Consider the following 57,671-nt stretch of genomic DNA (forward strand, 5'->3'; position numbering starts at 1 on the left):
GCGTTCCTTTATGCCGCGTCTGTCATGCTCCTCATCCGCCGCTTGGGTCGATGCTCATGATTTACGGGACGGACTCTGAGACAACATGAGACACCACCTCGAATGCCGGCGCGATTTCGGGGGTGTCAGTATTCCGAATTCGAGGGGGTCTTAGGGTTTTGGGGGTTTTGGCACGAGGGGTCCATAAATAGACGTCTCGAAAAAGAAGAAGATTCTTCAAATGTGAATCTAAGGGCTGTGTGCCAAAACCTATAAACCTCCTAAGTCACCGAAATTGCGAATAAACTTCTCGCACGGTTGCCGTGGCAAAAGGGCGGTTTTGACACATTCACAAACCTCCTCGGCTCCCCTGAACCGTTTCCAGAAAAAATCTGAAAACTGCCAAGGACCGGGCTCCGCGCGCCCCCCGGTTGACCGCTGCACGAGGAAGGACCCGGAGCGATGCACGTTGTCCCATGCCGTCCCCTGCCGTGTCATCGCGTCCCCTGCCGTCTCATGTTGTCCGCCCTTGTCCCATGTTGTCCCATCTGCCGCCCTGCCGAGGTGACTCCGATCTGCCCGGTTGCGCGGAATCGATTACACGGGTCCCGATTGTTCGATCTGCCGCTACTTCAAGTGACGATATCGAGCGGAGCAGCCGGGCAAGGTGGATCCTGCCGCGAGCACCCAGCAGATAAAGAGCTGACACTTGGTACCCTGCACACAATGCCCAGATCCAACGGGCGACGAGCGTGTCACCTGGTCAATAGGGGACAAGATTAAGCATTGCGGTTGCCGATCCTGGCGATAGGATCCTTGTCATCGTACGAGGGCCGCCGAGCCGGTATTTCGGAAGAAGGCTTGCCCGACCATGAACTGGAGATGATCGCCATGCCGCCAACTTGGGCTGTTGGATTGATGACGGGAACCGTCCTCGACGGCAATATCGACATCGCCTTGATCAGAACGGATGGCGAGACGGTTCAGGAGTTCGGGCCTTGGACGCTGGCCCCCTACCCACCCGAGCTCCGGCCCCTGCTCCGAGACGCGATGGCGGCGGCTCGCGACTGGAACTTTGAGGGGCCCGAGCCGGCGATCTTCGCCCGGGCAGAGGACGCCCTCACCTGGGCGCAGTCAGCGGCTGTCACGGCTTTTCTCACCGAGGCTGGGATCAAGCCTTCGGACGTCGCCATCATCGGCTTTCACGGCCAGACCATGCTCCACCGTGCTCCCGATGGGCAGCGCCGGGGCCAGACCCGGCAGCTCGGCAACGGCGCACTAATGGCGCGCCTGGTTGGTACGAACGTGGCCTTTGATTTCCGCAGCGCTGATATGCTGGCGGGTGGGCAGGGAGCTCCCCTGGCTGCCAGCTATCACGTCGCGCTCTTGCGCAGCATCGCAGCCAAGCCAAATTCGGCCGTTCTCAATCTCGGTGGCGTGAGCAATGTGACCTGGTGGGGCGGCGGTGACACCATGGTCGCGTTCGACACCGGGCCGGCGAACGCCCCTCTCAATGACTGGATCTTTCGCCATGGCCTTGGTGACATGGACCGCGACGGTGCCATCGCAGCCCGCGGGGCCGTCGATGAGGCCCGGCTGGCTCGGCTTCTCGACCATCCGTACCTCACAGCTCCATATCCAAAGTCGCTGGACCGTAACGACTTCACCGCGGCGATGGCCGATGGGCTCAGCCTGGAGGATGGCGCGGCCACGCTGACGGCATTTACCGCGGGGGCTGTGGGCAAGGCGCTCGACCTGCTCCCGCAACGGCCTGAACACCTGATCCTGTGCGGCGGTGGGCGGCGAAACCCAACACTGGTCGAGGCGATACGCAAGCGCGCCGGCGTTGAGCCGGTCATGGCCGAAGCTGTTGGTTGGCGCGGCGATGCTGTGGAAGCGGAATGTTTCGCATTTCTGGCGGTGCGCGCCCTTCGCGGCTTGCCGATCAGCTTCCCGCTTACAACGGGCGTCAAGCAGCCTATCACGGGCAGGCGCATCGCAAGGTTCGCCGCGGCATGAGGCAAGCAGCTCCTGAGACGTGACTATGACAGCTTCCTAGTTGTCTCGTCGTTTGCCGTTCCGAATCGTCCGACCCGGAGCGACTTCCAATGTCCCATGCCGTCTCACGTCGTCCCATTGCTGTCTGTATCCGTGCCATGGCGTCTCATGCTGTCTCAGGGCTAATCCTTTGCGGTTTTGATCAGCCTTCCTACTGCCGCCGCTTGTCCCATGTTGTCTCAATCCTTCTCATGTTGTACCATTGACTCTCATACCGTCTCAATCTGTGCCATGGCATCTCATGGTGTCCCATGTAGTCTCCCGGTTGATCGTTCAGCATTCTAATTGTCCAATCAGGCGCGGCCTGTCCCATGCTGTCTCATCACCCCCTTGGTTCAACTGGTTACGGTGACCGGATCGCTTACTCGCTCAATCCCAAGACTGGTGTGTCATCATTCGTCGTTCTGAGCCGCAGAGTAGGAATGTCACCCATTGTATTGATCATGGATCAGAGTCCCACTCGCGGACGTCACCAACACTCCGATCGTGCATATTCAGCGGCTAGAGAACTCACCTTTATGAGCACAATGAAGCATCCAGTCGGGGGCTGAGGAGGTTTCCATCGCGACTAGGGCAATCATCGAAGCAGGTCCACGTGCACCGGAAACAGCGCATCGACTATGGCATTAATCAGATTAAGTACTTCGCAACCAACAATGTACGGGCGCTCTCATGCTCATCGTAGATGGCTGCGAGGACACTGGCGCGACGCTGACCGAAGCTGTGAATTCTGCCCGCCCCATTAACACGGTGCTTACGGACCTGCCGGATAGTACCTGTCCATATCCAGCAAAGGAGGCACCATGAGCGACGTCGTTGGTATTGCGGGAGATAGGATCCGCTCGTTCATTGAGCGAATTGAACAGATCGAGACCGAACTCAAGGAACTGACCGAGGCCAAGAAGGAGATCTTCTCAGAGGCCAAAGGCGAGGGCTTTGACGTGAAGGTGCTGAAGGAAATCCTCAAGCTGCGCAAGCAAGACCAGGAGGAGCGCGACGAGCACGAGACGCTGCTCGACGTCTACATGCGTGCCATGGACGAAGCCGGTCCCGTTCCTGTCGCCGAGGCGGCCTGATCCGCCCTCTCTGTTCAAAGATGGAAAGGCCGCTGTTGGGTGGCCTGCTCCGTTTGACGACAGGCCACGTCTTCATGTCAGCAGGCGAATTCGCCTGCGAGGGCACCTGCCTCTCACTCTTGGGGAGAGGCAGGCGAGAGAGCCCTCACCACGCTTGCTGATAGACCTGGACCGGTCGAGACCCAGAGCTGGCATCTGGCGTCGCGAGCATACCGCGATCGATGGCCTGCTCCAGCACGGCCGCAACGGCACTTTCGTCTCCAGCACGCACGCTGTCCTCGTAAGCCGATACGGCCGGGACAGTCAGAGTACGAATGTCGAAGCGAAAGGGGTCGGAAGCCTAAGTCCCCTCTGGAGAGGTTGTGAAGATGTGGGACGAGGGCGGATAGCTGACGGGATCATCGAACTGGTACGTGCGATAGATCTTCACCCCCTCATATTCCAGAAACGTCTCTGGATTGGTGATGTCCATGGACTGAGTGATCATAGTTACCCCTTCGTTATTGTTTAGCTTGGAGAGGCCTGTTTAGCCGCGATGGGGGCAGAAATGCGGCGATGTCAGCGAAAGCATCGTCTAAACTGCTAGCAGGCATTGGCACTCCTGCGTCGCAACGGCAGGGGAGCCTCCTGCTCTATCCTCCCAGGGTCAGAAAGGCCGCTGACGGATCGGCGGCCTTTTAACACCCAGGCAGCGAGGACATGCCTATCAACAGGAGCGCTTGGTGCCTGCCGCCTGGGAAGGTCTTAGGCTGCGTCTTCCGATGCAATGACATCATCGTTGCCCTGCAGGTCCGCGATCAACAGACCGGCATTCTGGCGGATCTTGCCTTCGATCTCGGCCGCAATCTCGGGATTGTCCTTCAGGAACGTCTTGGCGTTCTCTCGGCCTTGGCCGAGCCGCTGGCTGTCGTACGAGAACCAGGCGCCGGACTTCTCCACCACATTGGCCTTGACCCCAAGATCGATCAACTCTCCCATCTTGGAGATGCCCTCACCGAACATGATGTCGAACTCGACCTGCTTGAAGGGCGGAGCAACCTTGTTCTTGACGACCTTCACACGCACCTGGTTACCGATTGGCTCATCGCGGTCCTTCAGAGTGGACGTGCGACGGATGTCGAGGCGCACCGACGCATAGAACTTCAGCGCGTTGCCGCCCGTGGTCGTCTCGGGGCTGCCATACATGACGCCGATCTTCATGCGGATCTGGTTGATGAAGATCACCATCGTTTTGGTGCGGCTGATCGAACCGGTCAGCTTGCGTAGCGCCTGGCTCATCAGGCGGGCCTGGAGACCGGGACGGCTCTCGCCCATCTCGCCCTCGATCTCGGCTTTCGGGGTCAGGGCTGCCACCGAGTCGATGACCAGAATATCTACAGAGCTTGAGCGCACGAGCGTGTCGGCAATCTCTAGCGCTTGCTCCCCATTGTCCGGCTGAGACACCAGGAGATCATCCAGATTCACCCCGAGCTTGCGCGCGTAGACCGGATCCAGGGCATGTTCGGCGTCGATGAAGCCGCAGACACCGCCCTTCTTCTGAGCCTCTGCAATCGTTTGGAGCGCGAGCGTGGTCTTACCGGACGATTCCGGTCCGTAGACCTCAATGATCCGGCCGCGCGGCAAACCGCCAACACCTAGCGCGATGTCAAGGCCGAGTGAACCGGTGGAGATGGTCTCCACTTCGACAATCTGATCGCCGCCGAGGCGCATGATGGCGCCTTTGCCAAAGGCCCGTTCAATCTGACTGACGGCAGTCTCGATTGCTTTTGTCTTATCCGTGGTCATCCCGAATCCAGTGCATAACAGAAGAGCCGGACCCTAAGGATTTATGTGGCGAAAGAAAGAACAAATAGAGAACATAGTGTCGCGACCTAATCTTGCGGCGGCAAGCTGAGCCATTGCGAACAAAACAGGAATGAGGATCTATACCAGTCCAGAGAGGGATGATTCGACTGTGTCTGCGAACCCTGCCTACCTTGACCAACTCAACCCGCGGCAGCGTCAGGCGGTCGAGCACGGTGTCCTGGCCGATGGCTCAAGTTCAGCTACGCCGTTGCTGGTTATCGCAGGGGCAGGATCGGGCAAGACCAACACCCTAGCCCATCGCGTGGCGCATCTGATCGTCAACGGCGCCGATCCGCGCCGCATGCTCCTGCTCACCTTCTCCCGCCGGGCCGCGGCCGAGATGGCGCGCCGGGTCGAGCGGATCGCGGGTAAAGTTCTGGGACAGAACGCAGGCGTGATGACCGACGCCCTTACCTGGGCCGGCACATTCCATGGCATAGGCGCTAGGCTCCTGCGCGACTATGCGCCAGAGATCGGTCTCGACCCGGCCTTCTCAATCCATGACCGCGAGGACTCGGCCGACCTGATGAACCTCGTCCGGCACGAACTTGGGTTCTCCACTACCCAGAGCCGTTTCCCAGCCAAGGCAACCTGCCTGGCGATCTATTCCCGCTGCGTGAATGCCGAGACGGCACTAGAGGACGTTCTCCGCGCTTCGTACCCATGGTGTGCCGGATGGGCTTCCGAGTTGCGGCAGTTGTTCGCCGCCTATGTTGAAGCCAAGCAGCGCCAGAACGTGCTCGATTACGACGACCTCCTGCTCTACTGGGCTCAGATGGTGGCTGAGCCATCCATCGCCGCCGAACTCGGCGGGCGTTTCGACCATATCCTTGTCGACGAGTACCAGGATACTAATCGGCTTCAGTCCTCGATCCTGCTGGCCCTCAAGCCGGGCGGCCAGGGCCTGACCGTGGTCGGGGACGATGCCCAGTCGATCTATTCCTTCCGCGCCGCGACCGTGCGCAACATCCTGGACTTCCCCTCTCAGTTCAGCCCGCCAGCCGAGATCGTCACGCTCGACCGCAACTACCGCTCATCCCAGCCGATCCTGGCCGCCGCCAATGCGGTAATCGAGCTCGCCTCGGAGCGCTTCACCAAAAATCTTTGGACAGATCGCGCCTCCAGCGAGCGGCCGCAGCTGGTGGCCGTCCGCGACGAGACCGATCAGGCTCGATATGTGGTCGAGCAGGTGCTTGCGAACCGCGAGACAGGAATGAGCCTCAAGCAGCAGGCGGTGCTGTTTCGGACCTCGCATCACAGCGGGCCGCTGGAGGTGGAGCTGACCCGCCGCAACATCCCGTTCGTGAAATTCGGCGGCCTCAAATTCCTCGATGCCGCGCACGTCAAGGACCTGCTCGCCCTGCTGCGGTTCGTGCAAAACCCGCGCGATCGCGTCGCCGGATTCCGGCTGATGCAGCTTCTGCCGGGTGTTGGTCCGACCTCGGCCCGGCGCGTGCTCGATCGCATGCATGACGCCGCCGATCCGATCGGAGCGCTCCTGGAGGCGCCTTCCCCGCCCCGGGCGGGAGACGAGTGGTCCTCCTTCGTCAATGCGATTGCACAGCTTCGTGCCGGTACCGTAGGGTGGCCGGCCGAGCTTGAGCAGGCACGGACCTGGTACGAGCCGCACCTCGAGCGCATGCACGAGGATGTCGCGACCCGCAAAGCCGACCTCATCCAGTTGGAGCAGATCGCGGCCGGCTATCCGTCCGGCGAGCGTTTCCTCACGGAGCTGACGCTCGATCCGCCGGATGCCACGAGCGACCAGGCTGGCGTGCCTCTGCGCGATGAGGACTATCTGATCCTATCGACCATCCATTCCGCCAAGGGGCAGGAGTGGAAGTCGGTGTTCGTGCTGAACGTGGTCGATGGCTGCATCCCGTCGGATCTCGGCACCGGCACCACGGGTGAGATCGAGGAGGAGCGGCGGCTCCTATACGTGGCCATGACCCGCGCCAAGGACCACCTGCATCTGATCGTGCCACAGCGGTTCTTCACCCACCAGCAATCTGCCAGGGGTGATCGTCATGTCTATGCCGCCCGCACCCGCTTCATCCCGAGCAGCTTCCTGAAGTTGTTCGAACGGGTGTCGTGGCCTGTGGCTGTGCCAGATCCGGCAACGTCACCTGCTGCGACAAAAGGCATTCGCGTTGATGTTGGCGCGAAGATGCGTAGCATGTGGCGATAGCCAGGGTTGCCGAGGTGGATTCTCACGTTGCCGCCTCGGACGCTGATGAGATAAAGCGGATGTCATCGGACAATGATCCGAAGGTCCATTCCCAGTCCGGAAGAAGCTCAGAGGCAAGGCTCTCACGTGTTTGGCGAGCCGCCGGTTCTCACAGAACGGCAGCGCAAGATCATTCACATCGAGATGGACGCGTTCTTTGCGTCTGTCGAACAGCGCGACAATCCGAACCTCCGCGGCAAACCCGGGGCAGTATGACGGCTGTCCATGCAAGGCTCCTCGGCAGCTGCCAGCAAGGCTTGGAGACCGTCACGCTCCACCGCAAGCTAGTGGAAATTTCTGACTAGGATCCGGATCCCTGCCTCGGATGAACGCTCATCATTAGGCGCGGCAACCTTACTGTCCGGATCCTTTGACCCCGTACGAAGCATGGCACGCGTGCCGATTTTCGCCTCGTCGCCCCGGCCATATTCAGCCTGAAACGGCTGATTGCGATCGCCGATACTGCGCAACAGGTGCGATAAATCAATCAGGTGTTCGGCAACGATATGCGTTACGCCCCCCTCCCTCTGAAGCCGCCCTCGGCAGCCTATCATTCCAGACGACAGGATCAGCCGGCGCTGCTTTTCGAACAAGGACGGCCAAATCACGAGGTTCGCTACATCAGTCTCATCCTCGACCGTCATGAACATGACGCCCTTGGCCGAGCCCGGTTTCTGTCGCACCAAGACCATCCCGGCTATGGTCAACCTGCGGCCGTCTCGCATCAGCCGGATTGCCGAGCAGCGGTGAATTCGCTGTTGCCGCAACTCCGCGCGTAGGAACGCCATCGGGTGCTGCCGCAGGGTCAGGCCCTTGGACCGGTAGTCCTCTACAACCTCCCGGCCCTCGGTCATTGGCGTGAGTTCGACGTGCGGCTCATAGCCTTCTGGCCTGATCTGGCTGTCCCGCTCATCGGCCGCAGCAAAGAGCGGAAGCGGTTCATCCGAGAAGCCCCTGATCTCCCAGAGTGCATCGCGCCGGCCCACCGGGATCGACCCAAATGCGTCCGCATCGGCCAGGCGCTCCAGAGCGGTTACAGAGATTCCCGTCCGACGCCGGAGATCCTCAATGGATGTGAATGGATGGTCCATTCGGGCTAATGGGATCATGGCCGCCTCGGAGTTCTTTAACCCCGCGACCAGCCTCAGCCCGAGGCGGACCGCAAATCGCTTGGGGTTTCGGGTCGGCTCCAGGGTACAGTCCCAACGGGAGTGATTGATGTCGACCGGGCAGATTTCGACCCCGTGGTCTCGCGCATCCCGAACCAGCTGCGCCGGGGCGTAGAAGCCCATCGGCTGGGAGTTCAGGATGGCGCAGCAGAACACATCGGGATGATGGCATTTCATCCAAGACGAGGCGTAGGCGATCTTGGCAAAGGAGGCGGCATGGCTTTCCGGGAAGCCGTAGGATCCAAAGCCTTCGAGCTGCTTGAATGTCCTTTCCGCGAAGTCCGGAGCATAACCACGATTGGTCATTCCGGTCACGAGCTTATCCCGGAATTTGGTGACGCCGGCCGTCAGCTTGAACGTCGCCATCGCTCGCCTGAGCTGGTCCGCCTCGGAGGGCGTAAACCCGGCGCATTCAATCGCCACCCGCATGGCCTGCTCCTGGAAGAGCGGCACACCCAGCGTCTTTCCCAGAACACGCTGCAGCTCCGGCCGGGGATATTCCGGCTTCTCGTGCCCCTCTCGGCGACGGAGATAGGGATGCACCATATCGCCCTGAATCGGGCCGGGGCGGACGATCGCTACTTGGATAACCAGGTCATAGAACTTGTCCGGCTTGATGCGAGGGAGCATCGCCATCTGTGCGCGGCTCTCGATCTGGAACACGCCGACAGTATCGGCCTTCTGGATCATGCGATAGGTCAGGCCGTCATCGAGCGGGACCGTGGCGATCTCGCGCTCCTCACCCTTATGCTCCCGCAGAAGGTCGAAGGCCCGGCGCATGCACCCGAGCATGCCGAGGCCCAGCACATCCATCTTCATGAACTTCAGGGTGTCGATATCGTTCTTGTCCCATTCGATCACCTGCCGGTTCTCCATGGCGGCGGGCTCGATGGGCACGAGATCGTCGAGACGATCCTGGGTCAGCACAAAGCCACCCGGATGCTGCGACAAATGCCGGGGCGCTCCGATCAACTCGGAGGCTAATTCCAGTGTCATCCGCAGCCGCGGATCCTTGAGATTGAGGTTGAGCTCTTGGGCTTCCTTCTCCGTCACGCCATCGTTGCCCCAGCCCCAGACGAGACCGGACAGGCCGGCGGTCACGTCCTCCGGCAGGCCCATGACCTTGCCGACCTCTCGCACGGCGCCACGGGCGCGATAGGTAGTCACCACTCCGGTCAGAGCGGCACGATGCCGGCCATAGGTGTCGTAGATCCACTGGATCACCTCCTCTCGGCGCTCGTGCTCGAAATCGACATCGATGTCTGGCGGCTCGCGTCGTTCCTCGGACACGAAGCGCTCGAACAGGAGATCGTGCTCGATCGGGTTGATTGAGGTGATGCCCAAGACGTAGCAGACGGCGGAGTTGGCGGCCGACCCGCGCCCTTGACACAGAATGCCTCGCGTCCGCGCAAACTGAACGATGGCATTGACCGTGAGGAAGTACGGCGCGTAGTCCAGCTTCTCAATCAGGTAGAGCTCATGCCGGATCGTTCCGGCCACCGTATCGGGGACACCGCCGGGATAGCGGCGGTTCGCTCCCTCCCAGGTCACGCGCTCCAGCTTCTCCTGAGCGGTCTCACCTGGATCGGTCTCAGTGGGATACTGGTAGCGCAGTTCGTCGAGGGAGAATGTGCAGCGATCGAGGACCTCTTGGATCCGCTGGAAGGCTCCCGGATGCCGCTCGAACAGACGCTGCATTTCGGCCGGATCCTTCAGATGCCGATCCGAATTGCGCTCCAGCCGGTAACCGGCAGTGTCGATCGTGCAGCCCTCCCGGATGCAGGTCACCACATCCTGCAGCGGGCGCCGATCCGGATGGTGATAGAGGATGTCACCGAGTGCAATCGTTGAGACGCGGGCGATCCGAGCCGCTTCCTCGACCTCATAGAGTCGCAGGTGCTCGTTCTGAGCGAATCGACGGATCAAGGCCATATAGGCGCGATTACCAAAGGTGGCTTTCAGGCGTGACAGATTGGCTTTCAGTATGTCGCTCGCCTCGTCGCCAAGAAGGATTGCGAGCAGGCCTTCACTCCACTGGACGACGTCGTCCCATGTCAGAAAGCATTTGCCTTTTCCACCGCGGCTCTTCCCGATGCTGAGCAAGCGACACAACCGGGAATAAGCCGGGCGATCCATCGGGTAGACCAGAAGCGACGTGCCGTCGGTCAGATCAAGGCGGCATCCGACGATCAGCCGCACGCCTGTTTCCTTTGCGGCTTCATATGCCCGGACGATCCCGGCCAGAGAATTCCTGTCGGTGATGCCCAGCGCCGAAATCCCGAGCAGCTTCGCCTGTGCGAACAACTCCGCCGCACTGGATGCGCCACGCAGAAACGAGAAATGAGTGGTGACCTGCAGGTCGGCATACACGGTCATGCAAAGAACCCGTGCATCCACCAGCGGCCGCCTTCGGTCATCGGCGCGTCACGGAAGATCCAGAACCGAGATCCCTCAGCGGTCTCGAGCCGATAATAATCCCGGATCATCTTCTGCTCATCGCCGAGCCACCACTCGGAGGTGATGCGTTCCGGCCCGTCGGCCTTCGTGACCTTGTAGCGAATCCGGCGCCAGATGAATGACACCGGCGGGTGATCCGGCAGTAAGGCCGTCGTCATAATCGATTCCGGCGGATCGAGGAGGCGGGTCGGACGCTCCAGGTTCTCCGGCCAGGTGGATCCCGACAGAGGCGCGAGAGGAGAAATCTTCCTTGTCATGCGCTCTGGGACGAGGGAGTGGACGGGAGCGAGCCGATAGACGCGATCCTCCCCGATGCGAGCGGTCAATCGATCAACGAGTTGGCTTAGGTCGACAGACTCGTCTTCGGCTTCGATCCCTTTTGCAACCGTCTGCTTTTCAACGAGTGCTTCAGTATGGTTGGCGATGAGGACGATCTCCTCGATGCCAAAGCCCGGATCGACCGTCTCGATTTTCTCGTCGAACAACTTTGCCAAGTGGACATGATCCCGACTCGCTTTGGCTGTTCCAACCCGGAGTGACGCGCCCTTCTGATCCACCCGGCGGAAGATCAGATCCAGCCGCCGGACACCCTCGCCGCGCTTTTCCAATGTCTGACACAACTCATCGGAGAGCCGGCGCACCACGAGTTGCAGGTCCTCCAACCGGCCGATTGGCTCCGCAAAGGCGCGGGATGCAATCACCGCCTCGTCCGGAATGATCGGGGTAATCAGCTCGAAGGCATGCCCCAGCGCCTGGTCCAGACGCAGGCTTGTTTCGTGGCCGAAGCGGCGCACCATTGGCGCTCGCGGCATCGCGGCAAGCTGCCCAACGCGCTCGACACCCAGGCGGTGCATGGCGCTCACCGTCTCAGGAGAGAGCCGGAGGGCTTGCACTGGCAGGGTGGAAACTGCGTCCACAGCCCGGCCTGATGGAATAATCCCGCCCTTGCCGAACCGAGCAACAGCCCATGCCGCACCCGGCACGTCAGCAATTGCGGCGCGGGCATGAATACCGTTGTTCTCGACACGATCGATCAACTTCTTGAGCAAGGCCTCTTCACCACCGAAGAGATGCTCCACTCCCGCGATGTCGATCCAGATGCCGTCCGGAGGATTGGGCGCGACCACAGGTGAAAAGCGGATGGCCCATTCCGCCAGTTGACGAAGCGAAGCATTCTCGCCCTCAGGATCAGAGTCGATGATGTGCAGGTCGGGAACCATGGCCTGTGCTTTAGCGACAGCCATTCCCTCGATCAGGCCAACTCTCTGTGCTGTTGGACAGGCGGACGCAATCAGCCGGCGTGAACCCTGCTTGATCACGGTCACAAGCGGCTTCTCACGCGGTGGATCACCGAATTTGCGCCTGATCCTGTCGGTCGGCCAAGTTGGCAGGTAAAGCGAGACGACCCTGCGCATCGCAGGCCTCCAAGATCCAGGAACGGGGTTCCGCACCCCGGCAGCGCACGAGTTCAACCTGCCAGCGGCCGCGTTTGAGGCCGCCAGCAGGAACAACCTCCGACGGGACCGGCAACACGCGCCATCGCGTCGAGGCAGCGGTGGGAAGCTGGGTCAGGTCCCTCTCGGCGACCGTCCACCAACGTCGGATGACCAGGGCGGGTACGCCTGAAGCCTCCGCGGCCACTTGCAGGCGGCGGGAGGCGGTGAGGCCGAGCCGTGAGACTTCACCGATGACGGCACCCAGGCCTTTCTGATGGAGGCCTTCTTCGATGAGAAGCAGGACGTCGGCATCACGGCAGGTCTCGGCATAAATGACGCGATCCGGATGAAGGCCGACTTGCATAAGGCCCGGCGCGAACAGATCGCGCCGGGTCAGGCACCAGAGCACTGGACCTTTGAGGCGAGCGGCAATTCCGGCCGTGAAGAACGTGGCGGTTCCCGCAAATTCCGAAGCGGGCCCCTCCTCGATCACCTCGTGCAGAGATCCAAGGGTAAGCCCCTTGCCGGGCAGATGCCGGTCGAGCACCGAGACGCCAAAGGGCAGCGACTTGCGTGCGCCAGGAGCCCCGCCGAGCCTCTCGATCTGGCGTCTTAAGTCGTCGATGACTTCGCGCCGGGTGACCATCGGTCAAGCTCACCTCCCTCCTGCGACAAAATGGAACAAAACATGAACATTGACCAACGCGGAGAGTCAATGCGAGGTTCTCGAGAGGGCCTGTGGATAGCGGGGAGGACGCCCAGTCGAGCGCCTGATGTGAGCGCCCGCGGGTCTCAACCTTTAGAAAACAGCAGAGATCGCCGGAGCCAGCCGGTTCGGTCGGCCGAAGGTTGGGGCCAGCGGGATCGCATCGGCGCAGCCCGGGAATCGAAGTGCTCGTCTTGTCGGTCATCCCTGGCCGTGCCAGCCTCCCCCTGACTTGAGCGCGACCACTGCCCATGAGAGCATTCGCCCTGGAGGATCCCGCCCGTGTGTAACCTGTACTCGTCCTATACCACCCAGGAAGCCATGCGCCGGGCGTTCGAGATCCGCCGCGACAGCGCCGGCAATGTGCCTCCGCTTCCGGCGATCTTCCCGGACCAGATGGCTCCTGTTGTCCGTCTTCATGAAGGCGAGCGTGAATTGACCCGGATGCGCTGGGGCTTCCCGCCCCCGCCGAAGGTCGGCACCCAACCGGTGACCAACGTCCGCAATGTTGCCTCGCCGTTCTGGCGGGCCTGGCTCAAGCCGCAGTACCGCTGTCTGGTGCCGCTGACCTCGTTCTCCGAGTACGCCGACACCAAACCGAGGAAGACGCCGATCTGGTTTGCCCTCTCCAAAGAGCGGCCCTTGGCGGCCTTTGCGGGCATCTGGCGGCCATGGACCGGCGCCCGGGGCACGAAGGCCGAACCGGTTGAAGGCGAGCATTTGCTCTATTCGTTTCTGACCACGGAGCCGAACAGTGTTGTCGCTCCAATCCATCCAAAAGCAATGCCGGTGATCCTGACCACGCTGGAAGAGTACGAGATCTGGCTTAAGGCTCCTGTTCAGGAGGCTCTCAAGTTGCAGCGCCCCCTGCCCGATGACCTGCTCGAGATCGTGTCTGAGGGTCCCAGATCCGACCCGCCGGGGGAGAGTGAACGATTTCAAACTCAATCAGGATAGTCGCCGGAGTCAGCGGCGGATGACCTTGAAGGAAAGGCCGGAACATTTTGGTACGGCTCTCAAGGTGCGTGGACTTCCTGAGCGTTTGTCCTGGTGGCCTGCTTGGCGTTTGTCTTGCTGGAAGTCTGCGGCGCTTTGGCTTTCTGGGATCGACAGAAGTCGATCGCCGCCTCCAGGAAGGCTTGGCGGGCTTGTGAGTGTTTGCTCACGGCCTTGATCCAGGGCTTATCCGCAATGAGCGTTACAAGCCGCTCCGGTATCAGGCGCTGCTTCTCTTCCTCGGCAGCCACCATCCGTTCATAGGCATTCAGCAGTTTTGATGGTTTGGCCATGAACACTCCCAGCAACGACGGTCGTCAGGCCAGGATTCTCTCCCGGCGTGCAGTTCGTCTTTTACTGGAGATCAGTCTAGCGATCGTTAAACCAGGTGGGGGTCTTCGGGCTGCGGTCCATCTCAGCGTTCGATACTCCCCAAAGCGCGATAGCAATCAGGAGCGCTGACGCGTTCCGGTGATCATCGATGCCGGATGGCCCACGACGACCTCACGGGGATCTTTGTCTTCGCGAAGTCCGAGAAAGCTCGGATGGCGCAGAATGTTGTCTCGTGTCCACTCCGTGAATTCGACCTGAGCCAGGTACCGCGGCTTGACCCAGTGCACCCGCGCCCGCATGTACGTTCCCTTCGGCAGGACAGCCGTCGGTTTGTCCTGCTCGATCCGCTCCAGCCTGGCCTGAAAGGTCTCCAGGAATTCACGCGAATAGCCAGTCCCAACCTTGCCGGCGTATTTCAGCTCACCGGAGGGCGTGTAATAGCCAACCAGGAGAGCTCCGAATCCAACCCGCGATCGCTGCGGCTCGGTGTAGCCGATGATGACGAACTCTTCGGTGTTGAGGCATTTCACCTTGAGCCAGTCAGGATTCCGGGTTCCGGAATATAGGGAATTACGCCGCTTCGAGATGATGCCTTCGAGCTTCAGGGCGCAGGCCTGGGTGAAGAACGCCTTTCCGCCACCAACCCGGTGCTCACTTACGCGTACGCTCTCCGGAGCGTTGGCTAAGGCCCCGGCAAGCAGATGCTTTCGTTTCTCGAGCGCCGACCCGCGGAGATCGACGCCATCGAGGAACAGCAGATCGAAGGCGTAGTAGACCAGGTCCCCGGTTTCTTCATCCGAGAGCGCCTCCTGAAGGGCAGCGAACGAGCTGATGCCGTCCTGTTTGAGCCGGACGATCTCGCCGTCAAAGACGGTCCCAGGCCGACTGAGGGATGCGAAGGTTTCAGCCAGCTCGGGAAAGCGAGCCGTCCAATCCTGGTCGTTGCGGGTCACCAGCCGGGCCCGCCCATCCTCGATCCGGGCCAGCATGCGATAGCCATCGAATTTGATCTCGTGCAGCCAATCGTCACCATCCGGCGCCTGCTTTTCAAGCACGGCAAGTTCCACTGGGATGCGCTTGGGCAATGTGGGTTGGCGGATGCCGGAGGTCCGGGAGAGTTTCGGTTGTGACTTGGCCATAGTCGGGAAGAAACAACCGCCGTGATCCCGGGTTCCCAGCGGCTGTCGACAGGCCGCTTACAGCTCCAGGGATAGCTGCGGACTTTCAGGCTCCTCGTCGGTGTTCAGAGCGGATAGGGACACGCCTAAGAGGCGGACGCTCTTGTCCAGAGGGAACAGCTGTCGAAGGAGGTCGACACCAGCCTGCTCGAATCCTGCCCGACTCTCAACATAGCTGGGCAGCGTGCGGCTGCGGGTGATCTGCTGAAAGTCGGCAAACTTCACCTTGAGGGTCACCGTCCGGCCGCGCACCCCGGTCTGCTCGCAATGCTGCCAGACCTTGTCGATGATCGGCTGGAGCGCGGATTTCATGTCCTCAAAGCTCTCCAGATCCTTTTCGAACGTGTTCTCGGCACCGATGGACTTGCGTATGCGGTCGGCTTGAACCGGGCGATGGTCGACGGCGCGGGCGATCCAATAGTAGTGGGTTCCGGCCTTGCCGAAGCGCTCCTGCAGGAAGCCGAGTGACTGGGCCTTCAGATCCAGGCCGGTGACGATGCCGAGCTCGTTCATCTTCCTGGCTGTCGCCGGGCCGATACCATGAAACTTGCCGACCGGCAGGCTCTCGACAAAGCCTGGTCCCGTCTCGGGCGTGATCACGAACTGGCCATTGGGCTTGTTCTGGTCCGATGCCATCTTGGCCAGGAACTTGTTGAAGCTGACTCCGGCCGAGGCCGTCAGCTGGGTCTCCTGCCAGATCTTGGCCCTGATCTCCCGCGCCACTTGGGTGGCATAAGCGATGCCCTTCAGGTTCTCGGTCACATCGAGATACGCCTCGTCCAGCGACAGCGGCTCGACCAGAGGCGTGTACTCGTAAAAGATCTCTCGGATCTGACGCGAGATCTCGCGGTAGACGTCAAACCGCGGCTTGACGAAGATCAGGTCCGGGCACTTCCGCTGGGCCGTGACTGAGGGCATGGCCGAATGCACCCCGAAGCGTCGCGCCTCGTAGCTGGCGGCTGCCACGACGCCCCGCTCCCGCGAGCAGCCGACGGCGACCGGCTTGCCCCGTAACCCGGGGCTGTCCCGCTGCTCCACAGAGGCATAGAAGGCGTCAAGATCCACGTGCACGATCCGACGCTGCCGCTCCGGTGTGCTGGACTGCTCACCGGGGCCTGAGGTCAGGATGGCGCTGTAAGGATTGTGAACTGGACTTATCATAACCTAGGATTGCGGAAGTCGCGCTACACCTGCCACTCCCCTACCATTCAATCCCGATTCTGCATCGGGGCTGACCGCAGGTGATCTGGCAATTGGACGTTCTCTCTTTTACAAACCTGCTCATGAGCCATTTCCTCCGCCTCTTGCCTCGCAGTGCACTATGACCAGACATGTGGTTATCGACGTTGAAACAGCGCAATCCTACGACCACATCGTCGAGATCGCCGCTGTTGAGGTTCTTGGCAACACCATATCGCCTCGTTCGCTGGTGCGCCGGATCAAGCCGCGCTCGGACATGAGCCGGTTCTGCTACGCCGTCCATCGCATTTCGCTCGAAGATCTGCAGGACGAGCCGTATTTCGACGATGTGATCCCGGAACTCGTCGAGTTCGTCGGTGACGCTACGATCGTGGCTCACAACTATGTCTACGAGTACAACACGCTCAAGCGAGAGTTCGAGCGCGCCGCCCATCCGGTATATCCACGGGAACGCTTTTCCTGCACCATGGCCCTGGCCAAGCGATCTGGCCTTCCAGGCAAGCTCCGGCACGCGTGCTCTCAAGCCGGCATCAGCGTCGGCCACCTTCGCGACGAGCATGATGCGCTGAACGATGCCCTTCTGGCAGCTCACCTGTTTCTCAAGCTCAATCGAACCTGATGCCGCTCGATCCGTCTCAGCGTCGTGCCGCAACCTGTGATGCCCCCGTCCAGCTCACCCTCGCTGGCCCAGGATCCGGCAAGACCAGCACGCTGACGGGGCGTTTTATTCATCTCGTGCGGCAAGGGGTCGATCCACGGCGGATCCTGGCCGTGACCTTCACGAAGAAGGCGGTCGAGGAGATGAGGCAGCGGATCTCCGCCGCCTTGCCCGACTTGCTGCCGAAACAGCTCGAGATCTTTACGTTCCACGGCTTCGCCTATCGGTGCCTGAGACGCAATCCGGCGGCCGCGGGGCTGCCCAGTACGATCCAGCTCTGGGACACGCAGGAGCAGCGCACGGTTTTCTCGAAGAGGCGCATGTACTGGAATGAGGATGAGGACATCCTCGACATTATCGGATCGGCTAAGGAGCGCCTGCTCGACGCCAGGACCTTTGAGGCGGCGCTCAGCCGAGGAGATGAGGTCGGCCGGTCTGCAGTCGAGTTCTTCCGTGTCTATGAGGAGGCTTTGAATCGAGCCGGAGCCATTGATTTCGCCGATATGGTTCCCCGTCTGGTCCAGGCCATGGACCGTGATCCCCATTATGGCGGGAGTATCGTACGAGCCTACGATCACCTCCTCGTCGACGAATATCAGGACGTGAACCCCGGACAGAACCTGCTGATCTCGCACTTCGTTCGTGCGGGTGTGCAGCTCTGGGCGGTCGGGGACGACGATCAGACCCTCTATGCCTTTCGTGCCTCTGATGTCGAATACATCTTGAACTTCCAGGAGCGCTATCCCGGAAGCCAGGTTCACATTCTCGACCGGAACTATCGTTCCGCTCCGGGGATCGTCCAAACCGCAAAAAAGCTGATCTGCAAGAACGCAGGGCGGGTCGACAAGGATTACAGCGCCGTCAACCAGGGCCCAAGTGACATTGTCGTGCGAGGCTACAGCACGCCGGTGGTGGAGGCCCGGCAGGTCGCTGCTGCTATTTCACAGCTCATCAGCAAGGGCGTGAAGCCCCGGCAGATTGCCGTTCTATACCGATCAGGAACCATCGGCATCCACTTCCAGGCAGCGCTTCGCGCTCTCGACATTCCCTTTGAGGTCCGGGGTGCCGGAGATTTCTGGCAGAGCTCCCCAGCCAAACTATTCGTCGGCTCCCTGTACTACTTGCGTGACCCTCGAAGTACAGCGGCCCTTGAGAAAATGGGCACGGGTAAGCGCGGCGACATCACCCGCGAGCGTCTGGACCTGATCGATCGCCGCACGAGGCTCAACTTCCAAAGCTCATGCGCGCACGTCCAGCGGATCGTCGGTGAGGCTCTGCCCATACGTGCATCTGGCCGGGAGCGGGCGGAATGGGAGAGCATCGTGGACGGGGTCGCCATGCTGGCGGCCTCCTGTTCGTCGGTTGAAGAACTCGAGGCGCGGATGGCCGAGCAGATCCAAGCGACCAAGCGCCCGCACGCGAACAGTGTTGTTCTGTCGACGGTCCACTCCGCGAAAGGTCTTGAGTGGGATACGGTGTTCTTAGTCGGACTTGAGGATGGCGTCATGCCTCACGGCAATTCAACCGATATCGAGGAGGAGCGGCGGGTCGCCTATGTGGCGATCACGCGGGCCAAGCGCCGTCTGACCCTTACCTATGCTGCGGAGCGTTTTGGGACAAAGTCGGACCCATCTCCCTTTCTGTTCGAGATGCATCATCGAGAGGTCATTTGGACCGGCCCAAATATGGCCGGGGCTGATAGTCGCCTTCCTTTGGTGAGCTTGGGAGAACGGGCTCAACTCGCAACGAAGAGGTCACACCCGACATCCGGCCCAACCGCTCGCAGGAGTTCGCGCGAGCCGTCATCATCTGGCTCAGGACCGTGGACATCGCGTGAGGATACGCGCCTTCAGGCGGCGTACGCGTCCTCATCCAGTCTTGAGGAGATGTCTCTGATCCTGAAGCGCTCGCCTGATGAGATTGTCAGCCGGCTCGTCGCCTTGAAGTTCCTGCCTACCCGCAACCCAGATGAGGCCTTATTGGCTGAGTACCTTCGTCGGTCCTTACGTTAAGTACCTTGTCAATATCCTCGAGTACAACGATGTCCTTCATGTTGACCGACATATTACGATACGGAAGAACCCGAGGGAGTACTGTCAGTTCATCACGACTTCCTGCTGCCTAATGCAGAGGAAGCGTCTCGAAGACATTCCCGGCTGTTGCAAGGCCCAACAAGGGCACAGGCGAAAGCATCTACGAGGAGATCTTGCCGGGACGCAACTTCCAAGTGGTTTTGATTGGCAGGATTACAGAGGAATTCGCCGCAGGTATCCTCCAGCGTGTCCTTCATAGAAGGGCTCAACCCGGTCACCGGCTGCACCGCTAACCAGGCCATTGTTGCTAGCGAGCAACAAGATTGAAGGTTCATGATCCGTTCACGCTGACAAACTTGACTATAAATTGCCAGCATTGCGCATGCGTTTCATTCATGCCGCTGATCTTCATCTCGACAGTCCCCTCTCTGGCTTGCGTGAACGGGCGGGTGAGCGGGCGGAGCAAATTGCCGGCGCCGGCCGACGTGCCTTCGACAACCTTGTTGACTTTGCCATCGCAGAGCAGGTCAACTTCATCGTTATCGCGGGTGACGTCTTCGATGGCGATTGGAGCGACTACAGCTCTGGGCTGTTCTTCATTCGGGGCCTAAGTCGCCTCAATCATGCGAACATCCGGGTCATTTTGATCCGCGGCAACCACGATGCCGCGAACCAGATGTCACGGCGAATGTCACTGCCGGCCAACGTTCGCGAGCTCTCGTCCCGGGCGCCCGAAACGGTTGTGCTCGATGCCCTTAACGTTGCTGTCCATGGACAGAGCTTTCCTGCACGAGCTGTGACCGAAAACCTCGCCCTAAGCTACCCTGCGCCACGTGCGGGCATGTTTAATATCGGCGTGCTTCATACCTCGGCCGACGGTCGCCCGGGGCATGATGCCTACGCTCCTTGCGATATTCGCGATCTTCGCCTCAAAGGCTACGATTATTGGGCCTTGGGTCATATCCATACGCGAGAAGTCCTCTCCACCGATCCATACATCGTCTTCCCGGGAAACCTCCAAGGCCGGCATATCAATGAGCCAGGCGCGAAAGGATTTAGCCTCGTCACAGTGGATGCGGGCCGGGTCACGAATGTTGACCACATCTCAGTGGACGTGGTGCGCTGGGCCACTGTCACTGTCGATGTCAGTGGGGCCGGCGCGCTCGATGATATCTGTCCCCGCGTGGGGCATGCGATCGATGACGCGCTCGAGACTGCCGATGGCCGAACACTCGCCATTCGGCTGATCCTCAAGGGAGCCTGCCCCGCCCATACGGTACTCGCAGGCGACCCTGACCAGCTGGCCGCCGAATGCGCCTCGCTCGCGCTCCAATCGCGGGGCGATGTCTGGATCGAGCGGGTGGTCGTCGAAACGGATCCTGTGCAAGAGGCCGATACAGGCGCGATGGCTGATGTGCTCCAATTGATCGGACGTGTCCGCACAGAGGCTACGGACGCCGAGATGATCCGGGTGAACCTCGAGCGGGGTCTCGACAAGGTTCCGCTGGCGTTGCGAAACGAAGTTGGTCTCACAAGCCTCTCGCCAGAGCAGTACAGCAGAGTGCTGGCGGATGCGGAAGCGATGATCCTCCATAGGCTTACGGCTGGAGCGCCCCGTTCATGAGGTTCGAGGCGCTCCACTTGGAACGCTATGGTGCGTTCGAAAACACGACGTTCGACTTCGGTAGCGCCGACGTGAGGCTTCACATTGTCTATGGGCCGAACGAGGCAGGCAAATCGACCGTTCTCTCGGCTATCGGCGATCTTCTGTTCGGGATCCCAGCCCGGACTCCCTACAATTTCCGCTTTGATTATCCCAGGCTGCGCATCGGCGCCAAGATCAGCAATCGGGCTGGCAAGACCCTCGCGTTCAAACGACGGAAAGCCAACACTGGAACGCTGCTGACCTTAGGCGTCAATGAGACAGTCCTTCCCGACGCGGTGCTCGCCCCGTTTCTGGAGGGCGTCTCGCGGGAACAATTCACACGGATGTTTGGCCTCGACCACGGGCGGCTGCGCGAGGGAGGGGAGCAGATGCTCCGCTCTGGCGGAGATCTAGCCAGAAGCCTATTCGAGGCGGGCAGTGGATTGTCCGGGATCAGCGGGACCCTGCAGCGCCTTGAGGCCGAGATTGATGAACTCGGTGATCTCGACCGGCGCGCCAAGAGCAAGCCGTTGTGGCGCGAGGTCAATACGTTTGAAGAGGCGCTTCAGAGTGTTCGCCGTGACGGCCTCAAGGCCGAGGAGTGGCGACAAGCGGAACAGACTCTCGAGAAGGCGCAGGCAGACCGCCAGCGCGTCGACCAATTGCTCGTTCAGCTTCGCAAGAGGAGAGCTCAGCTCGAGCGCGTTCGCCGCGTCACGCCGTTACTCACCGCAATCGATGCACTCGCCGAGCAACTTGCCGAGTTCCGTGAGCTTCCTCCCTTGCCCGAAGACTTTGCCGAGGAATGGCGCCGCCGGAGCCAGGAAAGCCGTGAGACGCAGCTCGCGCTGGAGCGTGCCGAGGAAATACTGCGCGAACGGGCTATCATCCTGGAGCAAACACCCCAGGCCGGGCCCATTGTCAGCCTCGCAGACGCAATCGGAGGCTTGCACGAGAACCTTGGTCGCTATCTGAAAGATGTGGCAGACGAGCCAAAGCTGGCCAGGGACATTGCAAATGACGAGGCTCTGATCCAACAGCACCTGCGATCTCTCGGCCTCCCTGCCGATCCCACCAAGGTCGATGCTTTGGTCCCGCCGATGCCACTCGTGGCTAAAATCCGTGAGTTGATCCGGCTCGGTGAAGGCATCGAGGCCGCCATCAGGACAGCCGCCGCGGATCGTAAGAAAGCGCAAGACGCCTGCCGCGTGGCTGAGGAGAGATTAACCGCCCTCCCCCCGGTTGCCGATCCAGCACCGGCGGCCGCTCTGGTTGAAGAGGTCTCTCGGCTTGGAGACCTTGCCAGCCAGACATCAAAGGCCGAGCGCGATCTGGCGAATTCAAAGCAGGCTCTCGCCGAGGCCCTGAAACGCCTGCCGCGTTGGACAGATACCGCTGAGGCGCTGGCTGAGCGGGCCTTGCCCGACACCGACACGGTTCGCCTGCATGAGGAGGAGCTGCGTCAAGCCCAGGAGCGCTTGGCTGCGGCACTCCGTGCGGCTGAAGGCCAGGAAGAAATTCAGCGGGTCGAGGCAGAGCTGGTTGGCCTTGCCGCCGCCGGGGAGGTGCCCTCACCCGCAGCCGTACAGGCCGCGCGCGATCACCGCGACAGGGTTTGGCGTCTCCTTCGAGCCCACCACGTTGATGGCCGTGAGCTAACATCTGAGGATCAGGCCACACTCAACGATTTGGGCGATGTTGCTGCGTGCTACGAGACTGCGGTCCGGCATGCCGACGCGTTGGTTGACCGTCGGGAAAGCGAGGCCCACCGGATCGTACGCTTCAGCGAATTGACTGCACAACTGACACGCCTGCGCTACCAGCAAGAGGCTGCGGTGATCGCCCGTCAGCAAGCCCAACAGGCTCTTGAAGCTGCCGAGGCACGTTGGCAGGAGCTATGGATCGAGAGCGGGATTGTCCCCGGCCCTGCCCCGAGCATGCGGGCATGGCTTGCGCAGAAGGACGAAATCCTGCGTCTGCTGGGTGCAGTCCGGCAAGCCCGTGCAAATGCTGACGAGGTTCAGTCTGCCACAGCCCGCGCCCGGGCCACTCTCGCGCAGGCAGCGGAGTTCATCGGACTGGCGGTTGATCCAGCACTTTCCGTCTCCGACCTGGCTCAGCTCGTGCGGCACCAGATTGCTGACGTTCAACGCGCTTGGCGTGACCGGCAAGCGGCGGCCCAAAGGCTTGAGGATGAGCAGAGCCGCATCCGGGAAAAGGATGCGGCCGACCATTCGGCACAAGCTGCCGCTGACGATTGGCATGCCACATGGGCTGAGGCGGTTGTAGGGCTTGGCCTTCCCGCAACTGCTGGGCGGTCAGAGGCCGAGGTGGCGCTCACAGCCTGGGATGAGATCCGCCAGCGGCTGACCAATAAGGTCCAGACCGTGCGCCGCCTCGAGGGCATCCGGCGTGACAACGAACGGTTCCGTCACCAACTGTCCGAATTGGTTCAAGCTCTTGGTTCAGATGGGGTGGGCCTTCATGTGGACCAGGACCCTGAGGGTACCGTCCGCACGCTCGTATCACGACTGAGCCAGGCGCAAGAGAATGCAACCCGCCATGCTCAAGCGCAGGATGCCCATACGTCTGCAATAGCGGCAGTGGAGACGGCACGCCGTACTCTTCAGGTTGCTGTCGACGCCTGTCATGCTCTCAGGAACGGTTATGGATTGGCCCCTGATGCTGATGTCCTGAAGGTCGCCGAGACCGTTGCGGCCCACAGGCGCTGCGCCGCCGAGCTAGAGGAGCGCCGCCGCCAGCTGGTGGCGGCATCAGACGGGCTGAGCGACCACGATCTGCGCCAGGAATGCGCGTCAATTACGGCCGATACTGCCGTGGCAGAGCTCGCTGCCTTAGATATGGAAGAGCCGCGGCTGGTTGAGGAAAGCCAAGTGGCAGCGCAACGGGAAACAAGTGCCCAACATGCGTTGAGCGAGCTTGCCGGGCGCAAGAGTGTTGCTGATGTAGCCCAGCAGGCGAGACACGCCGCTCAAACGGCAGGTCATCACTTGGATCGCTGGCTGCGTCTGACGGCAGCAAAGCAGATCTTGGAACGGTCGCTGGAGCGGTATCGTGCCGAAAACCAGCACCCCCTAATTCGCCGCGGCAGTGAAATCTTCACCTCAATGGCGAGCACCGGCAGCAATCCCATTGTCCGGCTCGATGTCGCATACGGGGATGGCAGCGAGCCCACTTTGGTCGGGATCCGTCAAGATGGCTCAGAGTGCCGCGTGGACGGTATGAGCGAAGGAACACGCGACCAACTCTTCCTCTCTTTGAGGATTGCCGCCGTTGAGCAGCATGTCACGGCAAACGAGCCGATGCCCTTTATTGCAGATGACCTGTTCATCACCAGCGATGAAGAGCGCGTCACTCCCGGGCTGCAGGCCCTGGCGGAGCTTGGGCACTCCACTCAGGTGATCCTTTTCACCCACCACCGTCACGTCGTGGCTGCGGCGTCATCACTGCCCGCAGAGGCCGTTAAGATTCACGATCTGGCCGGATCTCATCTTGCTGGAGCGGCCGAATTGATGATGGCCAGCTGAGTGTCCTCTGCTGCCATGCCAGCAACCGCATCAGCAAGTGTCGCCCACTCTGGCAATTTACCTAGAGCGTGGAGCGGTTGCGTGGAATCGACAGAGCTGATTCCATAGGGTTGGTTGTGGTCGGCCGGGAGGCATCCCATGCCAGTTCCTCTGTCCCAAGACTTGCGTGAGCGGATCGTGTGCGCGGTGGCAGGCGGGTTCTCCATGAGGTCCTTCGTTACGGTGGATTGCCCTCTAAGAGTTCCAAATGAGGTCTCATCCTCAAGCCATGCGAAAAATGCGTTAGGTTCTCCTAGGCCTCGCCTTGGTTGCCACACGCGCTCTCATTGAGCTCACTACCGGCTTGCGGACGCGCCCTGCCGCCGACCGCGTGCCGGAGGATGACGCTTGGGCGCTTAGTTTATCGCTCCACTCGTCAGCCGCCCACCGCAGCAACTCCCTCTCGCGCTTCTCGATCGAAGCGCTATTCCATCCAGCGAGATCGTCGACGACTTGCTGCACATGCAAGAGCCCGGTTTTGATGTAATGCTGTCCCTTTGTGGCTGGGTTAGAAGCTCTGAGACTCGAGTTCAGCCTAGGCGGAAGTAAGATCAGGTTTCCGAGGCGATGGATATCCTCTCTATTCTTGAGCCGATCAGCATTCCTTTGTGGCCAAATGTGTTCGATAGACTTAGCGGAGTTTTCCGCCCAGATCCGTTTCCAGACTTCATTATCAAACTTCTGCCCTTGTCTCCGTGCCAGGAATTCCTCATACCTCTGCATGAAATACAGGAGCTCATCCTGCCAATCGTTGTAACGGTCCTGCTTTTTTGCCACCTTAAGCAGTTCTGTCTTGGGATAGAACCTCACCCACTCCTTCATTTGCGCGGCGATCGTTCTAGTTCGAATCTTCTTTCTGCCGACCTCCCAGGCAAGGCGAACATAATCGCCGACTGAGCTTCGCGCGTCTTTGCCAGCAAGGCCGTAGATTCTGAAGGTTACATTCTCCCACAGCCGCTGCAGATCCTCCTTTTCACGCTCGGCGAGATCTGGATGCAGGTCGATGGCAGTCGCCAAAAATCTCGTGTGAACGACCTTACCAACAGCACATAGACGCTGATTTGAGTGCAGCCTCTCGCAAGCTTTAACCATGTTCAGCAGGGCTGCCGCCGCGTCCAAAATCTTATCTGAGCTCGTAGCACGTTCACGAAACTTTCCGACCGCTTCGGGCTCACTGAGCAATTTCGATGGTCGCTCATTGAGATAAAGGGTGCCTGCAAACCTCAAGGCTTCTGTGATAATGTACTCCCTGGTACCCACCACACCGTAGATCTCCTTCCAAACCTGCTGCAGGTGATCGATGTCCGCTTGGCTACCGAACTTGAACGCGCGCCCCATCAAGAGGCTCTTCAGGCGGTCGGGCCAGGAGACATCGAGACCGCGGCTGTTAAGGACCTCGAACAGCGTGTAGGCCGTTTCCTCGTCGGAAATCTCATAGAGCACGAAGCCTAATCGCTTCTTTACCGTATTCAGGAGATTCTCAACGGTTCCCTCTCGGCGAAACCGCGTCCCAACGAAATCCTCACATTCCTTGATCGCGCTGACGAGCTGGATGTCCGCTGTCGTTCTGACATCCCTAACCGTGGGATATTCTCCTTTCCGAAGGTACTCCCTAAAGATTAGCGTGGTACTGTGATTGGTCTGTAGGAGAGCGTATTCACTGTTACCCTTGTTCAGAACAGCTTCAAGCCTCGCAGCCATAGCCTTGTCGCTTTTCTTGAGCTGCTTTTCGATCGCTTTGAGCAAAATAACGAGTGTTGTCATCCGCTGTTGGCCATCAACGAGCTCAAGCACGTGATAGTCGCGGCCGGCAAGCTTTTTGGTCTTCGCACGACGTGCCACGATGGTCGCCATGAAATGGTGCTGATCGGAACGCAGTCCCGAAACCCGCTCGATGTCTTCAAAAAGGTCCTGTCGCTGACGCGTCTCCCAACTGTATGGCCGCTGGAAATCGGCTATCTGGAACAGTCGGTCCGTCAATAATTGTTCAAGGGTCAGGTACAGGGGCTTGATATGGGACATTTTATGATCGAAGGCGGGTTCGGCAGTCGCGGGAACATGCCTACTAGCACCTACTCCTGCGTCGGGGATAGATGCCGCCGCGGTTAGATTTGGCTCGTAGCAGTTATCCCATTTTCAGGAGGCACGTGCGCGTTTAACCAAGGCCTGGCCGGGAAGGATCATACATGTCGCAGCCCACCATAAGGACACGAACCTTTGCCACCGAAGAGTCCCTAGCGGCGAGCAGAGCCTGGATGTTTCGCATGGGAGCCCGATCAGCTTGCTCACCATGTCAACTCTAGGTCGTGAACCCATAAAAGATCTTTTCTTTGCAGCGAGTTGATGATTCACCTCCCGATTCCGGGAGGATCTGATGCGCCGTCATGAGCTGACTGATCTCGAGTGGAAGATCATCGAGCCGCTGTTGCCCAACAAGCCGCGTGGCGTGCCGCGGGTGAACGACCGCCGGGTGCTCAACGGCATCCTTTGGCGCTTCCGCACCGGCTCGCCTTGGCGCGACATCCCCGAGCGGTATGGGCCCTCCACCACCTGCTACAATCGGTTCGTGCGATGGGGCGAAGCCGGCGTGTAGGACCGCATCCTGAATGCGGTCTCGGCCGCTTACGATGGTGACCTCATCATGATCGGCAGTTCCTGTGTCCGCGTCCACCAGCATGGCGCGAGCGGTAAAAAGGGGGTGGAGATGGTGGCATGGGACGTTCCCGTGGCGGCCTGACTACCAAGATCCATGCCGTAGTGGATGCTGAAGGCCGCCCGATCCGGATTGCTCTGACACCCGGTCAGGTCCATGACGGCACCGCAGCCGAGGAGCTTCTGACGAAGGTGAAGCCGGGCGCGACCCTGCTGGCCGACAAAGCTTACGACAGCAACGCCATTCGCGAGCAGGCCCAGGAGCAAGACGTCTGGGCCAACATCCCGCCCAAGAGCAACCGCAAGGGCTCGTTTGTCTTCAGCGCCTTTCTGTATCGCTACAGAAACCTCGTGGAGCGCTTCTTCAACAAGCTCAAACAGTTCCGCGGCATCGCAACGCGATACGACAAGAACCCGGGCAACTTCCTCGCTGCCATCAAGCTTGTATCAGCCCGGATCTGGCTGCGCAGTTATGAGTCCGCTGCCTAGTTGGTTTGATGTGCGTTCAGCTCGCTGCACCCTCAACTCGCCTCATCATCTCTTCTTTCGCAGTGTCGATGAGGTCAGGATTTGTTTGCTGCGACAGTTGCTCTCGTCTCAATCGACCGAGGAAATATCCAATCCGCTCGTTGTTCGCTCCTGACGGATGGGGCATTCCAAAAAGCACCTGGTCTTTGCTCAAGAGATGTTGTTGAACCAGCCACTGAACACCCTCCCTTGCTTTTGGCCCGCAGGGTACCCAAAGTGCTTGGGAGAGGGTCCGAGCTTCCTCGGCAAGACACTGAGCAAGGTACTTCCGCAAAACGGGTGTCCGGGTCATTAAAGGAGTGCCACGGTAGTTCTCACCGCTCCTGAACACAGGGTAGCGTAGTGCCGACGTGAAATGAGCCAGATGCGCGTGGCTGCCCCACAATGCACTGGAGCTTGCAATGCCGAGATGGCGGTGAAGCCCGATATGGTTGAGCATTGCCACCAAGGCATTGCGCATTTGCCCTGAGAAGCTCGCGTGCACTTTGGCTGCCCTGAGTGCTGAGGCTTGGTCGGCTCCGACAAGGAGCTGCCTGCGTGTCTCGATGAGAGCCTCGGCAGCCTGGAAACCGCCCGGTGTGATGCCGACGATCACGATCTCGGCCTCCTGCTGGATGTGCTCGATCGGGGCGTAACTCACAGTTAGCGGCCCCTCCTGGTCCAGGATCAGGCGACCGTCCAACGTCACATCAGCCCGGATCTCATCCTCAGAGCAGGCTGTAATCATATCAGCGAAGCGATCAAGCAAAGTCGACATCTCACTTCCTCACAGCAGGGATACAACCGAAAGGGCCTCGCCTGCCGAGCGAACGGTCACCCAATAGAGCGGCGCATCCTTGAACTCTGCAATGCGTTTAAGATTGCTGTTGCGTCCATACTTACCCGGAACCTGCCAAGGCATATTCAGGTTTGGCTCGAAGCCTTTCGAGGCAAGAGCTGATTTCAGCCGCTCGTCTTCCAAGAACCAGACTCGAACGCCGTTTTCTGTGACACGCTCGACAGCAAATGGAATTCCTGTCTCGGTTCGGTAGCAACATAGATATTGAGTATGGTCTGGGAGATGCCGCCGGAAACGACCGCTCGCCTCAATAGCTTGCTCAACTTCTGTTCCGACTTTGCTTGGAGCCTTCATCATTCCACCTTCGGCTATGGGACCACTACTTGTAGGAAAATGATCAGTTCTCCCTAGGGGCGTACTCTGATGCAGAGCCGCTAATTCCTCGCAGGAATATCATTCTTTTCGCGGCTTGCCGCCTGAGCAGCAGGAGCATTTGGCGGCAGTGAACAATCAGTTGGGCTGCTAATCAGAGGCTGCACCTCAATGATCATTCCTGGGAATACCGGCGCATCGTAGATTGTGCTCGTTAGTCCTCGCGTCAGTGGGCGAGCAGAAACATCCGCATCCTCTCCCGTGATCTTATACGATTGGAGAACATCACCAACGGTAGATCCATGGGCGACAGATAGGGCGTACTCATCCCAGCGACCCTGCCGGTCTGCGACACGCACAAGGACACGAGCAAGCCTTGATGTCAGCAGGTCGCCGACATTGATGCGCCCCTCAATGACGGGTGCCCAGATCCTTCCGTCGAAAACGCAAATCTCGATATGGTGCAACATTCTTGAGCCCGACGAGGAGTCCAGGAAGGTGCGAACGCCCGAAAGCTGCGCGATCAAGCAATAGGCAACGTCGTGCTCTTGCCCCTCCCCAGCGGAGAAGACGCCCATTGAGACCTTCTCGAAGCCTGCCTCCTCGATTGCGGCCAGAGCCTCACGTGTTGCCTCAGTGATAGCCGCAAGGCTGCGCTCATCAGAGTTCTCGGAATGCCGCCCCTCACGGGCTCCAACGAGAAAGACGGGATGAGGCGAATCCTCAGTGCCCAGCCTAAACAGCCTGCCGCTCTGCGCCTGCGGGACAGAGAACCAGGCTTCGGGATCATCATAGAGCTTTCTATTCTCTATGAAGAAGCGCCAGGCCATTTGGCCATAACCCGGCTCAATGCGGTCATCGATCCGGTCAAGGCCAACACTGAGGGCGACACATGCATGAGGCCGCGGCGCTGAAAGACCGGCGAAGCGGATGGTGACTTCGACCCTATCCTGGCATTCGCCCGCATGGTCACCCCGGGGCACCTCGAACGATAGTCGGGAGAGCATGGCACCGCTGGACTGTGCTGCGACCGGATTGTCCCTGGATACAGCGATCCTGCTCAGCGCCCCCGGAAGCTCTCGATGTGTATCACCGTAGACAACAGGCGTGATGCCGAGCCGGACCGCGAGGAACTCCGGATCGACTTTTTCCAAGTCAGCGCGGGAGAACAATGCATAGTGGACGGAGGGGCTTGGGCCCAGGGCAAATAGCGTCTCGGCGATCAAATTGACGAAGTAGCTCTCCGCCAGACCGCTTCCGACAAACAGAAGCGACCGCCGCCGGAAGACCTCTGAAAACGCACGCCTGAACGCTGTGGCCGAATTGATCACCCCTTGATACTGTTGATGCCCGATCACGACTTCATCGAGCAGGGCTTCCAGCCTTGGGCAAGGCTGCCGAACGGATGCAGCAACTCCGGCCACGTGCCCCTGGATATACCACACAGTTAGGTCCTGGATGACGTCCAATCCTCTGATAACCTGAGCGCAATCCTGCGCGGATCGGCCCAGAACACGAAGAGGAAGAGCGCCCGGTTCGCGTTCATTGGCGACAGGGAGAATGTCGTCATAGTTTGTGGTGATAATTAACGGCCAAGAGCCTTTGACAAGGGAGGATGCCTGTTCGGGCAGTCCCTGCGTGCTACTCGAGGTGTCCCTCAATGCTGCAATGAGGATCTCGCGCCGCTCCGCCGCCGATTTGAGCCGGAGCCACGCCGCCGCACGGTCGGCCAAACGGTAAAGTGCCTCGGGGCTCGTATCACCTCCAACGACGCGTGCTTCAGCTCCACACCGCCGGGCCACCTCCTCCACAAAATCGATCCAGCTCCGACAATAGGGCCGGCTTACCCCCGCTCCGACAAAGGGCACCAGACGGCCCGCCGCATGGGCTGCCCTCATTCCAGGAAGGGCGTCTTCGAGCGCGATTAGGTGCTCGCGGGCTTGAGGCCCTGGCGTGAGGTTAAACATCATATCAAAAGGCAATATGCGGGATGAGCGTGAATTGGCACACCGCGACCGAAGCTTGCCTGAAAGCCCCCGACCGTGCGGGCCCTTTCAGACTCTCTTCCCTGGATCCAGCCATAAGGTCAAGGTGGACGAGGCAGCGTTCAGGCAATAGCCTTGGTACTAGTCAGTGCTTGAGGGGCAGGCCATGAAGACGATTAGGGAAGCGAAAGCGGGTGAGGCACTTCTGCGCCTAGTGGGCCACAACAAGACGTACTTTGGGATCGTTATTGCGGGCAATGCCATCCGCGCCAAGATTGAGGGGGGGAACCCAGACGATGTATGGCGCCGCCTCCACGACGAGGCTGCGCGAACGAACCCAAGCTACTTTGGGTTCTCAGGCGCAAAGGCGCGATTTCTGCGCATGTTCCCAGACGGCTTCTCCACGCCGGGCTATGGCCCGCATGAACGTGACTACAAGCTGAAGGCCAAGTCCAAACTTGATGCCACCTTGCCTCTTGAGGATGCCCTGTCCGCGTCAGGGCATGGAGAGTCAGCCCTTGCAGCATTCCGCGCGACTAACCTCCTCTCTCCCTTCGAGAGCACCCGCATGCAGGAGGCCTTGAGATCACGGGCGGCTGACGCATTCATCCAGGGCGCCGCCACCTTCGCCATAGGCGAGGTTGAGCGCGGCCTCAACGCTATGGAGGATGCCCTCAAGCCGTTCGACATCGCAAAATGGACGGCAGTCACCTATCTACCGTTCCTGTGGCGTCCGGAAGCGCACATGTTCCTCAAGCCGGAGGTCACCAAAGACTTTGCGCAGCGCGTCGGCCACCGCTTCGCGGATCTCTATGCCGCTCCTTTGAACATCTCTATCTACCGCTCGCTTCTTGACCTTGTCGGTGAAACTGCTGAGTCAATTGCTGACTTTGGCCCAAGGGACAATATCGACATTCAGAGCTTCATTTGGGTTGTCGGCAAATACACTACTGATGAGGTGCAGACTGTGGAGTAGAGAACTTCCGAGTTAAGATAGCCCTCTGCCCTCGACAGTATTCCGACCGACAGCAGCTCCTGCATAGGCCGGCGTCCTGCCTTATTCCGCTGCATCGAGCACAGTCTGTAAGCGGGCGTCTGCCTCACCTTCGATGACGTCCCCTGTAGGCTCATCGCCCGCATCACCCCTATAGACCTCTTGGCCCATGGTTTCCTGGATCATCGCCAGAAGCCGTTCGCGACGCACCATGTAAAATCTATCGAACTGGTCCGACCGGAGAAGCTTCGGATCGATTGCGTGCGTTTCAAGATGACTGTCAAGGACGGCGTCGGTGATCGCACCCGCTCTGCGGAGATCCCCAAGGTAATACGAGGGGGCGGACCCTCCAACAATCCTGTTTGTCTTAGCCGATAAGGGTGTCTTGTTGACGACAGTATCGTAACGGCTACGTGGGATCCCGTTCTTTTCGCACCAGGCGCGTGGGAAGATATGGTGAATATCTACCGCCTCATCGAAGTACACGGTGTCATCGAAGCTCTGGCCGGAGCGAAAGTCCCTGGCGCCCTCACGCATCAACAAGGCGTGCAGTCCCTTGTAGGCCGCGGATAGGCGCGAGGTCATCGTGTCGAGCCGGTCTGCGCGGAAGACCGCGTCACGAACGCTCGTTGGTTCCGGTCCATCCTCAAGCCATGCCGGAACCTCCCAGAGGTCCTTTGCAAAACGCGTCTCCACAGCGGAACCATAGAGTTCCCCAAACACGCCGCACCAATACCAACGCGCCAATCTACGACGCACCACATCCTGCTCCCACGCATCGCCAATTTCGGCAAGGATCGCAGCGAGCGGGATCAGCTGGGTGTGGTAAGGAACGTCTTTGTGCCAATAGATCTTTTGGGCGCGCAGGAAGCGTGCGACGCGCTCGAACCCGGCTTCAACCTTGGGTGCCAGGGTCTGGTAAGCATCGAGCGGCAGCGCGAGCAACGTATCACGGGTGCACATGACCGGCGGCGGATCACCTTCCCCCGTTCGAGCGAGGTGGGCCCGACGTCGCCCAGCTGTGTGCAATAAGGCAACAGCTTGGAGCAGCTCCGTAGGCTGGAGCCGGCTTAAGACATTGTAGCGGGCCAGACGCTGGTGCCGGCCTGGCTCTTTGCCCGTGCCGAACCAATCCTGCCGCAGATCAAACTCGTCCGTCGCATAGATAGCTGTCAGAAGTTCAAAGGCGTCGAGTTTCTTGCCACCTGTGTTGACTTTCTCGAACACGAGGCACACCGCCTCGCGGCTTGTGCCCCTCCCCAGCTCAATTACAGGCATCTGGTACTGTTTAAATGCCGCAATCACCTCATTCTGGAACCGGAACCACAGCTGGCTTTTTTCTGGGTCGTAGTTCCAGAACTTGAAGAACTCCATCTGCCATTGGTCCGGGTCAAACAGGTGGTTGACCGGGAACATTAGGTGCTTGAACTCGTGCTCTGGCACGGAGAGGTCCCGTATGATCTCCCGGCCGAAGTGTCGGGTTTCGATCCGGCTTTCTGGGAGCCCAACAAAGGCATCCATGCGGTCGCGCCCCGGCGTTAGGGCGGCTTGCATGTCAATGTAGTACCAACGGTCGATCCGTTGTTTCTTAGCGTTAATGGTCCGAACCACCTCACGCCTCATTGTTGCCTGGTACAGGGAGGTGATCCGCTGTTGCCCGTCCAGCAAGAGAGCTTCGGGATCGCGGTGTGCGCTCGCTTCTGGTGCTCCCTCCACTGTTCGCGGCTTGAACCGGACCTCTCCCCCCGTTTGCAGCGTCATGAGGGCTCCTACGGGGAAAGATCGGGAAATCGAAGCCAAGAGGCTGCGGATTCCCTCGTCGTCCCAAACCCAGCCGCGTTGGAAATCCGGCAATTGGATCAGGCCGTCACGAGCCTTACGCAACAGCTCATCAAGCGGCTTCTTCGTACTATCAAATTCTACCCTGTTCATGCCCTTACTCGGTTTCGTTATTCTGCGCCGATGACGCGGCGATAAATATGAGCCATTCTCGAAATTTTATGTTTCCGGAGTATATACTGGTTGGGCAGATACTTTCCACAGGGACTAAACCCGGCTGCAGTGGCACCATCTCGTCGGCCAAGAGTAACCTGTACTGCGAGATCCCACGAGGTTTCCGAACGAGACATGCAGAAGTGTCATCGGTGAGCGGGAAACAGGAGCGGCGGAGGCATGAGGATTTGAGCATCCTCTAGCCTTAGCGGCGAATGACCCGGTACGGCAGGACACACCAATCCCTTCACGCTGAATTACCGGTCAGTCGACGCTCGCAAGAGATCTAATGCAGTTTGTTCTATTCTCGCCCGCCAAGCCAACGGCCTGAGCCACTGGTCGGGTATTGAGGAGGCCCCATACAGCGCCCCTGCCAATTGGCCCGTCACGGCCCCGACCGTATCAGCATCGTCAGCCAAGTTGACCGCGAGCACCAGTGCCTCTTCAAAGCTGTTCGTTTGGTCGACACACCAGAGGGCGGCCTCTAATGTCGATGCAACGTAACCGGACGAACTAACGTTGTCCCGGGATTTCGCCTTCCATTCACCCGCGGCAATGGATCTGATGACTCCATGCCCCTTCCATGGCCGCCGCTGGAGTACATTCTTGGTACCCGTCTCAATGGCTTCGCGCAGCAACAGAGTAAAGAGCGCGCACGCTTCGATAGCCACTGGCGCGCCATGAGTGGTCCTGCTCTGCTCACGGGCATACCCGACAGCGAGCTGTGCATCCTGCAAGGCATAAATCGCAACTGGTGCAATCCGCATGAGGGAGCCATTTCCGGCGGATCGCTCATGAATCGGACCAGCATACGGGTTTCCAGTTTTGATAAAGCGTTCCAGGGACTCGCGCGTGATATTTCCGATGTCGAAGCATTCACCGGTACAAGAGTACTCGCCGTGCTCCCACCACCGGACGAAGCGCGCCATCAGATCGGCTGCATCAAACTTTCCACACGTGATCAAGCTGTCGGCCAGTGCGAGCGCCATGGCCGTATCATCAGTCCAAATTCCCGGTTTGAGCCGAAACGGCCCTCCTCCCGTCATCTCTGTATGATGGGGTCTGGTATCCCGATCTGAGAACTCAAGTGTCGTGCCAAGGGCATCACCAACGGCAAGTCCCAGGAGCGATCCAACTGCGCGATCCACCAATGACCCTGCCTCATAGGCGCGCCGTCGGCTGCCTTTTGGATCCCCAATTGACTGAATTGGATAGAGTGCAACACCGCTGCCTTCTTGATTCATGAGACTCTCCGGTCGATGAGCAACCCTAGCCCGCTTTAAGTTAGAATTCATGCTCCAATTGAATCTTGAATGGGACGTTTGGAGGGACCAGAGAATCCATGATGGAGCTTGTTTCAAAGCGAGGAGCCTATGACTTCACCAGCTACGACTGAGCCCCTCTACACCTACCGCCTGATGGCCTACCTGAAATGGGGAGGACCGGAGCGGCAACTTCCCGAAGACGAGCCCAATCTTCCCCGGGATCTCGTTGCATGCGCCGCTTCGTGGCGGACGATGGCCAAGGAGAACCACTTCGACGCTGGCGAAATGGCTCGGATCTGCTCTGTGGTCGCAAGCCACCTTGAGATTCTTTTTGTCCCATCCAACCTCAAGGAAGAGATTTCACTGGCACCCGTCGAGGAGCACCACATCAGAACGTTCGAGGTAGTGGCGGTTAATTTCAGCCGGGGACCGATTCCGTGGATCTGCGTAAAAGCTTTCTTTGAACTGGGCTTTACCGAAGAAGTCCCGCTGGACGGCATCGGTGAATGGCAGGATGCGAACGACTTCCTCGATTGGGCCCTAGCCTTCCGCTACACGTTCGATGATCCAGAGGAAGATTGGTGTGTCATGGCTGATCGGCGCCATGATGGCATTGAAATCTTTGGTCCTCTCGCACCAGATGACCCGGGTCTCACCTATGCCGAAAAGATCGGAGACTTGCTCAGGGATGTGCTGGGTGAGGATGATCCGCTGTCGGAGCACTCAAGCTAAGTCTGGTCCTGCGCAGCCTAAACCTAGAAGAAGTATCGATAGGTCACGAGCCCGATTACTCCCCAGAAGAGAAGGCTAACCCCTGCATAAAAGACTGATTCAAATGAGCTCTCATCTAGGTCATCATCTTCGTTAATTTCGCGAGACGCCCATGAGGTCTCTCTATCCTTTCTGATGAGGAAGATGTCTCTTCGCTCAAGCCCATACTGACCCTTGATAAGCTCAATAGCCTCCCACTCGCTCTCTGCCTCGACAAACGTATCTCTTGGACCTCTCGGCTGACGAATTCTCGCCTTGAACCTTGCCATTCATGGCTCCAGATGCGGCGCCGGCTAAGCCTACCCGCAGGCAGAAAGACGTGACCTTGCACAAGGCTGAAGTCAGGTCTCTCTGCCCGTCGGCTTGGAATTATCCCCTGCGCTAGTTATTCCGCAGCCTCCGCTGCAGATGCATTGATGATCCGTACTGGACCGATCGTAATGGGTGTCTTGGCCCCTCGCGGGGACTCCACGGCGAATGTAAGCTCAAGGAGCTGCTGCGCCTGAAGACTTGGCCTGGCGGTGAAATTGAACGAAGGTCTCCGCTGCGCTCGCCAGAAACCAAAACCCTGGTCCAGCGTGATCTCGAGCGAGCTCCCATCTGACCAGAGGAGGCTCAGACGACGATCGTGCGGCAGATCATGGCGCTGCATGAAGCACACCCTGCCTCCACTACCGACACCGGCGAGGATCTCGGTCATCACTGCGTGGCGAACGTCTGGAGCTTGCCAGTCATCAAGAATATCACGGGCGATGCGATCCTTGATGGGCGCTCCATCCTGGGTGCGCACAGTCACCATGCTGCCTTTCAAGCCACCTGGCCCTGCCTTAAGAGCTTCGGTCAAGAGGCGCAGCGGGAGCGGACTAAACAGATAGCGGTCGCTATAGACAACCTCGGCCGGAGCCCCGCGCCGACGCAGGACCCGCACCTCCGGCATTGCGGCTTCCACAAGCGTCCAGAAGGCTTTGCCATAGCCCGTTACAGGCCCATTGAGTTCCGTGCCAATTTCAATCCGCCGTACGTCCTCACCGACAGGAGGAGAAAGTTCGGCAGGGTCGAAGGCCGGTCCGATCTCTGGCAGAGGTGCTTCTCCTCGAACGAGCGGATCTTGAGATGTGGCTCCCCAATCTGGCCCAAGTGATTGAGCTGTCTCAGAGGCGACGGCCCAGAGGCGCGAACGCTCCCCGTGTCCAGCCGCGGCTAGGAGATAGAGATCTCCTTGGCGGGCGGTCTTGGGCATCCGATGAACGCTCACACCCTGGCGTAACGCAAGGGCTCGAAGACCTAGCCTTTGCGAGAGCGTTAGCGCCGCAAGGTACGCTGTGGGCGCAGCCAAACGAACCTGAACACCAGCAGCGATGGCTCGATCGAGGAGACGGCGACCAGCCCAGGCCGCCGGATCCCATTCGGTCACATCCCCGCCCAGGAACAGGGTCAGAGGTCCTGTTCCCAATCCAGCGCGGATCGCCTCAGCTGCTGTTCGTGGCTCGGCAGTTGTTTGAGCGAAGACCCGGAAACGTGGCGGAAGGTCTAGAAGAGGCAGAATTTCCTTATCCAACAATGCAAGTGCGGCACGTCGGTCGATCTTGTCGGCGTCAAATCGGCTGTCGCCAGCGAGAATGCATGACGGGCAGGCGGTCTGACATCCCTCCGCATGGCAGTCCAGGATACTGCGAGCTGATCGTAGCAAATCCGCTATGATCTCTGGTGCCTGCGTTGCAAATCCCGCGCCACCGGCAGCCCTATCGTACAATAGGATGGATAAGCAGGATTGGTTAGCCCGTAGCCGTCGTTTGTTGACGGCATATCCGATTTCGCTCGACTCTACGCCTAAGCTCCGAACTAGTGCCTCGCGTAGGCTTACCGCGAGCGCAAAAGCCGCGGCTTCCTGGCTTGTTCCTCTCAGCGCTTCGAGCTGAAGCTCGAATACGTCCGTCCGGGCTTGATGACCAAGAGCAAGATTACGTTTGACTCCAAACCCAGGCCGTCCGCCAGGGCATGGACCACTAATTCGCTTGGCACGCAACGGATTATGGTCTTGGAGTTCGCGAGGAAGCGGAGGTTCGGCCATGCCTGGGAGGCACCGCATCGTTTCGGCGGCTGCGCGGCCGCAATGGAGGCATATTGCGAAACCCAATTTGTTGGGGCCTTCCGCTCGGAATAGAATAGATCCGCCATCCGCGGCGCGCATTCGGCCAACCTCCGGGTGCGGCAAAGCCAACCATTCAGCACCATTTGCGGATACGAACGGTGGTGTTGGTTCCACGTGGTCAGGCTGGGTCACATCCGTATGGGGTGCATTCCTCGTATCACCCTCGTCGAAGGCAAAACCGGCCGGGCGCAGGTACTCGACCCTAGTGAGCTCCTCACTTCCGCATTGTGAGCAAAGCTCTGGACGCGATGGAGCATCCCCGTTCGCGTCGCAAGTCGCGCAACGCCACGCAAACCGGATGCTCTGGGGTGCGCGCTCCTCCTCGTTCGCAGGCCGCTTCCAGTTCAACGTCACGCCCGCTGAGCGATAGACCAAACCGTCGAGGACCACCTCTGCGCCTGGGGCATAATCTCGGATGGCGAGATCCAGGGATCGCGACGGCGCATCAATCCGACGGTAGCCACTTTCCCCCAATCCATCAGCCGGATTACGCCGTGCATCCGGCTTATCAGGCACGAGGAATGTTACGACATCGGTGGGGAACCCATAGGAGGGAAGCACGCCCCGGTTGGCCAACTCGCCCAGAACGAAGGATCCGCACAGGCGCTTGAGCTGATGCTGGATGCGGGACTTGGCTGCGCCGCTAGCCCCGACTAGATCCCGAGCCAGGGACGCCCACTCGTCTCGCCAGGCCTCCGCTGCAGTATCCAAGGATGCCGCAGCCCTGACAGGAAGATCCAGTGTGGTTTCCAAGCAGGTGCCTCGAACCAACTGTCGAAGAGCGTCATCTAACCCCTCACCGACACCATCGGCTGAGCGGCACCAGCTGATGAAGCGCTCAGCAGCGTTGTCGGCAGCGACAACACCGTCGCCGTTACGGCCGAAGAAGTCCCCTGCTTTCAAGGAATGCAACTCATCCGCTGCATCCATCCGGATGAAATATGAAAGGAGGAGCGCATTGACGTGCCGCTGAACGATAGTAGGGCTTTGCAGAGAGACGGCCGGGGGCTTGATGCCAGCAATGAGTGGCCTCATCGGATCGCTATACGTCGTCCAACCGAAAGGCTCGTCCCGGGCAAACGTCAATGCCGTTGCGACGGCCTCACGCCGTCGACCCGCACGGCCGACGCGCTGACGGTAGCTCGCTGGAGAGGGAGGCACATTCGTGTTGACCACCACCTGGAGGCCACCGATGTCGACACCCATTTCCATAGTCGTCGAGCACGAGAGCACATTGAGACGCCCCTGCTTGAAGCGTTTCTCGAACCAGCGCAGCTTCCAACCCGGCTGCTGCGCAGAGTGCTCGGCGGCGAGCACGACGGGGGACAGACGGGCGATCCGGTCATGCAAGTCGCGCCAAATGCCCTCCGATCGCAGAGCGGTTACGTCGGCGTTGCTCCTCAACCATTCGTCGATCTCCTCCCGCGCCTCTTTGGAGCGAGGCCAGGCCTTGGGCAGCCGAGGCATCGTGATGGAACGGCAGGGTGTCAATTCGAGGCTCGCGCCCTGCGGCTGCCAAGGGGTCAGCCCGCGGAAGGTTCCAGGTAGAACCTGATTGGTGACTGGACACATCCAGCCATCCCCAATTCGGCCAATTTCCGATCGCGCCAGATCGAGCTGGAAGCCTCCGTTCACCTCCTTCAGGATCGGCAGCAGTGCGTTGAACGCCATCTCAAGGCACTCATTGGCATCGTCGATATGGTCGGGTCGGGAGAAGTCGAGTCCGAGGCCCGCGCGCAAGAGTTTTACAACTGCCGTTCGCTCCGTCTGTCCCGACCGCACACTCGGCCATGCATAACGCCAATCGTCAGCATCGCGCTCGGCACCAGGGCGACAGATGACACGAGGGTTGATCTTCAACCCAATCCAGGGAAGATCGGAACGTTCGATTGCTACAATACTGCGCGAGCGTAGCAGATAAGTCTCGAGGAGATACAGAAATGCTCGCCAATCAGCGAGGCTGCCTCCATGCCGGCTGAACGCTGAAGGGACATGCCGCTCTTCGAGCTTTTCGATGGCCGCATACCGAAACTGAACAAGGCCCATCGTCTCGGCGCTGTTCGCGCGCTTTGGTCGCCGGAATAACTCTCGCAGAATAAGAACCCGAGCGAGGTTCCGCGAATCGGCAAAGATCTCGTGGCGATACTGCCAAACTTCCTCGCGCAGCCGCTCCAGCCCTTCTTCGTTGCCGAGCGTCGCAACTGCCTCGTCCCACGGCAAGGCCGCACCGGCGCGCGCCTCAAGGTCCTTGAGCTGGCTCTCGTAACCGCGTCGCATTTCGTCCGCGCCCGGGATACCTGCGAGACGGTCGATGAAGGTCCGGACGTTTTCGATCTCCCGTCGGTCAGCCTCGCTCGCCCTTCCCTCCTGAACTGCATGGTAGAGCACGGCACGCACAAGGTTGCGCTCGGAGTCCTGCTGTAGGCGGGCTGCAAAACGCGCGGTGCCCTGCCGGCTGTCCGTAAAGGTGATGAGTTGGCGCCCATCGGAGGGAGGCGAGGCATTTTGCGTTTCGAGCCGCTCGAGCATCTGCGGCAGCACGCCGCCGAGAAGAAATGGTGCGCCGAAGCGGGCACGGCGAAAGTTAGGCGCACCGTTCGACGTTGATCCGCAGGCACAGCATGCGGAGCTGTCAGATAGGCGCAGCATTAACATGCCATCGTCCATACGGTCTGCGAGGGTGCCGGTTCGTGGATCGTATGGCGAGCTCCAGGATCCATCTCGTGCTGCCGGATCAACGATGAGCCGCCCCTGCGCACTGGCTAATGATCTTCCGTCCGCTTCCCCATCGCCGATTTCGAGACCCTGCGCGAACTCGTCCTCAGTTGTTCCGTCGATGGGCGGACGTAACCTTCCATCCGCCGTTTGTTCAGCGAGAAGGTGTGGTGCGCCGCAGTCACCGCAAGCGGCGAGTTCGAACAATGGAGTATTGCAAGCGGTGCACCGCTCATGTTCCGATACACTCACCTCGCCCCACGGCCACATTGCATCATCGAGTGCAGTGCCAGCACGTCCAGAACAGGCCGGGTTGGGACAAACCCAGAATCCAGGTTGAGCTCGGTGAACGAGATGAAGTCTCAGCGGCAGGAGACGGCGCCCATCGCGCTCCGCATGAGCGGCAGCCTCTGCAAGAGTGAGAGCGTCGCGCCGGCTTGCACCGTCACCAAGTGCGGTGCGAGCGGCCTCTGTGAGCGTGAGCCCAGCTTTCTCAGCTAAGGCTTTACGGAGGCGAAGCGCCCTTGCATCATCGAACAGTTGATCGAGTGTATCCTGCGTCTGCTTGGGCATGGAAGACAGCTTGGTCGTGAGGGTAGTATCCCGACTTCCCTTCACAACCGCCACGCGGTCCAAACCCGTGCCAGAGAGGTCGGATAAGAACTGACGAAGCCGATCCGTCACGTCTCGCCCTTCGCCAAGCGTCGCTGACGTGGCCACGAAACGAACTTCGTTCGGGCTGACTCCGAAAGCACGCATGACGCGCCGAAGAAGAAGAGCTAGCTCGGCAGCCTGCGAGCCGATGTAGGAATGGGCTTCATCCAGCACGATCCAACGCAACTTCCCCTGTGATCGCTGGAGGATCGGTTCATCCGTGCTGCGGATCAACATATATTCAAGCATCGTGATGTTGGTCACGAAGATCGGCGGTGTATCCTCCCGAATCGTCGTGCGATCCAGCGCCTCATTTGGTCGCGCACGCGCAACAGAGTTTTTCACCGTTTCCTGCGTATCGCCATTGTAAAGGCTGAAGCGCAGGTGATCACCAAAAGGGGCTGTCCAATCGTGTAAGCGGTCTCGTTGGCTGCTGATCAGCGCATTGAGCGGGTAAAGCATTAATGCCCGCACCCCCTGAAGCCGCCCTTCCTGCCGCCGTAGGCGCAGAAGGTCCTCTAGGATCGGAATCAGAAAGCACTCTGTCTTGCCCGATCCCGTTCCGGAGCTAACAAGTACAGATTTTGGCTGTGGAGCGAGGAGAGTACGCCAGGCCTCGACCTGATGAGCATATGGATGCCAATCACGCCCAAAGCGATAGCGTTCGTTGCGCTCTGGATCTATCGGATTCTGAAGGTCGAGAGCATCAATAAGGGCTGGATCAAGCAATCCTTCGAGTTGCGCCATCGTCTCGTGCGCTTCTGTCCAGCCGAATGCTCCCTCGAGAACCGGATCGGCCAGGAATGAATTGGGGAGCCCAGGATCTGCAGACAACAGATCTTGCAGGCGGCGCAGCAGTGCTGGGTTCCGTAGGCCTGACTGAGACAGAACGGCGGATGCGGAGCCTTGGCAGATCTGGCGAAGGAAATCATACGTGATCATGGATCGGCTCGCTATTAACTGGTTGTAGCTAAGCTCCGGGACGCAAGGCCGCGAAAGCACTCTCGAAATACGTTTGGTCGAAGCGTTTGGCCGTGCGCAGAGCAAGAAGCGCTCCCTCGTCAGCCTTCATTCCCGCCATGATGGCTGCTGCCAGATGCGGTGCGAGGATAACACTGTGCGTATGCTTGCCATAGCGGTCGAGGTCTTTCCGCGGCAGAGCTGAGAGAATTGGGTCCAGCACTGGCCATTGCCTGTCCGCATTGCGCTGGAGCAACCCTTGGATGGGCGCTCCGGCAGGCGGAGGCGCGGCTGCTGGTCCCGTTAGACCAATGGAATGGGACAAGAGCCACACAAGCTGCCAAAGGTGCGGGCGTCCCCGGTGGAGAGCGGCGAGCACGTCACCCATCAGGGCTAAAACCACATCTTGAGCATCTTGGCCCAACAATGTGCTAAGCCAACGTCGCTGAGCCTCGGCCGCGGCGATCCAATCGGCCACTGGGATTGTCTCCCACAGAAACGGCAGTTCCTGCTCCGTCTCGAGCACCCGACCAATCATGTCGGCAGGGGAGCCAATAAGAAAGGCAGCAAGTGCTTTCGGCAGTCGGGCTATGACCGTGAACCAGTCGAGGGACGCGAGGGGAACCCGCCCTTGGCACAGCTTCAGAGCAGCGCGGAGGCGTCCCCAATCAGCGTGGCCTGGCGTTGCTGCAATCTCGATCAGGTGGTCCGCCATAGCGGTCTTGCGCGGAGCCATGCCCGAGATGAAGGCACACGCTGCAAAAGCATCTCCATCGGGTGGGTCTCCCACCGATGGAAGCAGTCCTGGTCGCGAGATTGCTCGTCCAGAATGCTCCACCCAGGTCAACCAGGGGGTCGACGGGTCGGGAGAGCAGATGCAAACCTCGCTGAGGGCGTGTGACGGTCCGGACCAGATTGTAATCTCGCCAGCTTGGGGATCGGTGAGTCTGTGCGCGACAACCTTTAGGATGGCGTCACTTGGCAGCTGCAACTGCCCTATGTCACACCGGAGACTGCCGTCTGGAGCACGCGCTAGCTCGAAAGCATACCGTTTGACAACGAGTCGCGCTCCCTCGCCTTCGAGAATGACCCTCGCATCCGCGTCACTCGTTTCGGAGAGAAGCGTACGACAGTCCGATGCCGTCGTCGCGAGCGAGAGACCCTGGCCTACGGGGGTCACAAATCCCAATGGTACGGGAGGCACTGCGCGCAGCTCGACTGTGATTAGACGTCCATCATCTGCAAGCACGCGCACACCGGCAAGGTCATTCACAGCAAGCTCCGCCTTGTTCGAAAGTCGAATGCCGCTCCGATCGATAAAGGCGACGCCGCGGTGTGGAACAGGCAGATGGAGCGTGATCGGTCCGCCATGCTCAAACATGATCGTGACGTCAAATTCCATAATGTTCGCGGGAGCTTGGACACTTATAGAGATTGCGTCTTGGCCATGGCGAACCGAGCTCGATACCCCATCTCGGACAGTCACCGCAACTCGGCATGGCCCGAAGTTTTTCAGGCGGATCTCTCCACCGCCAAATGGAGAGGGAATGACATCGATCCTTGCATCGCGAGGGAGGACCGCAATTCGAAAACGGTCAATCAGTTCTCCATCTCGTACAATTGCCACTTGAACAGCGCCACAAGGGGCCGCCTCGGCCAGAGAGTGCCACCGCCCTCCTGTTACCGGACGCCAGCGCACGTCTGCCGCGGCAACATTGAGTCCACCTGCATAAAACATCGCTGGGAGGCCAGCAGACGCTGGATCAGGAGATACCGGCACTGGTGTTGGCCGGGGAATCATGTGAACGCGCCGGCCGGACGGTTCAGTCACCCCTGTTGCGAGCCGAACGGTGAGCCCGTCAGATGACTTCGAAGTCACGGAACCACTCAGTCGGTACATCACGTGAATGCCGCCCTGAACGCAGCCTTGGTGCTCAAGAGTTGCGCTCTCCGGCGCATCGACGGAGACTTTCTGAGGATCGAGAGCAACCCACAACTCGTCCCCACGCACCCGCTGCCCACCGCTCCCGAGGAACTGCAGCTCGCCCTCCCCGGCACGCGCGAAGACGAGAATTTCGTCAAGAACAGCAGCACCGCCCGAGATCACGAATGGCGTGCTATGCCTGTTCCCGACCCGCAGCATCAATGACACGCTTTCGGCTAAGGGGAATTCGGTGGTGGTGCCGCTGCGCCGGACAGAACGGAACGTCCATTGCTCGTCACCACGCTCGATGACGGCAATCTCTCCGTCTCTGGTCGATGTCATGTGACCTGAAGCGATGAGACGCCCGCGGAAGACCCCATCATCCAGAAGTTCGACGACACTGCGGGGCATTTGGTCTATACGGAAACGGCCAGCCTCGGCCCATCGAAGAGCAGGACGCCAACTGTCTGCTTCGCGGATGAGGACGCGGTGGCAAATTTGGTCCGCGCCGGCGGCAGTTGCGGACGTTGCCCTCATCAATCCACGGAATAGGACCCGCGCTGCTTCGTCGTCGAGATTGATGGGCAGCCGATCGCGCCAACCTGTTTCCAATTGCTGCAAAATAAGAATGGGATCGGCGCTTTCATCGATGGGGCCGATTTGGTGCCTGAGCTCACGGATTGTGCACGTGAGCTCTGCAGCAAGAGCGAAAAGTTCGTTGGAGCGCAGTGAATCTGCAATGAGGTATGCATATGTCTCGGCCACCTCCGCGGCATCTTCAACGTCAATGGCATGCTCATTGACGAACCCTTGCACGCGCATCAGCCATGCGCGCACCGCCCCGTTATCACGGGAGAGAAGCCCTACCGGGAATCCGCACTCGGCAACAAGAGCAAACAGATGCCTCGCACCGCTCCTGAGGCGACTTGTTCCGTCTCGCCCCCACCACTTCAGCCCTCTGGTTTTTACAGGTTCGCAGAGCTGGGTGGTGCCCTTCAAGCCTAATGGCTCGAGAACAGTCCGCCAGGTCCAAACGCCGCCAAGATGCGCCGTTCGGAATGTTTCCGCTGCAAAGAGGACGAACCCTGCGGAGAGATGTCGCCCCTTATCATTGGCAAGATCAGCTTCAGCAAGCAGGGCTCTCAGCCCTTTCAACTCCTCAGGAGAGCACCGGTAGGTGTAAAGGGGATTGCCTGTTGCTCGCTCGAGGTGCCGCCGAGCCAGAAATTCACCAAGCCATCGCTGGGCCCGGAAGTCCAAAGCGCTCACGTGCACTCCTAAGAAAGGATCAGATCCAAGGAAGCGTTCATCCTGGAACCTATGCCCGTTGCGAGACAGTGTCCGCGAGCGCAAGCGGGAGCACCTGGCAGAGGCCTGGGCCGCCCAATCGCGGGTCTAAGATTGATTGATTATGAAATAGATGTGCCATAGCCGCCCCACGTGTACCGGATCGGGTCCCGGGTTCGGCCTAGACAAGTGGCCATTCGGAGCCCCAGTTTGTTATAAGTTCCCAAGATTGTACGAGGCTGTACAGCTTGCGCAAGCGCGCATGGCACATACATCGACCAAGGACTCATAACGAGAAGCGCCAAACTGGTCGTTCGCCGGCTTAATGAGGTTAGGACTCTGTCATTTCCGGTGCTTTTGGGCCAACTTCCCGGTCTCGCGCCCTGTTTTTGCGCGGCGAGCGCCCGCTACATCGCCTTTCTTGATCAAGCGGGAGCCGGCTTCTGCCGGTGGGCACACTCGCGCTCGACAAAATGCTTCATACTCGCGCTGCTCTTCAGGTGAACGTGGCGGCCTTGGGCCGTCGTCCCGAGGCGCACCGGGAGGTTTGACACCGGTAAACCAGGACCCGTAATCCTTCGGGGTGATCAATGTACTTCCCGCGAAATAACCGCCCTTTTTGCCCATCTGCACCTGCCATGCATGCTGCAGTGATGTATTCGGTTAAAGTATATGAGGGGCCGTGCTCCCCATCAACTTGTTCAATCGTCTAGGGCCTTGGGCACAAACGATCGTTGATCTGCCCACAGAGATTCTGTGTAAGCCGGCCAGATGAAATCTTAACCAAGATACAGAGTCAGCAAAGCTGGATCGCGATTTTCGCCGTGCGTTCGAATCGAGCGCTGCCATCTCAGGCGACGAATGGCCTTCGAATGGTCAGCTGCGTGATGAGCTATGCTCACCTCGCGGGAATGCCATCAAAGGTCTCTGCGGCTCCATTTCTGGTTGTTTCAGCGGGCACTCAGCTGGTCGTCTTCGCGACCTCGATATAGATTCGAAAGGAAAATAAGCCTAAGTACGGGGGCAAGCCGGAAGCTTCGCGCAGCCGCTATCACAGCAGATGGCTTTTGGCCTCACTCATGGAATGCGAGATGGAAGAGCCAACATCACCTTACATCCAACATCCCCGTACGCCAGGCACTCCTCTGGTGGGCGAGCGTCGCAGCCGAGCGGTCAGTATATCGTAGTGTTGAACTGCAGAGCAGCCGAGCTTATCACCTCTTACTCAATGAGTGAGGACCGAGATGCGATTCGGCGATTCTGCTATTCACAACGATAAGACGCATGAACAATAATCCTGATGATAGGAATAAAAGTTTAATTTTGCAGATCGTTTCTTTGCGGTTAGCAGTCGGCATTCTCGGCGAACGGGACGTTGCAGGATGGTGGCAATCCGGGTTCATGTCCCCGACGAGTGCAGCATTCCTTACTCCGGTGTTCGGATCGAAGGTCTTGCAGGCCCGTTACCAGGGCGTGCTTGAGGCAGCCAGGCGAGTGCATGATGAGCACATCGGTGTCGGCCGCGCCTTCCATCCCTTCCGTCTGCCCGAGGTTACCGAGCAAAGGCTCTTCGATGCCGTGCAATCGGCAGGCCAGGGGCTTACCGACACCATCGCGTCCCCCGATGCAGCGAGGGCGACGCTTCAAGAACTCGCGAGCATGGCACCCGAGGTGAAGCCGGGCCCCGCGCTTATGGGAACGGTCGACCTACTTGAGGAGCCGGGATGGGTTGCCGAGGCCGCATCCCTATATTCTGCCGCGTTCAGCGCCGGCATCCAATGCTTCCCCTATTTCACGGGCGCGCGATGACCCGTGCGCCGAACTACACAACCCAGCTCCAGGCTGGGCTTGGACTTATGCCGGAGACGCTGAAACTCCTCGCCATTTGGGAGCCCGGCATGGAGGGGCAGGATCTGCTCAAGGTCGCTCTCGCGTCCGGCGACTTCCCGACGATGACCGCCCGGCGCCTTCGCAACATCATCATTGAGGCGTTCTGCCCCAGATTCCTCGTCGACGGCGGAGCGCCAGCCCGCCTGCTGAAAAGACTTTCCGAAAGCCTTCCCAGGGAGGATTTCCGCTCACTCTGCTTCCTGTTCACTTGCCGGGCGAACCCAATCCTCGGCGACTTCGTCCGCCAGGTTTACTGGCCTCGCTACTCGGCGGGCGGAAGCCTCGTGTCAAAGGAAGACTCTCTCCAGTTCGTTTCCTCGGCTGTGTCCAACGGACGGACGACAAGCCGTTGGTCCGAGACGACCATCATTCGCGTCGCCCGTTACCTACTCGGAGCGTGCGCAGACTTCGGTCTTCTGGGAGCAATGAGGGGCGGAGCACGGTCCATCACCACCTACCGGATCAATCCAAACGTGGCGTCGATCCTGGCCCATGATCTGCATTTCCGGGGGCTGGGTGACAACGCGCTGCTTCGGAGCCCTGACTGGGGGCTCTTCGGGTTGGAGGCTGAAGATGCCCTCGGCGAGCTGAAGCGGCTATCTCTGAGGGGGGAGTTGATCGTGCAGTCAGCGGGTGGCGTCACGCAGGTATCCTGGAAATACAAGTCGTTAGAAGAGCTAACCGATGCCCTCACTCAAAGCTGACTTCGACGAACTGATTCGCCGGATCGAGACAGGTCGGGAGTTCGCGCATGCGAGCTTCGAACCGATCTTCTATTTGATCTTCCACCCGCGCGAACTGCTTGAGGTAAAGCGCCTCATACCGGCCTGGACATCCAAGTTGTCGAATACAGGCTGGCAGGTCGAGACATTCTCTATCGCCGAGCACATCGCCGATATCCTCAGAAAGGCTCCGCTCCGCAAGGTCTGGCTGGAGGCTGACCGGAAGGATCCCCTCGCGTGGGGGCGAACGAACACCTCACTGGCGAACGCTCTGACCGCCCAGGGACGCCTGCAGTCTCGGCTGGAGGAGCGTCTGTCCGCCCTTGAGGGCAAGTCATCGACGATCATGCTAGTGACCGACCTCGAAGCCCTGCATCCATATATGCGGATCGGGGCAATCGAGGCTCAGCTTCAGGGCAAATTCCACGTCCCCACAGTCTTCCTATACCCGGGCACCCGGACTGGTAAGACGAGGCTTAGGTTCCTCGGTTTCTACCCCGAAGACGGCAACTACCGTTCAGTCCACGTCGGCGGCTGACCAGCTAGAAGAACCCATCAGGAAGCGACATGACTCAGATCCGCACTCTCTTTGATGCTGGCAAGGACATCCAGCGCGCCATTGAGAAGGTCATCACCTACCAGGCCTCTCATGAACAGCGCCTGAAGGCAGAGATTTCCGAGTACATAGTAACGGAAAGCATTGAGCAGCAGCTTGAACAACTCTTGGAGAAGATGCAGGCTGCCATGGAGGCTGGTTCCAGCCACGAGATCGGGGTATGGGTCTCGGGTTTCTACGGTTCGGGCAAGAGCTCCTTCACCAAGTATCTGGGCCTCGCCTTCGACGAAAGGGTGACGATTGACGGAACGCCCTTCCTCCGCCACCTGCAGGATAGACTCCATCGGCCGACCACCAAGGCCCTACTCTCTAAACTGGCCGCCCGCTTCCCCGCCGCAGTTGTAATGCTTGACTTGGCAAGTGAGCAGATTGCTGGAGCCTCCCTCGCCGAGGTCTCGACTGTACTTTACTACAAAGTACTTCAATACGCGGGCTACTCCAGAAACCTTAAGGTGGCAGCACTTGAGCGGCGGCTCCGCAAGGAGGGGCGATATTCCGAGTTCGAGCAGGCGTTTCGCGATGAGACCGGCGAAAACTGGGCAGATTACAGGAACGACGAACTCGTTGTGGACAGCGTAATCCCACGGCTCGCCCATAAGCTCTACCCGAACCTGTTCCGCACGGAACAAGCCTTCACGACTTCAAGCAGCGACACCGTTTATCTGATGGATGATCGGGTGCAGGAGATGATCGACGTCGTCAGAGACGCGTCGGGTAAGGAACACATCATCTTCGTGGTCGACGAGATCGGCCAATATGTTGGCAGTCAACAAACCAAAATCCTCGACCTTCAGGGGCTCGCGCAAAACTTGAAGGACCTGGGCGGCGGTAAGGTCTGGATTGTTGGCACTGCCCAGCAGACGCTAACCGAAGACGACCCCAGAGCCGCCATCAACTCGCCGGAGCTTTATAAGCTCAAGGACCGTTTCCCGATTACCGTCGCACTGGAATCGAGTGACATCAAGGAGATCTGCTTTCGCCGTCTTCTGGGCAAATCCTCGGCAGGTGCCACCGAACTCGGCGGCCTGTTCGACCGCTATGGACAGGCGCTACGTCAACATACCAAGCTGACAGACGCTAAGTTCTACGACTCGGGCTTCGACCGCGAGACATTCACGAACCTGTATCCTTTCCTGCCAGCCCACTTCGACATCCTACTGCACCTGCTCGGTGCCCTCGCCAAGTCAACGGGCGGTATCGGCCTGCGGTCGGCGATCAAGGTCATCCAAGACATCCTGGTTGAGGGGGCCGGCTCTCTAAAGCCAGTGGCTGACAGGGAGGTCGGGTGGCTCGCGACTACAGTTACGTTGTATGACGCCCTAGATAAGGACATCCGGAGGGCCTTCCCTTCCGTTCACCAGGCCGTTGAAAAGGTTTTGATCCGTTTTCCTGACGATGAGCTCTGCCAGGGCATTGGCAAGACTGTAGCGGTGCTTCAAGTCCTAGGGAATCTGCCGATCTCAATAGAAAATGTCGCTGCGCTGATGCACCCTGCGATCGAGGCGGGCTCCATGGCGGACAACGTCAAGGAGGCTGTGGAACGGCTGATTAAGGATCCGATCGTCCCACTTGGCGAGAAGGACAGCTTCCTTCGGTTCTTCTCCGAGAGGTTGAACGACGTAGAGCTCGAGCGATCCCAGCTTGTCCCACGCACTCCGGACGTCCGCCGCGTCTTCAACGAAGCGCTGAAGGATGTCTTCGATCCACTACCCAGTGTTAGGCTTCACGGGACGCTGTCAGTGACCACCGGTCTCCGACACCTCGTCTCAGGGCAACAGGTCTCCCTAGCCGGCGAACGGGAGACGGTCCAAACCGTTGTCGCATTTGCTGACCCGACCGACTATGAGGCGGAGAAGGGGCGCCTCACCGATGAGTCGCGCCACAAATCGTCTGAGAACAGCATCTTCCTACTTGCCAGGCGGTCGCCTGAGGCCGACGACCTTGTAGCTGAGATTTGCCGGTGCCAGCGGATCGTGGAGCTCCACAGGCACGACCCAGACCAAGAAGTTAAGGAATATTGCCAAAGTCAGACTGAGCGGGCATCCCGGCTCGCGTCCGAGCTCGCGCAGAAGATCGTCCGCGGCCTGATCCAAGGCTCATTTGTCTTCAGGGGCAAGGTCACGGCCGTCGACAGTCTCGACCAGTTGCTGCTTGCTGCATGCAAGAAGCATCTAATTGAGGCTGCCGAGCGTGTGTTCGATCGCTATCAAGAGGCACCGGAGCGCGTCGGGACCGATTTAGCGGAGAAGTTCCTGCGAGCGCCCAACCTCAGGGCGGTCACGTCGCAGATTGATCCGCTCAGTCTCGTGCAGGTGGTCGGCGGCAATCCGACCGTCAAAACTGACCACAAAGGCCTCGTCAGCATCAAAGACTTCATTGAGCGTAACGGCACGGTTGAGGGCAAGCGGCTGCTCGACCACTTCTCCGGCCCGCCCTTCGGCTGGTCGCCGGACACCACGCGCTACATGGTCGCCGCCCTGCTCGTTGCAGGCGAGGTTAAGCTGAAGGTGTCGGGCCGCGAAGTCACAGTGACCGGCCAGCAGGCTATTGAGGCCCTGAAGACCAACAACGCGTTTAGGTCAATCGGCGTCGCTCTGCGTGACGATAGGCCCTCCATGGAAGTTCTCGCCAGGGCGGCGGAACGCCTGACCGACCTGTCTGGCGAGCCTGTAGTGCCCCTCGAAGAGGATATCGGGAAGGCGGCCCAAAAGCTTCTGCCATCCCTCCAGCACAGGCTTGCCCCGCTTGCGGAGCGACTTCAGGCTTTCGGCCTCCCTGGTGTGGAAACCGTCCGCTCGGTGAACCAGCAGATCGCCGACATGTTGCTCTCTGACGCATCTGACGCCCCTCAGCGCTTCGGCGCGGAGCAGTCGCCTCTCTATGACGGGCTGAAATGGGCGATCGCCGCCAGAGTCGCCTTCGACCAAGGCATCGCGGAAACGGTGAAGGCACTACGGGATCTTGAGATCGGCATCAGCGAACTTCCAGGTACTGGCGTCCCCAAGGACCTACGGGAGGCTGCACGTGACGATCTTGAAGCCGTGGCGGACATGCTGGGTCAGGATGACTTTTTCAAGCGTAAGGCGGATCTCAGCACCCGTCGCACAGCAATTGAAGGTCGGGTAGCGGAAGCAGTTGCAGCCATGCGGACCACCCAAGCGGACAGAATCCTTGCCGCAGAGAGCGAGCTTTCGCTTCTGTCGGAGTGGACGGAACTCACCGCTGAGGAACAAGCAGGAGCGCTGTCCGAAATTCAGGCACTATCCATCGAAGTGACTCACGACATGGCGGGCCTTAAGCGCCTCGTGTCGCGCCAGTTCGACATTGATGCCACGATCGCCGACATCAAGGCAAAGGTTATTAAGGAAGGTAAGACGCGCCGCCAGCCAACGACCTATCCAGTTCCCCCAACTTCTCCTCCAGGTGAGATGAGAGAGAAGGGCAGAAAGACCTTCCCCTTGCCGGCTCGCATTGGAACGGTGGCGGAGCTTGATACGCTTGTTCGCGCTCTCTCGGAGCTGCGCCACGAGCTCCTTAACAATGAGTTCGATCTTGTTGTGAAGGGGGATTGATGACCTTCGACAATACAACCCGTGCCCGCCTTCAGCGCTTCGTAAGCGAGGCGCGCTCGCTTCTCATGGACGAGTTCTCGAAGCAATTCCAGCAAGACTACGGCCTCGATCCGGACTCGGGTGGTGTCGCCGAACTTGAAAGCCTCACGCACCTTGACGATCGACGTCTTGAGACTGCCCGGATCCTCCGCGAGATCCTGGGCCATTATCTTGCGTCTGACATGGGTCAGGGAAGTGAGGCGAGAATGAGGGCCCTTGACCGCATGGTTCGGGAGCAAGCGTTCACGACGTTGAACAGGCTAGCGGCCCTTCGAATGATGGAGGCTCGCGGACTTGTCATGGAATGCGTGGCCAAAGGCTACCAATCAAAGTCATTCCAGTTGTACCAGCGCGTTGCGGGAACAGCGCTAGGCGAAACAGGCGACGTATATCGTACGTTCCTTCTTAGTATGTGCGATCTTTATAGTGCTGATCTTCCTGTCCTGTTTGATCGCCATTTCCCTAATGGCCGTTTATTTCCGCGCGAGCCTGCCCTGCTGCCGCTTCTTGAACTTGTCAACGCCGCAGACATAGAGTCACTGTGGGCCGAAGATGAAACGATCGGCTGGATCTATCAGTACTTCAACTCAAAGGAAGAGCGTAGAGCGATGCGCGAGGCCAGCCAGGCGCCGCGCAACAGTCGCGAGCTTGCGGTTCGCAATCAGTTCTTCACACCGCGCTATGTGGTGGAGTTCCTGGTCGACAACACACTCGGACGGCTGTGGTTCAACTGGACGGGCGGGGAGACTGGACTGCGCGACCGCTGCCAGTACCTGCTGGTGAAGCCGGACGAGAAACCTGAGCCTTTCCAGCGCCCACGCGATCCGCGCACAATTAAGCTGCTCGATCCGGCCTGCGGGTCAATGCATTTCGGGCTTTATGCTTTCGACCTGTTCCTAGAAATATACCGCGAGGCGTGGGCCTGGGAGCAAACCCACGGCCCTGGGAGTCTTGATATCGAAGCCGGAGGCAGCCCCGATCTGAAGCCGCTCCGCAATAGCTATGCAGACGAGGATGCGTTTCTGCGGGATGTGCCGCGGCTGATCATCGAGCACAACGTCTATGGCGTTGATATTGATCCACGCGCGGCACAGATCGCGTCGCTGGCGTTATGGTTGCGGGCACAGCGGGCCTGGCATGAGATGGGCGTCAAGCCGCAAGAACGTCCGCAAGTCGGACGTGGGCATGTGGTGGCCGCGGTCGCCCCACCGGCCGAGGTCGAGCTGCGTAAGCGGTTTATGGAAGGCCTCGATCACCTAGATGCGAAGCTGTTCGAGAAGACGCTGCTCCTTCTCAAAGGGCTTCCAGAGCTTGGAGTGCTTCTTAAAGTTGAGACGGAGCTGCCAACGCTCGTCCGCTTGATACTCGGTGAACACGGCGCCCTTTTCAAGGCAGAGGATATGGCGCAGTGGCAAAAAGCTGAAGCCCGGCTACGAGAGGCCCTGACCGAGTTTGCCAATGCTGCGCGTTCCACCTACCAAGGGCATCTTTTTGCGGAGGACGCCTTGCAAGGTCTCAGGATTATCGATCTCTGCCGTGAGGTATTCGACGTGGTGGTGATGAATCCGCCTTTCGGCGCGTTGGCGGCGGGCACCAAAGACCGCCTCATAAAAACTTATCCTAACAGCAAGAACGACCTGCTTGCCATCTTTGTCGAACGTGGTTTGGCATTGATGCGCAGCGGCGGACGCATCGGTGCCATCACCTCACGTACCTGTTTCTTCCTGTCCAGTTTCCAGAAGTGGCGCGAGGAGGTGGTGCTGGGGATCGCCCGACCAGAAGCCCTGGCAGATCTGGGGCATGGAGTGATGGATGACGCGATGGTGGAAGCCGCTGCCTATGTGCTGGAGAAACATGCATGACGACTTTCTTACGCCTACTGGCGGACAAAGACAAAGATACGAGCTTGCTAGCCAGTTGTGCTGCACTCCGCAATGGAGCAGAGGACGCGCGAGTGTTTCAACTGGACCCGGAGTGTTTCGACGCAATTCCTGGGAAGCCTTTTGCTTACTGGGCTTCGAACAGCCTCTTCACATCTTTCAAATCTGGCACCCGATTCCAGACCGTTTCGAGAAAGGCGCTCCGGACGAACGGAACAACGGATGACGGTCGGTGGATTCGAGCCTGGTGGGAACCAAAGGCGCGGCAATCTAAGGAACCAAAACTATGGGTTCCGCATGCAAAGGGTGGTGCATTTTCACCATTCTATTCAGATCTTCACCTAGTTATTGCGTGGGACAAGGAAGCCCAAACGTATCCGGGATATCAGGGCACCGAACATCGACCTGATATCAGGCCTGCATCTCTTCAGCACTTCTTCAAGCCTGGTCTGACGTGGTCAAGAAGAAATAGTACAGGCCTTAGTTTCAGAGTCTTGCCCAGTGGCTCCATCTTCGGAGACAAGGGCCCAGCAATCATCTTATCGCCGTTCGATTCTTCAGAATGTATGGCTATTTGCAGTGTTCTCAATTCATCCGCATTCCGATATCTGGTAAGTCTACAACTTGGCACAGTCGAGTTAGCTCAGTCCTACGAGGCTGGTGTCATTCAAGAAACACCGTTCCCAGAGCTTGAATCTGAAGACCGATGCCGTCTTGCTGAGCTCTCGCGCCACGCTTGGACATTACGTCGCCAGAAGGATACGGTGCAGGAAACATCGCATGCTTTCCTTTTACCTGCCAGCTTACGTACCCGCCTCGGCCCGTATGATCCAGTTGCCATCGAAGCGGAGATGGCATGCATCCAAGATGAGATCGACACCATCGCCTTCAACCTATACGGCTTTAGCGAGGTCGACCGTGCGGCCTTACAAGCAGGTAATGGCGCCGCAACAGAGGGCGGTGTAGACGGGAGTGAAGCTGCGGACGAAGGGGACGACGAGGAAAGCGCCGATCCCATAGACGAAGCTTCAGGCTTGCTTAGCTGGGCCGTAGGCGTCGCTTTTGGCCGGTTCGACTGGCGGCTGGCCACAGGTGAACGTGCGGTCCCGTCTGAGCCGGAGCCTTTCGATCCGCTCCCCGCGAAAAGTCCAGGCATGCTACCTGATGGCGCTGATCCCTTCCACCTACAACTCGGCGTGCTTGTCGACGACTCTGGTCATCCGCATGACCTCGCCCGTCTGGTGGAAGAAGTGCTTGTGCGGGTCAAAGCTCCTGTGCCGTCCGATGTGCGCCGTTGGCTGCAACGTGACTTCTTCCCATTCCATCTGCAGCGCTACAGCAAGAGTCGCCGCAAGGCGCCGATCTATTGGCCGATCTCGACGGCCTCGGGCAGCTACACGCTCTGGCTCTATTATCCTAGCCTGACCAGCCAGACACTCTACACTGCGGTCAACGACTTCATCGAAGGTCCGAGGGGGAAACTCAAACAGGTAGAACACGAGGCCACTGCGCTGCGCGCCAAAGGCAGCACTCGGAACCGTGAGGAGGACAAGCGGCTCGAGGCCCTCCAATCCCTTCAAGGGGAATTGATCGACCTGCGTGACACCCTACTGCAGATCGCCCAGACCTATCGCCCCAACCAAGATGACGGCGTGCAGATCACGGCCGCTCCGCTTTGGCCGCTCTTCCGCCATAAGCCCTGGCAGAAGGTGCTAAGAGACACCTGGGCGAGGCTAGAAAAGGGCGAATATGACTGGGCCCACAGTGCTATGTCCTACTGGCCCGATCGTATCCGGGAGAAGTGTAAGACCGACAAGTCTCTCGCCATCGCCCATAACCTCGAACACATTTACATCGAACCCGAGCCGAACTCTGCCAGCGGCCAGGGTCGCAAGAAGAAGTTTGCCGAATGAGCATCGCTGCATTCATCCGCAATGAGATCTTCATTCCCCGGCTGAAGAACGCTTCAGTCCTAGCTGTCTACGATCCGGACCGTCGCTATTACGACATCTGCCGTTCGCTCGCAGACAAAGATACTGCGGTCGTTGATGCAAGCGAAAGCAGCATCGAGGCACGGGAGGCCGCCATGCTGGTGCTCGCTTTCCTGGGTAAGCCGAACAACCCTAAGGAACTGCTGGTTTATGTCCCGACCGAACCTCCGGTGACCGACGAAGAGCGGCAAGCGGACCCCTTCGCGGTCTACGCTGCCTGCGGAGCCGTTTTCCCAGACGGAGACGGCGATCGCTACGAGAGTATCTGCCTGAAGGCGAAGCCCGACAATGCTACCGAAATCCGTCGGCTGTTCGCCGAGAACCCGTCGCCGCCGTTCGCCCTAATCGACAACGTCGGTGGCGGCCTCTCCTGGCCGACCCTCCGAACCTGCCTGCACGCGGAATCCGCCCGCGAGATCATTCTTGCCCTCCTAGTGCCGGCACCGAAACAAGTGGAGGCGCTCAAAGTGAGCGACGGGTGGGTGCCGGAGGCGAAGGCCTTGCTTGAGAAGTCTCTCGGCCTCAAGCTGATGACAAAGGGCAGGACACTTTCCCCTATCGCAGACGAACTCTGGCGCTTCCTGTTGTTTAGCGAGTTCGCGTTCGACCTTCCCACCGCTCTTCCTGAGACCCTATCCAACGTTCCAAAGGCACCCGAGGCGGCTCGACCGTTGGTCGAGCACCTGTGCGACATGCTGCGGAGCGGCTCCTCGACGCGCAATGAGTATATCAGCCGCGCCGAGGGCGTCGAGGAAGAGCTTAAGCTGCCCGAATCCTGCTCGAGCATCGTTCATTTAGGAATGCGGGACACCTTCCCTTTCGAGGAGCGGACATTCCTAACTGCAGCGGTGAAGGCCCTTGTCGCTGATGATATCGATAGCGCAAGGGGTATCGTCTCGCGGCATAGCGGCTCAGTGTGGAGCAGCAAAGGCGAGAGCCAGGCGCAATGGGGGCTTGTTGAAGCCTGCCTTAGGCTCATTGAAGAGTGCGATGACGCTGATCGGCAGTTGGCCGAGAACGGTCGCAACCTCGACATGCTGATTGGGCATTATGCGACATCCCTTCGCGATGTGGATCGCCTCCAACGTGAATTCGAACAGGCAGCCGGGGACTACCTTCTCACCGATGCCTCATTATCCGACCTCTTAGACTATTGCCGCAGGCGCTATGCGAAGCTTGCGGAGAAGGCTCAGTCTCTATTCACTAAGCATCTTGAGACGGCAGGTTGGCCACCTCAGGGCCGGCTGTCGAACACTGACGTCTTTGACACAGTCATCGAACCCATGCTCAAGGAGAGTGGTCGTAGAGTAGCATACATCATGGTGGATGCACTCCGCTATGAACTCGGC

Annotated in this window: 33 protein-coding genes and 2 pseudogenes (1 of these 35 running past the window's edge); 19 read left to right on the forward strand and 16 right to left on the reverse strand. The window is 59.4% G+C overall.

Annotated features, from left to right (window positions below; all coding sequences use genetic code 11):
- Nucleotides 1–870: 870 nt before the first annotated feature.
- Both JAO75_RS18365 and JAO75_RS18370 read left to right on the forward strand, forming a co-directional pair.
- Nucleotides 871–1,998 carry an anhydro-N-acetylmuramic acid kinase gene (locus tag JAO75_RS18365; RefSeq protein WP_199050640.1) on the forward strand — a complete coding sequence of 376 codons (1,128 nt, stop codon included), beginning with the start codon at nt 871–873 and terminating at the stop codon, nt 1,996–1,998.
- Between the two features lie 842 nt (nt 1,999–2,840).
- Complete coding sequence (locus tag JAO75_RS18370) at nt 2,841–3,113, forward strand: DUF2312 domain-containing protein (RefSeq protein ID WP_199050597.1); 273 nt, start codon at nt 2,841–2,843, stop codon at nt 3,111–3,113.
- 744 nt (nt 3,114–3,857) lie between these two features.
- On the opposite strand, the gene recA is transcribed toward JAO75_RS18370, so the two are convergent.
- On the reverse strand, nt 3,858–4,898 hold the full coding sequence (gene recA / locus JAO75_RS18375) for a recombinase RecA (RefSeq protein ID WP_199050598.1): 1,041 nt from the start codon (nt 4,896–4,898) through the stop codon (nt 3,858–3,860).
- A gap of 130 nt (nt 4,899–5,028) precedes the next feature.
- Between recA and JAO75_RS18380 the strand changes: the two genes are divergently transcribed.
- Nucleotides 5,029–7,146 (forward strand): ATP-dependent helicase, encoded by a 2,118-nt coding sequence (locus tag JAO75_RS18380; protein ID WP_199050599.1) that lies wholly within the window; start codon nt 5,029–5,031, stop codon nt 7,144–7,146.
- 72 nt (nt 7,147–7,218) lie between these two features.
- Nucleotides 7,219–7,398: pseudogene (locus JAO75_RS24935) on the forward strand (Y-family DNA polymerase); the annotation flags it as partial.
- A 71-nt stretch (nt 7,399–7,469) separates the two neighbouring features.
- Here the strand turns inward: JAO75_RS24935 and JAO75_RS18385 are convergent.
- Genes JAO75_RS18385 through JAO75_RS18395 form a run of 3 tightly spaced genes read right to left on the reverse strand, consistent with a single transcriptional unit; the run spans nt 7,470 to nt 12,893 of the window.
- A complete protein-coding gene (locus tag JAO75_RS18385) occupies nt 7,470–10,730 on the reverse strand; it encodes an error-prone DNA polymerase (RefSeq protein WP_199050600.1) in 3,261 nt (1,086 codons plus the stop codon).
- Nucleotides 10,727–12,226, reverse strand: coding sequence for a Y-family DNA polymerase (locus JAO75_RS18390; protein ID WP_199050601.1), 1,500 nt, complete (start codon nt 12,224–12,226; stop codon nt 10,727–10,729). Before JAO75_RS18390 ends, JAO75_RS18385 begins: the two co-directional genes overlap by 4 nt.
- On the reverse strand, nt 12,159–12,893 hold the full coding sequence (locus JAO75_RS18395; protein WP_199050602.1) for an ImuA family protein: 735 nt from the start codon (nt 12,891–12,893) through the stop codon (nt 12,159–12,161). The genes JAO75_RS18390 and JAO75_RS18395 overlap by 68 nt, the downstream gene beginning before the upstream one ends.
- Nucleotides 12,894–13,235: 342 nt before the next feature.
- Here JAO75_RS18395 and JAO75_RS18400 point away from each other — a divergent pair, with 342 nt between their 5' ends.
- Entirely contained in the window at nt 13,236–13,910 is a 675-nt protein-coding gene (locus JAO75_RS18400) for an SOS response-associated peptidase family protein (protein WP_199050603.1), read from the forward strand.
- Between the two features lie 59 nt (nt 13,911–13,969).
- Here JAO75_RS18400 and JAO75_RS18405 read toward each other — a convergent pair whose 3' ends face one another.
- The 3 genes from JAO75_RS18405 to dinB form a co-directional block, all read right to left on the reverse strand.
- Entirely contained in the window at nt 13,970–14,242 is a 273-nt protein-coding gene (locus JAO75_RS18405; RefSeq protein ID WP_199050604.1) for a hypothetical protein, read from the reverse strand.
- Between the two features lie 156 nt (nt 14,243–14,398).
- The gene (gene ligD / locus JAO75_RS18410; RefSeq protein ID WP_199050605.1) at nt 14,399–15,337 is read right to left on the reverse strand and encodes a non-homologous end-joining DNA ligase; all 939 of its coding nucleotides are present in this window, start codon (nt 15,335–15,337) and stop codon (nt 14,399–14,401) included.
- Nucleotides 15,338–15,478: 141 nt separating this feature from the next.
- On the reverse strand, nt 15,479–16,588 hold the full coding sequence (gene dinB / locus JAO75_RS18415; RefSeq protein ID WP_425523203.1) for a DNA polymerase IV: 1,110 nt from the start codon (nt 16,586–16,588) through the stop codon (nt 15,479–15,481).
- A 205-nt stretch (nt 16,589–16,793) separates the two neighbouring features.
- Between dinB and JAO75_RS18420 the strand changes: the two genes are divergently transcribed.
- The 4 genes from JAO75_RS18420 to JAO75_RS18435 all read left to right on the forward strand — a co-directional run bounded on the left by JAO75_RS18420 (nt 16,794) and on the right by JAO75_RS18435 (nt 24,544).
- Entirely contained in the window at nt 16,794–17,279 is a 486-nt protein-coding gene (locus JAO75_RS18420) for a 3'-5' exonuclease (RefSeq protein WP_343234652.1), read from the forward strand.
- The gene (locus tag JAO75_RS18425) at nt 17,279–19,330 is read left to right on the forward strand and encodes an ATP-dependent helicase (RefSeq protein ID WP_199050608.1); all 2,052 of its coding nucleotides are present in this window, start codon (nt 17,279–17,281) and stop codon (nt 19,328–19,330) included. Before JAO75_RS18420 ends, JAO75_RS18425 begins: the two co-directional genes overlap by 1 nt.
- A 403-nt stretch (nt 19,331–19,733) precedes the next feature.
- Nucleotides 19,734–20,975 (forward strand): metallophosphoesterase family protein, encoded by a 1,242-nt coding sequence (locus tag JAO75_RS18430; RefSeq protein WP_199050609.1) that lies wholly within the window; start codon nt 19,734–19,736, stop codon nt 20,973–20,975.
- On the forward strand, nt 20,972–24,544 hold the full coding sequence (locus JAO75_RS18435) for a YhaN family protein (RefSeq protein ID WP_199050610.1): 3,573 nt from the start codon (nt 20,972–20,974) through the stop codon (nt 24,542–24,544). The genes JAO75_RS18430 and JAO75_RS18435 overlap by 4 nt, the downstream gene beginning before the upstream one ends.
- A gap of 282 nt (nt 24,545–24,826) precedes the next feature.
- Here the strand turns inward: JAO75_RS18435 and JAO75_RS18440 are convergent, their stop codons facing one another.
- Nucleotides 24,827–26,605, reverse strand: coding sequence for a DUF262 domain-containing protein (locus JAO75_RS18440; protein ID WP_199050611.1), 1,779 nt, complete (start codon nt 26,603–26,605; stop codon nt 24,827–24,829).
- Nucleotides 26,606–26,957: 352 nt separating this feature from the next.
- Between JAO75_RS18440 and JAO75_RS18445 the strand changes: the two are divergent.
- A pseudogene (locus JAO75_RS18445) lies at nt 26,958–27,724 on the forward strand (IS5 family transposase).
- 16 nt (nt 27,725–27,740) lie between these two features.
- Here the strand turns inward: JAO75_RS18445 and JAO75_RS18450 are convergent.
- The 3 genes from JAO75_RS18450 to JAO75_RS18460 form a co-directional block, all read right to left on the reverse strand.
- On the reverse strand, nt 27,741–28,520 hold the full coding sequence (locus tag JAO75_RS18450) for a hypothetical protein (protein WP_199050612.1): 780 nt from the start codon (nt 28,518–28,520) through the stop codon (nt 27,741–27,743).
- Between the two features lie 9 nt (nt 28,521–28,529).
- The gene (locus JAO75_RS18455) at nt 28,530–28,898 is read right to left on the reverse strand and encodes a hypothetical protein (protein WP_199050613.1); all 369 of its coding nucleotides are present in this window, start codon (nt 28,896–28,898) and stop codon (nt 28,530–28,532) included.
- A gap of 77 nt (nt 28,899–28,975) precedes the next feature.
- A complete protein-coding gene (locus JAO75_RS18460) occupies nt 28,976–30,646 on the reverse strand; it encodes an SIR2 family NAD-dependent protein deacylase (RefSeq protein ID WP_210340321.1) in 1,671 nt (556 codons plus the stop codon).
- A 418-nt stretch (nt 30,647–31,064) separates the two neighbouring features.
- Here JAO75_RS18460 and JAO75_RS18465 point away from each other — a divergent pair, with 418 nt between their 5' ends.
- Nucleotides 31,065–31,874, forward strand: coding sequence for a hypothetical protein (locus JAO75_RS18465; protein ID WP_199050615.1), 810 nt, complete (start codon nt 31,065–31,067; stop codon nt 31,872–31,874).
- Between the two features lie 81 nt (nt 31,875–31,955).
- Here the strand turns inward: JAO75_RS18465 and JAO75_RS18470 are convergent, their stop codons facing one another.
- Nucleotides 31,956–33,824 (reverse strand): GmrSD restriction endonuclease domain-containing protein, encoded by a 1,869-nt coding sequence (locus JAO75_RS18470; RefSeq protein WP_199050616.1) that lies wholly within the window; start codon nt 33,822–33,824, stop codon nt 31,956–31,958.
- A gap of 317 nt (nt 33,825–34,141) precedes the next feature.
- Nucleotides 34,142–35,128, reverse strand: coding sequence for an ADP-ribosylglycohydrolase family protein (locus JAO75_RS18475; RefSeq protein ID WP_199050617.1), 987 nt, complete (start codon nt 35,126–35,128; stop codon nt 34,142–34,144).
- 129 nt (nt 35,129–35,257) lie between these two features.
- Between JAO75_RS18475 and JAO75_RS18480 the strand changes: the two genes are divergently transcribed.
- The gene (locus JAO75_RS18480) at nt 35,258–35,881 is read left to right on the forward strand and encodes a hypothetical protein (RefSeq protein ID WP_199050618.1); all 624 of its coding nucleotides are present in this window, start codon (nt 35,258–35,260) and stop codon (nt 35,879–35,881) included.
- A 23-nt stretch (nt 35,882–35,904) separates the two neighbouring features.
- On the opposite strand, the gene JAO75_RS18485 is transcribed toward JAO75_RS18480, so the two are convergent.
- The 3 genes from JAO75_RS18485 to JAO75_RS18495 all read right to left on the reverse strand — a co-directional run bounded on the left by JAO75_RS18485 (nt 35,905) and on the right by JAO75_RS18495 (nt 45,594).
- Nucleotides 35,905–36,189, reverse strand: coding sequence for a hypothetical protein (locus tag JAO75_RS18485; protein WP_199050619.1), 285 nt, complete (start codon nt 36,187–36,189; stop codon nt 35,905–35,907).
- 116 nt (nt 36,190–36,305) lie between these two features.
- On the reverse strand, nt 36,306–42,383 hold the full coding sequence (locus JAO75_RS18490) for a DEAD/DEAH box helicase (RefSeq protein ID WP_199050620.1): 6,078 nt from the start codon (nt 42,381–42,383) through the stop codon (nt 36,306–36,308).
- 28 nt (nt 42,384–42,411) lie between these two features.
- On the reverse strand, nt 42,412–45,594 hold the full coding sequence (locus JAO75_RS18495; RefSeq protein WP_199050621.1) for an STY4851/ECs_5259 family protein: 3,183 nt from the start codon (nt 45,592–45,594) through the stop codon (nt 42,412–42,414).
- 1,302 nt (nt 45,595–46,896) lie between these two features.
- On the opposite strand from JAO75_RS18495, the gene JAO75_RS18500 reads away from it, so the two are divergent.
- The 7 genes from JAO75_RS18500 to JAO75_RS18530 form a co-directional block, all read left to right on the forward strand.
- Nucleotides 46,897–47,421, forward strand: coding sequence for a BrxE family protein (locus tag JAO75_RS18500; RefSeq protein ID WP_199050622.1), 525 nt, complete (start codon nt 46,897–46,899; stop codon nt 47,419–47,421).
- Nucleotides 47,418–48,206, forward strand: coding sequence for a BrxA family protein (locus tag JAO75_RS18505; protein ID WP_199050623.1), 789 nt, complete (start codon nt 47,418–47,420; stop codon nt 48,204–48,206). The genes JAO75_RS18500 and JAO75_RS18505 overlap by 4 nt, the downstream gene beginning before the upstream one ends.
- A complete protein-coding gene (locus tag JAO75_RS18510) occupies nt 48,187–48,762 on the forward strand; it encodes a BREX protein BrxB domain-containing protein (RefSeq protein ID WP_199050624.1) in 576 nt (191 codons plus the stop codon). The genes JAO75_RS18505 and JAO75_RS18510 overlap by 20 nt, the downstream gene beginning before the upstream one ends.
- A gap of 29 nt (nt 48,763–48,791) precedes the next feature.
- Entirely contained in the window at nt 48,792–52,412 is a 3,621-nt protein-coding gene (brxC, locus tag JAO75_RS18515; RefSeq protein ID WP_199050625.1) for a BREX system P-loop protein BrxC, read from the forward strand.
- Complete coding sequence (locus tag JAO75_RS18520; protein WP_199050626.1) at nt 52,412–54,313, forward strand: Eco57I restriction-modification methylase domain-containing protein; 1,902 nt, start codon at nt 52,412–52,414, stop codon at nt 54,311–54,313. Before brxC ends, JAO75_RS18520 begins: the two co-directional genes overlap by 1 nt.
- Before the next feature lie 782 nt (nt 54,314–55,095).
- Entirely contained in the window at nt 55,096–56,244 is a 1,149-nt protein-coding gene (locus JAO75_RS18525) for a hypothetical protein (protein WP_199050627.1), read from the forward strand.
- Nucleotides 56,241–57,671 carry the 5' portion of a PglZ domain-containing protein gene (locus JAO75_RS18530; protein ID WP_199050628.1) on the forward strand. Its footprint extends 1,098 nt past the window's final position, so 1,431 of the gene's 2,529 nt are visible here — the first part of the coding sequence; the start codon lies at nt 56,241–56,243; the stop codon falls past the right edge of the window. Before JAO75_RS18525 ends, JAO75_RS18530 begins: the two co-directional genes overlap by 4 nt.

Origin of the sequence: Microvirga splendida (assembly GCF_016427565.1) — a bacterium.
Taxonomy (GTDB): domain Bacteria; phylum Pseudomonadota; class Alphaproteobacteria; order Rhizobiales; family Beijerinckiaceae; genus Microvirga; species Microvirga splendida.

What these genes read in the sequence shown, in the direction of transcription:
- JAO75_RS18405 (WP_199050604.1), bottom strand. Translation starts at nt 14,242, where the DNA reads ATGGCCAAACCATCAAAACTGCTGAATGCCTATGAACGGATGGTGGCT.
- JAO75_RS18470 (WP_199050616.1), bottom strand. Translation starts at nt 33,824, where the DNA reads ATGAACAGGGTAGAATTTGATAGTACGAAGAAGCCGCTTGATGAGCTG.
- recA (WP_199050598.1), bottom strand. Translation starts at nt 4,898, where the DNA reads ATGACCACGGATAAGACAAAAGCAATCGAGACTGCCGTCAGTCAGATT.
- JAO75_RS18455 (WP_199050613.1), bottom strand. Translation starts at nt 28,898, where the DNA reads ATGATGAAGGCTCCAAGCAAAGTCGGAACAGAAGTTGAGCAAGCTATT.
- JAO75_RS18520 (WP_199050626.1), top strand. Translation starts at nt 52,412, where the DNA reads ATGACCTTCGACAATACAACCCGTGCCCGCCTTCAGCGCTTCGTAAGC.
- JAO75_RS18440 (WP_199050611.1), bottom strand. Translation starts at nt 26,605, where the DNA reads ATGTCCCATATCAAGCCCCTGTACCTGACCCTTGAACAATTATTGACG.
- JAO75_RS18430 (WP_199050609.1), top strand. Translation starts at nt 19,734, where the DNA reads ATGCGTTTCATTCATGCCGCTGATCTTCATCTCGACAGTCCCCTCTCT.
- JAO75_RS18370 (WP_199050597.1), top strand. Translation starts at nt 2,841, where the DNA reads ATGAGCGACGTCGTTGGTATTGCGGGAGATAGGATCCGCTCGTTCATT.
- JAO75_RS18480 (WP_199050618.1), top strand. Translation starts at nt 35,258, where the DNA reads ATGACTTCACCAGCTACGACTGAGCCCCTCTACACCTACCGCCTGATG.
- JAO75_RS18425 (WP_199050608.1), top strand. Translation starts at nt 17,279, where the DNA reads ATGCCGCTCGATCCGTCTCAGCGTCGTGCCGCAACCTGTGATGCCCCC.
- JAO75_RS18490 (WP_199050620.1), bottom strand. Translation starts at nt 42,383, where the DNA reads ATGATCACGTATGATTTCCTTCGCCAGATCTGCCAAGGCTCCGCATCC.
- JAO75_RS18365 (WP_199050640.1), top strand. Translation starts at nt 871, where the DNA reads ATGCCGCCAACTTGGGCTGTTGGATTGATGACGGGAACCGTCCTCGAC.
- JAO75_RS18395 (WP_199050602.1), bottom strand. Translation starts at nt 12,893, where the DNA reads ATGGTCACCCGGCGCGAAGTCATCGACGACTTAAGACGCCAGATCGAG.
- JAO75_RS18505 (WP_199050623.1), top strand. Translation starts at nt 47,418, where the DNA reads ATGACCCGTGCGCCGAACTACACAACCCAGCTCCAGGCTGGGCTTGGA.
- JAO75_RS18485 (WP_199050619.1), bottom strand. Translation starts at nt 36,189, where the DNA reads ATGGCAAGGTTCAAGGCGAGAATTCGTCAGCCGAGAGGTCCAAGAGAT.
- JAO75_RS18500 (WP_199050622.1), top strand. Translation starts at nt 46,897, where the DNA reads ATGAACAATAATCCTGATGATAGGAATAAAAGTTTAATTTTGCAGATC.
- JAO75_RS18390 (WP_199050601.1), bottom strand. Translation starts at nt 12,226, where the DNA reads ATGCGCAGGGTCGTCTCGCTTTACCTGCCAACTTGGCCGACCGACAGG.
- JAO75_RS18465 (WP_199050615.1), top strand. Translation starts at nt 31,065, where the DNA reads ATGAAGACGATTAGGGAAGCGAAAGCGGGTGAGGCACTTCTGCGCCTA.
- JAO75_RS18380 (WP_199050599.1), top strand. Translation starts at nt 5,029, where the DNA reads ATGAGGATCTATACCAGTCCAGAGAGGGATGATTCGACTGTGTCTGCG.
- brxC (WP_199050625.1), top strand. Translation starts at nt 48,792, where the DNA reads ATGACTCAGATCCGCACTCTCTTTGATGCTGGCAAGGACATCCAGCGC.
- JAO75_RS18385 (WP_199050600.1), bottom strand. Translation starts at nt 10,730, where the DNA reads ATGACCGTGTATGCCGACCTGCAGGTCACCACTCATTTCTCGTTTCTG.
- JAO75_RS18435 (WP_199050610.1), top strand. Translation starts at nt 20,972, where the DNA reads ATGAGGTTCGAGGCGCTCCACTTGGAACGCTATGGTGCGTTCGAAAAC.
- JAO75_RS18450 (WP_199050612.1), bottom strand. Translation starts at nt 28,520, where the DNA reads ATGTCGACTTTGCTTGATCGCTTCGCTGATATGATTACAGCCTGCTCT.
- JAO75_RS18475 (WP_199050617.1), bottom strand. Translation starts at nt 35,128, where the DNA reads ATGAATCAAGAAGGCAGCGGTGTTGCACTCTATCCAATTCAGTCAATT.
- JAO75_RS18510 (WP_199050624.1), top strand. Translation starts at nt 48,187, where the DNA reads ATGCCCTCACTCAAAGCTGACTTCGACGAACTGATTCGCCGGATCGAG.